Here is a 55362-nt window from a genome sequence, read left to right as displayed (position 1 = left end):
TTGCCGATGCGTTCCCCGCCCGGCAGCCGCTCCAGCATGGAGCCCGCGTGGATGAACACGCCGTGGCGGCGCGCGAGGGCCTGCAGGGTCGCGTAGGCTTCGCCGTCCGGCAGCGCATCGGCGGCGGCGAATTTGGCGTCGCGCGTGCCGCCGAGGAAGTCGAAGCATTCGGGCAGCAGCACCCAGTCGGGCCGGTCCTCGGCGACCGCCCGCGCGACGAGGTCCGACGCCTGCCGGAGGTTGGCGGCGCGGTCGTCGCCGGAGTTCATCTGGATCAGCGCGACCTTCACGAGGGCCCTCCCGGAATCGTTCACCTGTCCCATTCGAGCACGCCGCCGCGTCGGACGGCAAGCGCGACCCGCCCGGTCCGGCCCGAACCGGCACGGAAAGGCGCCGGATCGCCAGGCGCGCCGATTGCAACCGGGGAGCGACCCGCCGTCCAGGACCGATCGCCGTGCTGCGCGCCATCCTCCCCACCGCCATCTCCCCCGCCGCCCCGCAGCGGCGCGCGGCTCCGCGGCGACACGGCCGGGCCAGGCCCAACACCGCCTTGACGCGGGTGGGGTTCCTGCTGCTGGCGTCCGGGCTCGACGCGGCCGTGATCCTCGCGATCGCCGCCGCGAGCGGCGCCGCCCTGGGCCGAGGCAGCGAGCCGATCAACGCCCTGGTGCTCGGCGTTGCCGTGGCGATGGTGTTCATCGTGCCGGGCGTGGTGAGGCACGACTACGCCATCACCCACTACCTGTCGCACAAGGGGCACGCCAAGCGCGCCCTGGCGCTGTGGGGCGTGGCCGTCGCGGGGGCGCTGGGCTTCGCCTTCCTGACCAAGACGACGGAAAGCTTCTCGCGCGGCGGCACGCTGGGCCTGGTGGCGGGCGGCCCGATCGGCCTGCTCGTGCTGCGCACCGCGCTCGTCGGGGTCATGCAGGCCCGCGCGGCGGCGGGCCGGGTCGCGTCGCGCCACATCTTCCTCGTCGGGGACGAGGAGATGATCCGCGCCTTCGGCGAGCGTCACGCCCCCCACCAGCTCGGCCTGCGCATCGTCGGCGCCGCAGTGCTGCGCCCGGGCGACGACAGCCGCGCCGACGACCTCACCCTGGCGGTGGCGTCGGCGCGGGTGCTCCGCCCGGACGACATCTACATCCTCGTGCCCTGGGGCGACCGCGACAGGCTCGAAGCCGCGATCGACGCCTTCATGGGCGTGCCGGCCGCCGTGCACCTCGCGCCCGAGCGCTTCTTCGACAAGTTCGACGACCTCCACGTCATCCGCAACGGCTCGGTGGCGTCGCTGCACCTCGTGCGCCAGCCCCTGTCGTCGAGCGACGTGCTGGCGAAGCGCGTCGTGGACATCGTGCTGGCCGCGGCCGCGCTCGTGGCGCTGGCGCCGCTGTTCGCCGCCATGGCGGTCCTGATCCGCCGGGAAGGGCCCGGCCCCGTGTTCTTCATGCAGCGCCGCTACGGCTTCAACCAGGAGCCGTTCCGCATCTACAAGTTCCGCTCCATGAGCGCGACGGAGGACGGCAGGGCCGTGCGGCAGGCCACCGCCGGGGACAGCCGCATCACGCGGGTGGGCCGCTTCATGCGCCGCACCAACATCGACGAGCTGCCGCAGCTCCTGAACGTGCTGCGCGGCGAGATGAGCCTCGTCGGGCCCCGCCCCCACGCCATGGCGCACGACCAGGCGTTCGAACGCGACGTGGCCCTCTACGCCCGCCGCCACAACGTCCGGCCCGGCATCACCGGCTGGGCGCAGGTCAACGGCTGGCGGGGCGAGACCGATACCCCCGAGAAGGTGCTGGGCCGCGTCGAGCACGACCTGTTCTACATCGACAACTGGTCGCTGATGCTCGACCTGTCGATCATGGTCCGCACCGTGTTCTCGCGAAAGGCCTACGAGAACGCCGGCTGACGGGCGGCGGGACGCGAAGCGACCCCCTCGCCGGCGCTCACCATGCGAGGTCGGCCATGGCGACGGTCGGCCGGTGCGCCGCGGCGGCGAGGAAGGCCGCAAGCCTGCCGGGGTCGAGCGTGCCGTCGCCGGGGCCCGTGTCGTCGCGGTGGATGCCGTTGGTGACGAACAGGCAGTCGAGGCCCTGGCGCACCGCGCCCGCCACGTCGGTGCGCATGCCGTCGCCGACGGCGAGCACGCGGGACGCGTCGACTTCCCGCCCGCGCGCCTTCGCGGCCAGCGACAGGGCGAGGTCGTAGATCGGCGCGTGGGGCTTGCCGGCGTAGAGGACGGTGCCACCGAGCGCCTCGTAGCGCTCCGCCAGCGCCCCGGCGCAGAAGATCAGCTGGTCCCCCACATGGACCACCACGTCCGGGTTGGCGCAGATCATCTCGACGCCGCGCTCCCGCATGGCCGCGTAGGTGCTCTCGTAATGGTCGGGCGTTTCCGTCCTGTCGTCGAACAGGCCCGAGCAGATCACGTGGGCCGCCTCGTGCAGCGCCCCCAGCGCCGGGCGCCGGCCCGTCCTGGCGTGGACCTCGTCCATCAGCGCGCGGTCGCGCGCGGGGCCGATGTGGTGGAAGGGCCCCTCGCCCCGCGCGGCGATCAGCGCCACCGTGCTGTCGCCCGATGTGACGAGGTCGTCGTAGGCCGAGCGCGGCACGCCGAGCGCGTCGAGCTGGGCGCGGATCGGCGCGTTGGGCCGCGGCGCGTTGGTGATGAGCACGACCGTGCCGCCGCCCTCGCGGAAGCGCGTCAGCGCCGCGGCGGGGCCGGGAAAGGCCCGCTGGCCGTCGTGCAGCACGCCCCACACGTCCGACAGGACGACGTCGTAGCGGTCCGCGACGGCCGACAGGCCGGGCAGGATGGGGGTGGTGGCTTGGGTCATGCGCCGGGGCTTAAGCCCGGCGCCGCGGGTGTCAAGGCGGGTGGCCCGTCCGCGCCGGTCCGTTCAAAATCCCGCCGCCGCCCTGCAACCCCTGAGGGGCCGCCGTCGTACTGCCTTTGCACGCCGGCCCGGGCGTCTGGCCCGGCGCCGGCGCGCGGCCTATAAGCGCCGCCGACCGGCCGTCCGGCCGGTCCCGGCACCCCAGGAAGTCCATTCATGGCCATCGCCACCATCAAGCCGCTCTTCACGACCAAGTCCGTCGCCACCGGCGGCCGCAACGGCGTCAGCAAGGCCGATGACGGCAGCGTGTCGGTGACGCTGTCCGTGCCGAAGGAGATGGGCGGCCCCGGCAAGCCCGGCACCACGACGCCCGAGCACCTGTTCGCCACCGGCTACGCGGCCTGCTTCTGCGGCGCCCTCGACTTCGCCGCCAAGCAGGCGAAGAAGGACGCGACCGGCGCCGAGGTCACCTGCGCGGTGTCGATAGGCCCGCGCGAGGGCGGCGGCTTCGGCCTCGCCGTGCGGATGACCGTGGTGGACGGCAAGATCCCCACCGCCGAGCTGAAGGAGCTGGTCGAGCAGGCCCATACCGTGGTCTGCCCCTATTCCCACGCGACGCGCGACAACGTCGACGTCCAGTTCGACGTCCAGGGCGCCTGACGCGCCCCGTCGACCCTCCCCGCAGGGTCGATGCCCAGCCCCTCACCACCAGGAGACGCACCATGTCGGTCGATGCCAAGTACAAAGTGTCCGCCACCGCGCACGGCGGCGGCCGCGACGGCCGCACTGTCCTCGACGACAAGACGATGGACCTGCAGCTGACGCTGCCGAAGGAGCTCGGCGGCCCGGGCGGCGACGGCGCCAACCCTGAAAAGCTCTTCGCTCTCGGCTATTCGGCCTGCTATCTCGGCGCCATGCGGGTCGCCTCGCAGCAGACCAAGATCAAGGTGCCCGAGGGCACGACCGTGAAGGCCGAGATCGGCATCGGTCCGCGCTCGGAAGGCGGCTTCGGCATCACGGCCGCGCTCGACGCCTACCTGCCCGGCCTGTCCGAGGCCGACGCCAAGACCCTCACCGAGGCCACCCACGGCATCTGCCCCTATTCCAACGCCATCCGCGCCAGCGTGGACGTGGTCACCAACGTCCGCACCTGACCGGAAGGGCCGGCGGCCGGGTTTCCCGGCCGTCGGCGCCGGGAGCCGGGAGCCGGCTTCCCTCGCGGGCTCCCCGGCCGTAAGGTGGATGGCGCGTCCCGGTCCGCCGGGGCCACCTGTCCCGCCCGGGAGCCGTCCCATGCCGCCATCCGCCGCCGCCCCGAGCCCCGCGGGCTCCCTGGCCCCCCAGGCCGAGATCCCCAACGATCTCGAAGCTTTCTGGATGCCGTTCACGCCGAACCGCTCCTTCAAGAAGAACCCGCGCATGATCACGCGGGCGAAGGACATGTTCTACTTCACCCCCGAAGGCCGTGCCGTGATGGACGGCACCGCCGGGCTGTGGTGCACCAACGCCGGCCACAACCGCGAGCCCATCGTGGCCGCCATCCAGGCCCAGGCGGCGGAGCTCGACTACGCCCCCGCCTTCCAGTTCGGCCACCCCAAGGCCTTCTCGGTCGCGTCCCGCATCGCCGCGCTGGCGCCGGGCGACCTCGACCACGTGTTCTTCGCCAATTCCGGCTCCGAAGCCGTCGACACGGCGCTGAAGATCGCCATCGCGTACAACAACGTCCGCGGCCAGGGCACCCGCACACGGCTGATCGGCCGCGAGCGCGGCTACCACGGCGTCGGCTTCGGCGGCATCTCCGTCGGCGGCATCGTGTCCAACCGCAAGCAGTTCGGCACGCTGCTCGCCGGCGTCGACCACCTGCCCCACACCTACAACCGCCAGGAACAGGCCTTCACGAAGGGCGAGCCGGATTGGGGCGCCCACCTCGCCGACGAACTCGAGCGCATCGTCACCCTGCACGACGCGTCCACCGTCGCGGCCGTGATCGTCGAGCCCATGGCGGGGTCGACGGGGGTGCTGCCGCCGCCGAAGGGCTACCTGCAGCGGCTGCGCGCCATCTGCGACCGGCACGGCATCCTGCTCATCTTCGACGAGGTGATCTCGGGCTTCGGCCGCCTCGGCTTCGGCTTCGCGGCCGAGCGCTACGGCGTCGTCCCGGACATGATCTGCTTCGCCAAGGGCGTCACCTCCGGCACGGTGCCGATGGGCGGCGTCGTGGTGCGCAAGCCCATCTACGACGCCTTCATGCGCGGGCCGGAGCACGTCATCGAGCTGTTCCACGGCTACACCTATTCGGCGCATCCGCTGGCCTGCGCGGCCTCGCTGGCGGCGCTCGACGTGTACAGGGACGAGGACTTGTTCGGCCACGTCCTCCGCATGGAGCCCGTTTGGGCCGAAGCCATCCATGCCCTGCGCGACCTGCCCAACGTCCTCGACATCCGCACGGTCGGGCTCGTCGCCGCGATCGACCTCGCGTCGCGGCCGGATGCGGTCGGGGCCCGCGCCTACGAGGCGATGGACCGGTGCTTCCGCGAGCACGACCTGATGGTGCGGATCACCGGCGACACGATCGCGCTCACGCCGCCGCTGATCATCTCCGAAACCCAGATCGGCGACATCGCCGACAAGCTGAAGCGGCTGCTGACGACGCTGCATTGATCGAAGGTTTCGGAAGGGCTCGCCCTTTCACGGGGTTCGGGGCAGAGCCTCGAGGAAAGACCATCGGCTTCATCGGGGTTCGACCCCGAACCCCACCGAAGGCCGAGGGCCTTCGGAAACCCATCGTTCAGGATCCATGACCGACCTCACGAAACCCCGCCTGCCCCGCGGCCTCGCCGACCGCGGGCCCGCCGACCTCGCCGCGACGGCCCGCATCACCGCGGCGATTCGCGACACCTACGAGCTGTACGGCTTCGAGGCCGTGGAAACGCCCTTCCTCGAATACACGGACGCGCTCGGCAAGTTCCTGCCCGACCTCGACCGCCCCAACGCCGGCGTCTTCTCCTTCAAGGACGACGACGACCAGTGGCTGTCGCTGCGCTACGACCTCACGGCGCCGCTCGCCCGCTCGGTCGCGGAGCGCTACGACGCGCTGCCGAAGCCCTACCGCTCGTACCGGTCCGGCCCGGTGTTCCGCAACGAGAAGCCCGGCCCCGGCCGCTTCCGCCAGTTCCTGCAGTTCGACGCCGACACGGTGGGGTCGGCGTCGATCGCGGCCGACGCCGAGATGTGCGTGATGGCGGCCGACACGCTGGAGCGGCTCGGCATCGCCAGGCACGACTTCGCCGTGAAGGTCAACGACCGGAAGGTGCTCGACGGCGTCATGGAGCTGATCGGCCTCGGCGCGCCCGAGGACGCCGCCCGGCGGCTCGTGGTGCTGCGCGCCATCGACAAGCTCGACCGGCTCGGCCCGTCCGGCGTCGAAGCGCTGCTCGGCGCCGGCCGCCGCGACGAATCCGGGGACGTCACCAAGGGCGCCGGCCTGCCGCCCGAGTCCATCGCCCGCGTGCTCGGCTTCACGGCGGCGCGGGGGGCGACGGCGGCCGACACGCTGGCCAACCTTCGGGACGCCGTGGCGGGCTCGGCGCGGGGCGAGGAAGGCGTGGCGGAGCTCGCCGAGATCGCCGCGCTCGTCGAGGCCGCGGGGCGCTCCGATTGCGTGGTGATCGACCCTTCCGTGGTGCGGGGCCTCGAATATTACACCGGCCCGGTCTTCGAAGCCGAGCTGCTCTTCACCGTCACGGGCGAGGACGGCCAGCCGATCCGCTTCGGCTCGGTCGGCGGCGGCGGCCGCTACGACGGGCTGGTGGCCCGCTTCCGCGGCGAACCGGTGCCGGCCACGGGCTTCTCCGTCGGGGTGTCGCGGCTGGTCGCGGCGCTGAAGGCCGTGCGCAGCCCGCTCGTGGGCACGTCGGCGCCGCGCGGCCCCGTCGTGGTGGCGGTGCTGGATAAGGGGGAGATGGCCCGCTACCAGGGCCTGGTGACCGCGCTGCGGGCGGCCGGGATCCGGGCGGAGCTGTACCTCGGCGCTTCGGGCATGAACGCCCAGCTCAAATATGCCGACAAGCGCAACAGCGCCTGCGCGGTGCTGCAGGGATCGAACGAGCGCGACGCCGCGGGCGGCCCGGTGGTGATGATCCGCGACCTCGTGCTCGGCGCCGAGCTCGCCAAGGGCTCGAAGGACCGCTCCGACTACCTGGACCTCCGGCAACGCGCCCAGTTCCCGGTCGCCGAGGACGCGATGGTGGAAGCCGTGCGCGAGGTCCTCGGACGCCACGGGGGCTGAACCGCCGGCGGAGCGGGAGGCGGGGACGGGCGCGGGCGGTCAGGGCGCCCGGAACACCACCCGGCTCGCCCCCGCGTAGTTGATCAGCATCGCGGTGCCCGCCGCCGCCGCGAGGCAGACGAGCGGCGTGCCGAACGGCCGCGGCAGCAGGAGGTAGCAGGCCGTGTAGACCGCCATGTTGCAGGCGAGGCCGAGGCTCTGCACCCCGACATAGACGGCGAGCGCGGCCCCGTAGCTCTGGATCGCGGCGCCGCGGAAGGCCCAGCGCCGGTTCAGCTCGAAGGTCGTCAGGATGCCGCAGGCGGCCGACGGCAGCCGCGCCACGATGGGGTCGCTCCCCAGCAGGTGCACGAAGGCCAGGAGCATGGCGGCGTCGACGCAGAAGCCGATGCCGCCGACGCAGCAGAAGCGCAGGAAACGCTCGCCCTCCCCCCGCCCGAGGGCCGCCGCCGTCATGGGCGGCACCGTGTGGCGGGGCGGGCGCCCGCTCGATGGACGGAGGCCGAGGCTGGCGAGGAATCGACGACCCGCTTCATCGGACCACCCGTCCCGGTTGCCCGCGCGGGATGCCGCGGGCTCGACGGACCATAGGGACCCCGCCTTAACGGGCCCTCTTCGGAATGGATCGAAGTGTGGCCGCCGCCCGATCGCGGCGGCGGCCGGCGTGGATCAGGACAGGTTGAACACGACCTTGGTGCAGCCGTCCTTCTTGTCCTTGAAGGCCTTGTACAGGTCCGGCCCGTCTTCGAGCTTCGTCGAGCGATGGCTGATCAGCGAGGTCGTGTCGATCTTGCCGTCCTGGATCAGCTTGGTCAGGGGCTCCAGGTAGCGCTTCACATGCGTCTGGCCGGAGCGCATCGTCAGGCCCTTCTGCACGATGCTGCCCATGTTGACCGACACCGGACCGCCATAGACGCCGGGCACCGACACCACGCCGCAGCCCCGCACGGCGCGGATGGCCTGGTCCAGGGCCGTCGTGCGCTCGGCCGGGAGCAGCTTCTCCTTCACGGCGTCCACCATGCCGGCGATGCCGTGAGCCCCCGACGCCTCCATGCCGACGCAGTCGATGACGCTGTCGGCGCCCTTGCCCTTGGAGATCTCGAGGATGCGCTCGTAGACGTCCTCCTGGGCGAAGTCGATGATGTCCGTCGCGCCGGCCTTCCTGGCCAGGGCGATGCGCTCCGGCACGGTCTCGATGGCGATGATGCGCTCGGCGCCCATCACCTTGGCGGACTGGATGGCGAAATAGCCGACCGGGCCGACGCCCCAGATGGCGGTGATGTCGCCCGGCTTGATCTCGGCGTGCTCGGCGCCCTGGTAGCCCGTGGGGAAGATGTCGGTGAGGAACAGGACGTCGTCGTCCGTCATGCCCTCGGGCACCTTCATGGGCGCCACGTCCGCCATCGGCACGCGCACGTATTCGGCCTGGCCGCCGGCATAGCCGCCCGTGAGGTGCGAATAGCCGAACAGGCCCGCCGTGGTGAAGCCGAACTGCGCGGCCGCCATCTCGGCATTGCGGTTCGACCGCTCGCAGACCGACCAGTTGCCGCGCCGGCACTGGTCGCATTGGCCGCAATTGATGTTGAAGGGGACCACGATGCGGTCGCCCTTCTTGAACTTGGTGAAGCCCTGGCCCACCTCGACGACTTCGCCCATGAACTCGTGGCCGAGGACGTCGCCGCTCTTCATGGTGGGCATCAGCCCGTCCATCAGATGAAGGTCCGAGCCGCAGATGGCGCAGCTCGTCACCTTGATGATGACGTCGCGGGCGTCTTCGATCTTCGGATCCGGGACGGTGTCGCAACGGATGTCGTTCTTGCCGTGCCAGCAAAGAGCTTTCATGACTGCGCCTTTCGCGATGTCGTCGTCCGGATCAACGGGACCGCTCAAGCGATCGTTCCGGGCGACGGCCTCCGGGCGCCGACACGGGGATCGGGCCGCGGCACGGGTCGACCTCTGCGGCGCCGTCGCGTTCCCGGCCCGCCTGTGCCCGGCACGGCGTCATTCCGGCGGGGGCGGCAGGTCCAGCGCGAACAGGTCGTGGCCGATCGCCAGCGCCCGCGTGCCGCCGCCGGGCAGCGGCACGAAGCGGATGCGGTTGGTGGACAGCCCCATGTGGGCCGGGTGCCAGGTGTCGCCGCCGTCCGTCGTCTCGTAGCCGCCCGTGGCGCCCCCCACCCAGCCGCGCCGCTCGTCGAGGAAGGCGATGCCGTAGGGGATCCAGCCGTGGTCCGCCGTGACGACCAGTTTGCGCCAATGCTCGCCGCCGTCCTCCGTCTTGACGACGTAGCCGCGCGCCTCGTCGGCCGGCGCCCCGTAGCTCATGATGCTGGCATAGCCGACCCGGGCGCTCGGGAAGGCGAGCTTCCAGTCGTTGTCGCCGGCGCGGGGCGAGTCGAACACCGCCCGCCACGTGTCGCCGCCGTCCGTGGTCTTCAGGATGCGGGCATGCGCCCTGCCCTCGTCCGACGCCGAAGCCCCGGCGATGAAGCCCGTCCGGGCATCGACGAAGTGGATGTCCAGGATCATGCCCGTCAGCGCGCCCATGTCGCGCGCCGTGAAGGTGGCGCCGCCGTCGAGCGAGGTCATCAACCCGGCCGGGCCGCCGACGCGCCCCCCGGCGCGGACCGCCCGCACCGCCCCGTCCACCTTCAGCACGTCGATGGCGCAGATGCCGGTGACGGGCGGCCCCGACACCGGGACCACCGGCGCCCAGTGGGTCCCGCCGTCATGGGTGACGAAGAGCGGGCGCGCGTCGGTCACGCCGTCGAAGTAGCCCGGCCCGACGTTGCCCATGAAGCCGGTGTCGGCGTCGGCCATGTCGAGCGCCCGCACGTAGGTGCCGGGGTGGTGCCAGGCGAGGTGCCAATGGGCGCCGGCGTCGTCGGTGCGGTAGATGCGGCCCGTGCCGTTGCCGTAAAGGCCGGCGGTGGCGCTGCCGAAGGCCAGCGCGTCCTGCTTGTTGTTCAGCGTGTAGGGCTCGGTCGGCACCATCCGCCACTGGGGGTCGGCCGCGGCGGCCGGCCGGAGCAGCGACAGGAGCAGCGCGGTGCCGAGCACCGCTGGCCGGATCGACATGGCGGGAGCCCCTTTCGCGTGCGGGACGGGCGGAACGCCGGCCCGCTGGGGGAACGCCCGGCTGCCGAGGGCGGTTCGGCCGATCGCGTCAGGCCTGCATGCCGATTGCCTGGAGGTACAGCTCCAGGATCTCCTCCTCCTCGCGGCGCTTGTCCTGGTCCTGCTTGCGGATCGACACGATCTTGCGGATGATCTTGACGTCGTAGCCGGTGCCCTTGGCTTCCGCGTAGACGTCCTTGATCTCGTCGGACACGGTCTTCTTGTCCTCCTCCAAGCGCTCGATGCGCTCGATGAAGGCCATCAGGTGACCGGCCTCGATGGAGTTGGTGCTCATCTCGTCATCCGTGGGTCTTCGATCCTGCCGCAGCGCGCGACGAACGCCACGCCGGTGTCGGCGCGTTATGCCGCGTTCTGGTTGGGATAACCTTAATGGCGCACGGAAGCGACCGCGGGCCGCCCGGACCGGGGGAGCCCGCGCGGGCCCCGGCCCGGGGGCCGCGGCGTCAGCGGCTGATCCAGGTCGACCCGTCGACGGTGCGGAACGACACGCCGCCGTTCTGCAGCGCGCGCCGCACGGCTTCGGACTTGCTGGCCCGGGTGGACCCCTCGCTGCCGTCCTCCATACGCTTGATCGTCGACACCGACACGCCGGACGCGGCGGCGAGCTGGGCCAGCGACCAGTCGAGCAGCCCACGGGCGCCCCGGATCTGCTCGCCCGTCAGCGTCGGCACCTCGTCGCCCCCGACGTCGCCCACGACGGGGCGATGGTTGTCGTCGATGGGCAGCAGCACGCCCTGCCATTCCCGGATCGCGCCGGACGCGTCGCGCACGGGCGCGCTCCGGGCGTTGAACCACCGGTACACGCCCTCCTGGGTCAACACGCGATAGTCGACGTTGTAGGTCTCGTCCTTCGCCAAGGCGGCGCGGTAGGCGGCCCGCACGCGGTCGCGGTCGTTGGGGTGGACGGCGTCGAGCCAGCCCTGGCCGGAACAATGTTCCGGCAGCATGCCGGTCAAGCCGCACCACGCGGTGTGGTCGATGGATTGGCCGGACAGGTCGGCGATCCAGGTGAGCGCCGAGGTGGCCTCGAGCAGGGCCGCACGTCGACCGTGGTTGAACTCCACCGCGCGCTGCGCTTCGCGCCGCTCGGTGACGTCGACCACCACCCCGATGAAGCGGACGGGCTGGCCATCGTCGCCCAGCACGACATCGATGCGCGACGACACCCAGCGGATGGTGCCGTCCGGCCGCACGATGCGGAACTCGCGGCGAAGCGGCTGACCCTTGTCGATCAGTTCCATCATGTCCGATTGGAACGGACGGTCCTGCGGGTGAATGCAGTTCAACATGGAGAGGCGGGTGCGGGGCACCGACGCCGGCACGCCGCTGATCCGCGCCAGGCCCGGCGAAACGGTGATCCGGCCGGACGCGAGATCATGCCACCAGAACCCGATCTGCCCCTGGTCTTCCACGAGGCGAAGCACGTTCTGGAAGAAGGATGCCGATGCGCTCACGCCGCCGTCACGCTCACGATCCGACCCGGGATGTGCGGTAAGCCAAGGCCATCCCTGTCTCTCCGTCGTCGAGAATTCTGACCCGTCCATCATCGTCGTTCTTCGATTTCAACCTCGGCAGTTCGCGACGGCCCATCCCTGGTTTCAGCTGACCGGACGGCGGCGCCGCGAGACGCTAGACCGTTTAGCCCGGATTACACCTGAATTTTAGGTCATGGTGATCAGAAAAAGCCGGAGGCCGGTTTGAATTGTGCCCCGCCGTGCCGCGTCGCAGAGGAGCGACGACCTCCGACGACGAGGTGTGCTATTCGGCGACATAGACCGGAAGTTGTCGCCGGCAGAGCATCGTGACACTTCGTGGTGAATCTCCGGCGATCTCGGTCGACAGGCCTTCGCATGCTGGTCGAAGGACGACGGGTGTCCCGATGCACCCGTTCAGTACGATGCGGCCCAGCCGAGGGTTTCGCCCGTTTGAACGATGCGAAAGATAAAAAAGGATTTTAACCGGCCGCCGCGGCGCGCCGGCCCCCGTCAGCGCAGCGGCGGCATGGGAAACGCCAGCACCTCGCCCGTGTAGGTTTCGACCAGGGCGCTGAAGGGTCGGCCGTCGGGCAGCACCAGGATGGCACGGTGGCGCAGCACGTCGGCGGGAACGTCGAGGCCGCCGGGTCGTGCCGGCGGCAGGGCCGCGCCCCGGTCCCAGCCTTCCGGCAGCGGATGCCACAGGAGTTCGGCCGACAGGGTGCGGCGCACGAACCGGAGGGCCGCCACGGCGCGGCCGAAAGCCGTGTCGGTGCCGTCGAGGACGCGGTTCATCTCGGGCGTCAGCAGCGCCGGGAGGTAGAAGTTGTCGGCTTCGGACAGCACATGCCCGCCGCAGGACAGCCGCACATGGCGATGGCGCACGGTTTCGGCGGCGTCGGCGCCCAACTGGCGGCGCACGGCATCGTCGGCGGGCGTTTCGGCTTCCGGCACGCGCGCGGCCGTGACGGTCGGCGGGGACGCCAGCCCGTGGGCGCCGCACCAGCGTTCCAGCGTCAGGGTGGCGCTGTCGTGGCCGAGGAGGTCGGCGTTCAGCGTCTCGATCAGCGCGAGCGCTTCGAGCCGCGACGTGCCGTCGTCGGGCCAGACCGCCGCCGCCGCCGCGGTGCCCGCCGCGGCCAGGAGGACGAGCGCGGCACCGGCGAATCGGACCACCGCGGGGGCGCGTCGTGCGCCGGACGGCCGGCCTCGCGCGTCGTGCCGTCCCGGGCCTCGACGCCGGCCCCCGAACCGGACGAAGCCGGCCGCGCCGCCGGGGATGGAGCACGGGAATGTATCGCTCTTCGCCATGCCGCGCCCTTCGGGGATGTCCATCATGCGCGCTTCAACGGCGACACCGCGCCCTGCGTTGCGTGCCCGGCGACGGCGGCGCGGGCGCGCCCGGCCTTGACAGGGAGCCGCGGCGTGCTTTTATCCCACTCAGTTTAGAATTATTATAATGAAAGGACCGTGCGTGAGGACGTTCGACGACCTGACCGAGCGCGAGGTGCTGGCCCTCGCCATCTCCAACGAGGAGGAGGACGGCCGCATCTACGCCGACTTCGCCCACGGCCTGCGCGACGCCTATCCCGACACCGCGCGGGTGTTCGACGACATGGCGGCGGAGGAGAACCGGCACCGGCGCCGTCTCCTCGACCTGTTCGTCGCGCGCTTCGGCCCGCACGTCCCGCTCGTGCGGCGCGCCGACGTGAAGGGCAACATCGCCCGCAAGCCGCTGTGGCAGGTGCGCCCGCTCGGGGTCGCGGCCGTGCGCCGGCAGGCGGCGGCCATGGAGCGCGACGCCGAGCGGTTCTACCGGCAGGCCGCGGCGCGCTCGACCGACGCCGCCGTGCGCCGGCTGCTCGGCGACATCGCCGAGGACGAGGCCGCCCACGAGCGCCTCGCCGCCGAGACCGGGGACCGGCACCTGCCCGGCGACGCGCGGGAGCGCGAAGACGACGACGCGAAGCGGCGGTTCGTGCTGCAGGTCGTCCAGCCGGGGCTGGTGGGGTTGATGGACGGATCCGTGTCGACGCTGGCGCCGGTCTTCGCCGCCGCCTTCGCGACGCACAGCCCGTGGAACGCGTTCCTGGTCGGGCTCGCGGCCTCGCTCGGCGCCGGCATCTCGATGGGCTTCGCCGAAGCCCTGGCCGACGACGGCAAACTGTCGGGCCGCGGCACGCCGCTCCTGCGCGGGCTGGTCTGCGGGCTGATGACGGTCGCGGGCGGCATCGGCCACACGCTGCCCTACCTCATCCCCGACTTCTACACCGCCACGGCCGTGGCGGGCCTCGTGGTGGCGCTCGAACTGGCCGTCATCGCCTGGATCCAATGGCGCTTCATGGACACCGCCCCGGTGTCGGCGGTCGCCAAGGTGATGCTCGGCGGCGGGCTGGTGCTGGCGACGGGCATCCTCATCGGCAACAGCTGAGCGGGCTCCGCCCCGGAGCGTTGACGCCCGGGGGCCGCGCCGCCATCTTCGGGTCCACACGGCCGGCGGCGCCGACGCGCCCCGGCCGATCCGAGGAGGAAGCCCCATGTCGCTCGCGTCGATCGGTCGGGACGACGAACCCACCCCGCAGGACAACAGCCCGAAGCCCCGCCAGGGCCGGGGCCGCGTGTACGATTCCATCACGGACACGATCGGCTCGACGCCGCTGGTGCGCTTGAAGCGCCTCGCCGCCGAGAAGGGCTGCAAGGCCGACATCATGGCCAAGCTCGAGTTCTTCAACCCGATGTCGAGCGTCAAGGACCGCATCGGCGTCAACATGATCGACAGCCTGGAGAAGGCCGGCCGCATCGCGCCGGGCCGCAACACGCTGGTCGAGCCGACCTCGGGCAACACCGGCATCGGCCTCGCCTTCGTGGCGGCCGCGCGCGGCTACAAGCTGATGCTGTGCATGCCGGAATCCATGTCGGTCGAGCGGCGGAAGATGCTGATGCTGCTCGGCGCCGAACTGGTGCTCACCCCGGCCGCCCAGGGCATGAAGGGCGCCATCGCCCGGGCCGTGGAGATCGTCGAGACCACGCCCGGCGCCGTCATGCCGCAGCAGTTCGACAACCCCGCGAACCCCGAAATCCACCGCAACACGACCGCCGAGGAGATCTGGACCGACACGGCGGGCGGGATCGACGTCTTCGTCGCCGGCGTCGGCACGGGCGGCACCATCACGGGCGTGAGCCAGGTGCTGAAGCCCCGCCGGCCGTCGCTGCACGTCGTGGCGGTCGAGCCGGAAGACTCGGCGGTGCTGTCGGGCGGCCAGCCCGGCCCGCACAAGCTGCAGGGCATCGGCGCCGGCTTCGTGCCCGGCATCCTGGAGCGCGACCTCATCGACGAGGTGGTGACGGTGGGCAACCAGGAATCGTTCGAGATGGCGCGCCTCGTGGCGCGGCTCGAGGGCATCCCCATCGGCATCTCGTCGGGCAGCGCGGTCGCGGCGGCCCTCGAAGTCGGTTGCCGGCCCGGCATGGAAGGCAAGACGATCGTGGTGATCATCCCGTCCTTCGCCGAGCGCTACCTGTCGACGGCGCTGTTCGACGGGCTGTGAAGCCTTCTCTCCCCCCGCGCCGAGGCGCGGGGGGAGAGCGGGATCACGCGTCCAGCATGGCGCCGGTCGCGGCGCCGTCGCGGGGCGCCGCCATGCCCCAGCGCGCCAGCAGCCCCTTGGCGGTCGCGAGCGCCTGCCCCACCACCTGGTCCATGTTGTAGTAGCGGTAGGTGGCCAGCCGCCCGACGAAGCTCACGTCGTGGCGGGCCCGCGCCAGCGCCTCGTAGCGCTTGAACAGCGCCTGGTTCTCGGGCCGCGGGATCGGGTAATAAGGGTCGCCGTCGGCGCGCGGATGCTCGTAGGTCAACGACGTCTTCGGGTGGCGCTGCCCCGTGAGGTGCTTGTATTCGGTGATGCGCGTGTAGGGCACGGCCTCGTCGGGATAGTTCACCGTGCCGACGGCCTGGAACCGGTCCTGGTCCAGGGTGACGTGTTCGAACTCCAGGCTGCGGTAGGGCAGCCGCCCGAAACGGTGGTCGAAGAACTCGTCGATGGCGCCCGTGAAGACGACGTGGTCGAACACGCCTTCGCGCATGACGTCGCGGTATTCCACGCCGGTCTCGACCGCGATGCGCCCGTGGTCGAGGATCCGCTCGAACATGCGGGTGTAGCCGTCGCGCGGCATGGCCTGGAACGTGTCGGTGAAGTAGCGGTCGTCGGTGTCGGTGCGGGCTGGCACGCGGGCCGCCACCGACTTGTCGAGCTCGGACGGGTCCATGCCCCACTGCTTGCGGGTGTAGCCGCGGAAGAACGTCTCGTACAGGTCGCGGCCGACGCCGGCCACCACCACGTCCTCGGACGTCCGCACCGGCGACACCGGCTCGGCCACCGAGGCGAGGTAGGCCGCCGCTTCCGCGTCCGTGGCGAGGCCGAGGCCGTAGAGCGCGTTCAGCGTCGTGCGGTTGATCGGCATCGGCACTTCCTGGCCGCGCACGCGGGCCAGCACGCGGTGCTCGTAGGGGCGCCAGGCTGTGAAACGCGACAGGTACTCGAACACCGATGCCGCGTTGGTGTGGAAGATGTGCGGACCGTAGCGGTGGATGAGCACGCCCGCCGCGTCGTGGTGGTCGAAGGCGTTGCCGGCGATGTGGGGCCGGCGGTCGATCACCAGCACGCGCTTGCCGCCCTCGGCGGCGAGCCGCTCGGCCATCACGGAGCCGGCGAAGCCGGCGCCCACGACCAGAACGTCGGCGGCCCTGGCGCCGCGGTCGATCGCCGGCATGGCGATGCCGGCCGGCGGCGCGACCGGGCGGCGGCGGGCCGCGGCGGCGTCCACGATCCGCGCCATGGCGGCGAAGGTCGCGTCCCACGACATGCTCGCCAGAAGGGCCTCGACCTCGGCGCCATAGCGGGACGGCTCGGCGGCGAGCGCCAGCGCGGCGCCGCATTCGGCGACGAAGCCCTCCGCGGTGTCGGCGATGCGGACGGCTTCGAGCCCCGAATAATGCCGCACCACGTCGGCCACCGCGGTGGACACCACGACGCGGCCCCCCGCCAGGTATTCGGGCGTCTTGGTGGGCGAGATGAAGCGGGTCGCCGCGTTGATGGCGAAGGGCATCAGCGCCACGTCCCAGCCGCCGAGGTAGCGCGGCAGCTCGTCGTAGGATTTGGCTCCCAGCCAATGGATGTTGGCCCGGCGCGGCAGGTCGTCGTCGTCGAGCTTCGCCAGGGGCCCGACCATGACCACGTGCCAGTCCGGCCGCGCGGCCGCCAGGGCGTCGATCAGGGCGAGGTCCATGCGCTCGTCGATCACGCCGTAGAAGCCCAGGCGCGGGCGCGGGATGTCGCGCTGGTCGTCGGGCTCGCCGGCGCCGGCCGCCGCGAAATGCGCCGCATCGACGCTCGACGGGAAGGGGTGGATGTTGCCGTGGAGGTGGCGCTTGGCCTCGTAGAGCGCGTGGCCGCCGGTGAACACGGCGTCGGCGCGGGCGATGAGGTCCGCTTCCAGCCGCGGCAGCTCGGGCGCGGCGAACTTGAACCCGGACAGCTCGTCCATGCAGTCGTAGACCACCGTGGCGCCGGCCACGTGCGACGCGAAGCTCCACATCATCGGCGTGTAGAACCACAGCACCGGATGGCGCGCGCCGCGTCCGGCGAGCAGCTGGTCGAGCATCGCGCGCAGCGCCGCGTCCTTGTCGGCGGCCGGCAGGTGCCAGGACATGTGCGGCGTCGCCACCACGACGCCGCTCTCGTCCGCCCGGGTGACGAGGCGCGGGGCGCCCTCGTCCGTCCACACCGGCTCCTCGAACACCACCACGGGCCCCCGGCGCGCGAAGCGCGTCATCAGGTGCTGCGGGCGCTGGAACACGAAGTCCCACCGCAGGTGGCTGAAGCAGACGAGGAGATCCTTCTGGGGAGCCGAGACCGGGAGCGTGGCGTGAGGCGTCGTGCGGAGATCGGAGAAGGAATCCAACGGGTCTGCCTTGATGCGGGGTGGAAGGGCGTCATCTCGTCTGCCGCTTGATCCGGCGTAAAACAAGCAGGAAGGGTGCCGTGTTCCGCAGCTTCCCGTGCGGCACGGCATCGCGCAAGCGGCGGCGCCAGCGTCCTCACCCTGCCGCGCGGGCGGGCACCCGCGAAGTCCCCCCGATGCCGCGCGATCCGATGTCGCGCTCTGCCGGTCCCGCTTCGCTCGCGTCGTCCGACCCTGCATCCGCGCCAGCATCGCCGATGCCGGTGCAATTTCATGTTCCGTTTAACCGCGCGAATACGCTTCGATGCCACGTTGACGACAGAACAGGTCGCTCGACACCATGCTTCAACTATCTTTCATTCCATTCAAGTCGATATTCGACTTGCTTCCGGACGCACCGACGCTGCGACGCGACATCCGAGGCGCGGCAGCCGTGGAGTTCGGGCTGATCGGCGGCCTGTTCGTGCTGCTGATCTGCTTCTGGATCGAGATCGGCCTGAGCCTGTTCATGCAGACGGCGCTCGACCGCGCGGTCCGCAAGGAGTCCCGCCTCATCCGGACGGGCGCCATCACGGCCTCGGGCGCCTCGACCTTCGCGGCGAACCTGTGCGCCGACCTGCAGGTGCTGATGACCTGCTCCAACATCCAGGTCAACGTGGCCTCGGCGTCGAGCTTCGCGGCCCTGTCCTCGGCGGTGCCGACGAACGGCGCGAGCCGGATGACCACCACGGGCTTCGCGCCGGGCGGCTCGGGCCGGGACGTGATCGTTCAGGTGGGCTACACCCGCGCGCTGTTCCTCCCCATCGTGAAGGCCTTCATCGGGCAGAACGGCACGCTGCTGGTTTATTCGTCGCTCGCCTTCCAGAACGAGCCTTATTGAGATGGCGCGCCCATCGAGGTTCCGGGCGGACGCGCGGGCCAGCATCACGGTGGAGTTCGCGCTGGTGGCGCCCGTGATGGTGACGATGCTGTTCGGCAGCATCTCGGCGGCCCGGCTGGTGCGGGCGAGCATCAAGACGTGGAACGTCGCCCAGAGCCTCGGCGACCTCGTGGCACAGCAGACGACGCTGACGGCGTCCGCGATGACGGACTTCTGCGCGGGCGGCCGGCTGACGCTGGCGCCCTTCACCGGCGCGCTCACCGCCACGGTGGCGAGCGTCACCTTCGGGGCGTCCGGCACGCGCGCGGTCGACTGGCAGGACACGACCTGCGGGGGCGCGGCGCTGTCGAACGCGCTGGCGCTCGGCACGCCCTACACGCCCAACCCCGGCGACAGCGTGGTCGTGGTGCAGGCCACCTACGTCTACACGTTCCCGCCGTCCTACGTCCTGCCGTCCTCCTTCACCCTCACGCGCACGACCTATTCGCGCCCGCGCGCCGGCACCACGGTGGGCCACGCATGAGCCCGACCGAAGGCGCCGGACGGAAAGACCTCGCCATGACCGAGCTTTGCAGGATGACGCGCGGGCTGGCCCGCTTCGGGCGGGACGCGCGCGGCGGCGTGGCGGTCTGGTTCGGGATCTCCGCCGTGGCGCTGCTCTTCTTCGCGGGATCGGGGCTCGACCTCGCCCGCAGCATCAACCAGCAGGCGGAGATCCAGGGCGCCGCCGACGCCGCCGCGCTGGCGGGGGCCGGCGCCTACACGGGCGCCGCGACCCTCGCGGCCGCGACCGCGGCGGCCACCAACTACATGACGCGGTTCAAGGCGACGAGCGGCCTCGCCGCCCTCACCTTCACGGTGACGCCCGGCACCGCCCTGAGCGGCGGCTCGGTCACGATGTACTCCATGACGGTGAAAGCTTCGGCGCCGATCGCCAACACGCTGATGGCCATGGCCCGGACGTCGAACACGGTCGCGGTGTCGGCGACGGCGCAGAATCCCGTCTACAACATCACCATCAGCCTTTCCAAGTTCAGCTCCAGCGCCATCGATTCGAACGCGATCAACTATTACACGGTGCCGGCCGACGGCTCCGCTCCGACCACGACGACGCCGTTGTTCAGCAACGACAGATCGTCGAACCTCGCGTCCAACCCTGCCCCGATACAGCTGACCGCCAGTCAGAGGCTGGGCTTCATGCTGACCAACACGACGGACGGCAATGCTGTCACCACCACCACGACCTGCACATTCCTTCAGGTCATCCTTCAAGGATGCAGAAGCGGCACCACGAGCAACAGCTACGGCAGCAACAGCTATGGCGGAGGGGAGAACAGCACACACCTCTTCTATTCGCACATGATGCCGCCGAGCAAGGTCGCCTACCCGTGGGTGGCGCAGAACTGCAGCCTCCAGGTGCTGACGAGCGCTTCCGCCACTCCGGCGGCGGGCTCGTGCTTCAACGCCCTGCCCGCCTACGCGACGGTCAACTGCGTCCAGGCGTCCGGGATGACGCTCTACTATTATTGGAACGACATGGGCGGCGGCAACGGATCGAACACCACCAACGGCTCGTCCGACGACAAGGACTACAACGACGCCGTCTACAGCGTGACCTGCTCGCAGGTCGGCACCACGGCCCCCAAGGGCCTGGTGCTGACGAACTGACGCGCGGCCCTACAGGTCGAGCAGGATCGGCTCGACGCCCAGGTCGGCCAGCACGGCGCGGAACTCCGCCCCTGTCAGCGACACCGTGGCGGTGTTGCGCAGCGGGTGGGCGGTGATCCGCTCCGCGTCCCACAAGGCCCGCTCGACGGCGAAGCGCACGGCGCCCGCCCCGTCCTTGACGAGGCTGAGGAAGCCCACCGCGCCCGGGGGCGTGCCGAGGTGCTCCATCAGCCGCTCGGGGCTGGCGAAGGACAGGCGCTTCGCGCCGAGCAGGGGGGCCAGCGCCTTCATGTCGGCGCGGGTGTCGGCCCTGAGCGTCACGAGGTAGAGGAGCTTGCCGTCCTTCAGGAACAGGTTCTTGGTGTGCTCGCCGGGCAGCCCGGCCCAATGCGGCAGCGCGTCCTCCACCGTGTGGACCGGCGGATGCTCGACGCGCCCGGGGACGATGCCGAGCCGCCCAAACAGCGCCGCGATCGCCGGATCGTCCGTCGGTGTTTCCGCCATGTCCGTCCCGCTCCAGCCCGCGCTCCCGGCGCGGATTAACCGGGCCGCGGGGCGCCGTCCAGGCCGCCGGCTCCCCGATCGCAAAGCGGCGCTGAACGGATCGGGCCCTGCGGCATTGACGACCGCCGGAGCGCGACGGGCCGGCACGCCCTGTCCCGCGGCGGCCTCGGCCGCTACGGCAGGGATCGGGATCTGAAGTCGGCCGGAGCGGCGCTGTGTTGGACGAAGCGAGATCGGCCGTCTTCCTGTCGGGCGGGGGCGCCACCGGGGCCCTCATGCGGGGGCGGGACTGGGGCGCGACGCCCTGGGGGCCGGCCGGCGGCTGGCCGCAATCCTTGAAGACGATCGTCGGCGTCATGCTGGCCGCCAAGCAGCCGATGTTCCTGTGCTGGGGTCCCGCGCGGCTCATGCTGTTCAACGACGCCTACGTGCCGGTGCTCGGCGCCAAGGACGTCGCGGACGCGCTGGGGCGCCCCTTCCTCGACATCTGGCCGGACCTGCGCCCGGTCCTGCAGCCGCTGGTCGACCAGGTGTATGCCGGCGAGCCCGTCCACATGGACGACATCGAGCTCACCCTCGACCGCGGCCACGGCCCGGAAGAAACGCATTTCGCCTTCTCCTACACGCCGATCAGGGTCGAGGACGGCTCCGTCAACGGCCTGTTCTGCCCCTGCACGGAAACCACCGGGCAGGTGGCGGCCGACCGGCGCCAGCGCTTCCGCTTCGCCCTCGAGGACCGGCTGCGGGACGTGTCCGATCCCGCCGTCATCGTGCGCGAAAGCGTGTCGGCGCTGGGGCACCACCTCGGCGCCCACCGCGTCGGCTACGGGCAGGTCCTGGCCGACGACGAGACCATCGCGCTCGAAACCAGCTACGCCGACGGGCTGCCGCCGGTGACGGGCCATTATCGCCTCGACGATTTCGGACCCTCCATCGTGGCGCCGCAGCGGCGCGGCGAAACCGTGGTGCGCACCGACGTCCTCGCCGACACCTCCTACGACCCGGCGACCTGGCGCGCCGTGGAAGCGCGCGCGCTGATCTCGGTGCCGCTGATCCGCGAGGGCCGCATGGCGGCGGGCCTCTTCGTCAACGGGCGCGAGCCCCGACGCTGGACCGCCGACGAGGTGGCCCTCGTCGAGGAGGTGGCGGCGCGGGTGTGGCAGGCGGTGGACCGCGCCCAGTCGCAGGCGGCGCTGCGCGACAGCGAGGCCCACCTGGCCGGCATCTTCCGCCAGACCGGGGCGGGCTTCGCCGAAACGGACGTCGACGGCCACTTCGTGTCGGTCAACGACCATTTCTGCGACCTGGTGGGGCGCGACCGCGCGGCGCTGCTGTCGCTCGGCATGGCCGACGTCACCCATCCCGACGACCGGGTCGCGCTGCCGGTGGAGCGCATGGCCGAGACCGGCGAGGCCGTGGCGTTCGAGAAGCGCTACGTGAAGCCGGACGGGACGGAAGTCTGGGTGGCCGACACGGTCAGCCTCATCGCCTCGGGCGCGTCGGCGCCGACGCTGCTGGCGGTGGCGATCGACATCACCGAGCGCAAGCGCGCCGAGCGCGACCTCGCGGCGGCGCGCGACGCCGCCGAGGAGGCCAACCTCGCGAAGTCGACCTTCATCGCCAACATGAGCCACGAGCTGCGCACGCCGCTGTCCGCCATCATCGGCTATTCGGAGATGCTGCAGGAGGAGTTCGCCGACGCGGGCGGCGATGAAGCCCTGGCGGAGGACATCCGCAAGATCGAGAACAACGCCCGCCACCTCCTCGGCCTGATCAACGACGTGCTCGACCTGAGCAAGATCGAGAGCGGCCGCATGGAGCTCTACGCCGAAACCTTCGACGTGGCCGAGATGGCGCACGACCTGTCCTCCACCGTGCAGGCGCTGGTCGACCGCAAGAACAACCGGCTCGACGTCCATCTCGAGCCCGGCCTCGGCCTCATGCATTCGGACGTGACCAAGATCCGCCAGGTGCTGCTCAACCTCCTGTCCAACGCCGCCAAGTTCACCGAGAACGGCAGCGTGACGCTGTCGGCGTCGCGCATCACCGGCGGGCACGGCGACGGGGACTGGCTGGTGTTCCGCGTGGCCGACACCGGCATCGGCATGACCGAGGAGCAGCTCGGCCGCCTGTTCCAGCGCTTCACCCAGGCCGACGCCTCGACCACGCGCAAGTTCGGCGGCACGGGGCTCGGCCTGTCGATCTCCAAGGCCTTCGGCACGATGCTGGGCGGGGACCTGTCGGTCGACAGCGCGCCCGGCGAAGGATCGACCTTCACGGTGTTCCTGCCCGCGGCCCTGCCCGAAGGGACGGCCGCGTCGGAGGGCTCGAGCGCCCCCGTCCCCGGGCCGCACCCGGCCGCGGACGTGCACCGCGACGTCGTGCTGGTGATCGACGACGATCCCGCGCAGCGCGAGCTGATGACCCGCTTCCTCGGCCGCGAGGGCTTCGGGGCGCTCACGGCGTCGGACGGCTATGCGGGGCTGCAGCTCGCCCGCGCGCTGCGCCCGCGCGCCATCCTGCTCGACGTCACCATGCCGGGCCTCGACGGATGGTCGGTGCTGTCCGCCCTCAAGGCCGACCCCGTGCTGGCCGAGATCCCGGTCGTGATGGTGACCTTCGTCGAGGAGCGCGGCCTCGCGACCTCGCTCGGCGCCGCCGACTACGTGATGAAACCGGTGAAGTGGGAGCGGTTCCGCCAGGTGATGGACCGGTTCCGCGACTTCGAGGGCGATGTTTTGGTGGTCGACGACGACGCCGACTCGCGCCACCACGTCCGCACCGTGCTGGAGCGCGACGACTGGACCGTGATGGAGGCCGAGAACGGGCGCGCCGCCCTGGAATGCGTAGCCGCCGCCCTGCCCCGCGTCGTGCTGCTCGACCTCGAGATGCCGGTGCTCGACGGCTTCGGGTTCCTGGAAGCCTTCCGGGCCGTGCCGGGCTGCGCCGACATCCCCGTGGTGGTGCTGACCGCGCGCGACCTCACCCGGGACGACCGCCGGCGCCTCCAGGGCGCCAGCCAGATCCTCAACAAGGGCGAAACGAGCCTGCGGGCGCTCGCCTCGAAGCTCCGCGCCATCGCCGAAGTCGCGCCCGCCTGAGCGGGACGGCGCGGGCCCGCGGGATCGGCACCCCCAAGCCGTCACGCCCCCGAGCCGTCACGCCCCCGAGCCGATCTCCCCGTACCAGCCGCGCAGGTGGTGCAGGCGCAGGCCGGCGTTCCCGCCCTGCACCTCGCGGAGGCCGGCCCGGCACGCGCCCGGCGTCAGGCCGTAGGTGGCCTTGAACTGCCGGGAACAATGGCCGGGCGAGCTGAACCCGTGCGCAAAGGCGAGCCGCTCGATCGAGCGCAGCTCGCCGGGGCGCATCAGGGCGGACCGGAAGCGGGCGACCCTGCGCCGGGTGATCTCGCGCTCGACGCCGCCCACCGCTTCGAAGGCGCGGTAGAGCGCGCTGCGCGACAGGCCCACGCCGGCCGCGACCGCGGCGACGTCGAGCCCCGGCCGCGCGATATGGGCGTCGATGAAGAGCACGGCCCGGAGCCGATCCGATGCGCTCGCCACGGCGTCGTCCCGGCGCTCGCCGCCCGGCGAGACGCCGGCCAGGAGGTCGGCCATCATCCCGGCCGCCCCCGACAAGGCTTCGGCATCCAGGTCCCCCACGCGCCGGGCCAGCGACAGCACGGCGTCGCCCAAGCCCTGGAAGGTCGCCAAGCCCTGGAAGGCCGCACGCGGGATGCGACGCCCGTGCAGCCCGCGCGCGTCCGGCAATGCTGCCTCGACGAACGGCCGCGCCAGCACGACCGTCACGTAGTCGGCCGCGACCACGACAGTGCGCTGCGGCTGCGCGGCGTCCATCAGCACGGCGTCGCCGGGCGCGAGCCATTGTTCCTCGCCCAGTGGGCCCGTCATCAGCAGCCCCGAGCGCAGCACCTGCAGGTAGAAGTGCTCGAAGCCGTCGCGGCGGATGTGGGCCGGCTCGCGGCGGTGCTCGGCGCCGACGATCTGCCGATCGAACAGCATCACGCCGGGCGCGTTGTGGGCCGCCACCGTCGCCTCGAAGATCTCGCCGCGCCGCGCCGTCGCGGCGCCCGACGCCCCGACGAGGTCGTGGTAGCGGCCGAAGCCGTCGGACGGGTCGTTGCGGAAGACCAGGGGGCCAGGGGCCGGGGCGGGGCGCGCGCCGGATTCGTCGCTCACCGGGGCGCGCCGGCGGTGGTGCCCGACCCACGCCGCACCGCGTGAGTTGCATGGAGGCGGCCCCGGAACGAAGCATCCGTCATCGACAGAGCCTCACAGGCCGGGGTGGGCGGCGGTGGATGCCCCAGAGTTCCCGACATATTCGCCCGAAGCCCGGCAGCCGTTCCTGCGGCAGTTTCCAAAGCCCGCCGGCTCATCGTCATGCTTCCACTCCCTTTCGACGTCAGGCACGGGTCCGCGCTCCTTTCCTGAACTTGGCATCACTGCCGCGACATCCGACGCCGCGAACGACTGCTGGTCGTACAAAGTGACGCTCAGGGACGCTGATGCAAGGGATGGAAACGCTCGGTCATGAATTCGGGACGCTGGCGCAAGTCGCCGCCGTGCGGCATGCGGTCCGTTCCGGATGAGACCGGCTCCGGTGCCGGGTGAGCGACGCTCAGTCGCCTCGCCCGCGACGCGAAAGGGATCTCATGTCCGATCGCGTCATCGCCTGCCGGGCCCGCCAGTCCCCCGACGCGGTCGCGGTCGCCATGCCCCATCGGGCGAACTGTTCTTCGCGGTGCTCGACGTCGCGGTGGGCCGCACCCGCGGCACGACGTGGCTCGTCGCTCCGCCGGCCCGGGTCGCGGCGTTCGTCGATGCCCTGCCGCACGGCGCCGAGCCCCTCCCGGACCTGCTGGAGATGCTCGGCGTCAACCCCGCGTCCCCGGGGCCGCGTCGCGCCGTGCTCTGCGGCAACCAGGGGCCCAACACCTCAGTGGCGACACCTATTCCTTCGTGGCGGACGGGACGGACGGGTTCCTGTTCACGACGGGCGGCAGCGGCACGGCCATCACGGATGCGATCAAGCTGACGGGCGCCGGCACGACAGGGGCGGTGAAGTCCGGGGACATCGCCCACGGCGCCCTGGCCTGACGCTTCCCGGCGCCGCGCGGCCGCGCGGCGCCGGCATATCCGCGACGGCACGACATGCGCTAGGCTGGCCGCCATCGACGGACCGGCCCCGCGCCGGCACACCCGGAGCCGATCCATGGCCGACCTCATCGCAGAACCGCTGCTCGAACGGTTCTTCCGCTACCTGTCGGTGACCAGCCAGAGCGACGCCGCCGTCGCCACCCTGCCGAGCACGCCCGGCCAGCTGCGCCTGGCCGAGATGCTCAAGGGCGAGCTCGACGGGGCGGGCGCCGCCGACGTCCACCTCGACGCCAACGGCATCCTCACGGCGCGCCTGCCCGGCACGGTGCCGGGCGCGCCGACGATCGGCTTCGTGGCGCATCTCGACACGGTCGACGTCGGCCTGTCGCCGGACATCCGCCCGCAGCGGCTGCGCTTCGAGGGCGAGGACTTGGCGCTCAACGCCGAACACGGCATCTGGCTGCGCGCCGCCGAGCACCCCGAAATCATGCCCTACCGCGGCGAGGAGATCGTCTTCGGCGACGGGACGGGCGTGCTCGGCGCCGACAACAAGGCCGCGGTGGCGATCCTGATGACGCTGGTCGACACGTTCGGGCGCACGGGGATGCCGCGCGGCGATGTCCTGCTGGCCTTCGTGCCCGACGAGGAGATCGGGCTGCGGGGCGCCAAGGCCCTCGACCTCGCCCGCTTTCCCGCCGCCTTCGCCTACACGATCGACGGCGGCGAGCGCGGCGAGGTCGCCTACGAGACGTTCAACGCCGCTTCCGCCCGGATCGAGATCACCGGGGTCACGGCCCACCCGGTGTCGGCCAAGGGCGTCCTGGTCAACCCCATCCTGCTCGCCACCGAGCTGATCGGCCTGTTCGATCCGCAGCAGACGCCCGAGCACACGGCCGGGCGCGACGGCTACTGGTGGTTCAACCGGATCGGCGGCGACCAGGCGCGGGCGACGCTGGACATGGCGATCCGGGACTTCGACGGGACGCGCTTCGCCGAACGCAAGCGCGCGGTCGCGGCGGCGGTGGAAACACTGCGGGCGCGGCACCCCCGCGCGGCCGTCTCGCTCGCCATCGAGGACACCTACGCCAACATCGACGGCGCGCTCGGGGACGACCGCAGGTCGGTCGAGCTGATCTTCCGCGCCCTCGCGGAGCGGGGCATCGCCCCGAAGGTGGTCGCCATGCGGGGCGGGACGGACGGTTCGGCGCTGTCGGCGCGCGGCCTTCCCACGCCGAACTACTTCACCGGCGGCCTCAACTTCCATTCCCGCTTCGAATGCCTGCCCGTCGGCGCCTTCGTGGACGCCTTCCGGGTGACGGAAGCGCTGTGCCGGCTGGCGGCCGAGTGATCCGGGACCCGGCCGGGCCGCGACCCGCTCGGGATGAGGATCCCTCCGGGCCGCCGTCGGCGTGATCCGCGACCCGGCTGGGGCGGAAGGGGAGCCGCTCAATCCGGCTTGGTGGCGACCCCGAACATGCGCGGCGGCATCATCATCACCCGCACCTCGCGCACCGCGAAACCGTCGAGCACGGCGTCGCGCAGCCCCTGCGGGCTCAGGCGCCAATAGTCCGGCGCGTCGTGCACCCGGTAGGTGAGGGTGGCGTCCGCGATGGCGTTGCCCTTCTGGCCCGTGATGGCGATGCCGGCCTGGCCGGCGCTCTTCGAGAAGCCGGGCGACACCACGATCAACGTGCCGCCCGGCTTGAGCACGCGCCCGATCTCGTCGAGCGTGCGCCAGAACCGCTTGTCGTGGGCGAGGCCGTTGATCCACAGCACGGTGCCGAAGCTGGCGTCGGGGAACAGCGCGCCGAGGTCGTTCGGGTCGGCCACATGGGCCGCGACCCCGTCCTGCGGCCGCCCCGCCCGCCCGCTCACGAAGGTTCGCTCGGCCCCGGCGAAGTCCGGGTGGTTCAGCACGGCGTGCTGGGGGCCTTCCCGGCCGATCTCGAGATAGGGGCCGACGGCCGCGTAGGTTTGCGCGAAGACGGCGCATTCGCGCGCGATGCGGTCGCGCGGGCCGGCCGGCAGCACGTCTCGCCCGGGCAGCTCGACGCCCTCGGCGAGGGGGCTCTGGGAGATGTCGCAGCCCGCGGACTGCAGCCCTTCCAGCACGTCGCCGAGGTTGGGCAGCAGGCTCGCCACCGAGCGCGTGTTCTGGCCGCTCTGGAAGATCTTCTCGTCGATCAGGGCGCGATGCTCGGCCACGTCCGCGTGGCTGAAGCTCAGGAAGTCGAACAGCCGGTTCAGGTGCGCCAGCCGCTCGTCGCGCGTGCCGGTGTACAGGTCCTCGTACCAGATCTCCAGGCGCGGCACGTCGAGGGAGGCCAGCGTGTCGTTGATGAACTTGGTGGCGTCCTCGCTGTGGCGGTAGTGGCCCACCACGCGGTCGACCGGCAGGGGCGCGAGCTTGCGATCGCCCTCGGCCACCTGGGTGAACACCTTGCGGGCGTAGTCCTTGAACCAGGTGCCCTGCGATTCGGCGATGAACTTGGACACGAGGCGCGACGGCTCGTCCCGCCGCCGCAGCACCACGTGGCGGTAGGGCGTGCCCGCCGCGGCCTGCATCAGGTGCATGTTGAAGGACATGCTGAGCAGCTCGTAGCAGTGCTTGACGAGGAAGCGCTGCGCGAACAGCCCGTCGAGCGACGCCCGCAGCACGTCGGCGTTGTGGGTGGTGTTCCAGGCTTCCGTGATGGGCCAGAACTGGCGCGGCTGCTTCTTGGCCCAGTTGAAGGGCTCGTGCTCGGCGCTGCGGTGCTCCGACATCGCCATCAGGAGCTCGGTCAGCGACGTGCCGCCCGTACGCTGCATGGTCCAGATCAGGAAGGGGGACGACATGGCGCGGCAGCCTTTCTCGGGAGCGCGGAAAACGCCTGCATCCTCAGCAGGACCGCGGGGGCCCGCCCGCGCCGTCCTGCCTTTCTTCCCTCGAAGGAGAAGCGGGCATTCGTGGGTCGACCCACCCGTTCTGCTTAGGCGAGCCCCCGCCCCCGCGCAACGCGGGCGCCCGGACCACCGCCTTCACGCGGGGCGCCGTGCTTCCGCTTCACCCGCCGACGCGAAGCACACCTCGACCAGCGTGCCCTCGCGCGGGCGGCTGCGGATCGTCATGCTGGCGCCGTTGGCGCCCACCAGCGCGCGGGTCAACGGCAGGCCGAGCCCGTTGCCGTGGGCGCGGGGCCGCGCCGGGAGGCCGCCGAAGGGCTCCAGCGCCGCCGCGATCTCCTCCTCGCTCATGCCGACGCCCGTGTCGCGCACCCGCAGCAGCACCGCCCCGGCTTCGCCCAGCGCCGTCGACACGATCACCTGGCCGCCGGGCTCGTTGAACTTCACGGCGTTGGACAGGATGTTCCTGACGATCTGCCGCGTCGAGCGCTCGTCGGCCAGCACCGCCGGGATGCGCCCGGCGAGCGAGGTCCGCATGATGACCCGCACGCGATGCGCCTCGGGCTGCATCTGCGCGACCGCCTCGGCGACGACGCGGTTCACGTCCACGGCCGCGACGTCGAGGTCGAGCTGGCCCGCCTCGATGCGGGACAGGTCGAGCAGGTCGTCGACCAGCGCCACGACCTGGGCGCCGGACGCGTGGATGTCCTTCAGGTAGTCCTTGTAGCGCGGGTTGCCGAGCGGCCCGAAGCGCTCGTCCATCATCACCTCGGCGAAGCCCAGGATGGCGCCGAGCGGCGTGCGGATCTCGTGGCTGACCTTGGCGAGGAGGTCGGGCAGGCGGCCGGCGGCGCGCGCGTGGTCGCGCTCCGTCCGGGCGCGGTCGGTTTCGGCGCGGAGCAGCGCCGACACGTCGCGCAGCGTCGCGTAGAAGCCGGAAGCGCCGAGGCGACCCAGGGTCAGCACCATCGGCGTCGCCCCGTTCTCACCCGTGCGCGCCAGGACGTCGCGCCGGAGCGGGGGCTGGCCGAGCCCGTCGCGCTGCTTCCGGACGTCCCCGAGCAGGGCCAGCGCGACGGGGCGGCTTTCGGGTTCGAGCAGGTCGGTGAAGCCGCGCGCGGGCGCCCCCTCGGCCTCGGCGCGGCCGAACCAGCCCTCGCCCCGGCGGTTCAACCGGCGCACCCGTCCCGCCGCGTCGAGCAGCGCCACGGCGTCGTCGACCCGGTCGAGCAGTTCGGTCGAGCGGTCCTCGCCCGCTTCGGCGGGCGCGGGGCGCGGGTCGGCGGCCTCGGGCGCGACGCCATCCTGGTCCGGTTCCGACAGGAGCCAGAGCGTGGCGGACGCCCCCGCCCAGGGCACCTCCACGCGGCGGGCCGCGCTGGTCAGGACGGTTCCCCGCGCGTCGCGGAGCTCGATCCGGTCGGCTTCGGCGGACGACACCACAAGCGCATCGCCGGCCCCGATCAGGTCCCGGGGGTCGTGGAAGCCGAGGCGGGCTGCCGCGGCGGGGTTGGCGAAGACCGGCCTGCCCGACACGGTCGCCAGGACGGCGATGGGCAGCCAATCGAGCAGCGGGGACGCGGGCTCCTCCGAGGGCGCCGTGCCCGCCGCGGCGGGCTGGGACGCGTCCGGCGCGTCCGGCGCGGGAGCGTCCGCCACCGGCTCTTCGGCGGATGGCGGCAGGTCCGCCGGCTCCGGGGCGGGCGCGGACGCGCCGATGCGGGCGCGGAGCGCTTCGCCCAGCGCCAGGAAGGCGAGCTGGTCGTCGAGCGGCTCGTCCTGCGGGCCCGCCGGCCGGTCGCCCGGAGCGGGCGGGAGCGCGGCGGGGGAGCCGCCGTCCGCCGTCCCGGCGGGAGCCGCGGGCGCCGGTTCGAAGGCCGCCGACGGCACCGGGGCGGCCCCGAACCGGCCCGAAGCCGAACCCTGGAAGGCCCGGAGCTGGACCACGTTGGCGGCCGGCCGCGCTTCGGCCGGCGGCTCGTCGTCCACGGCGGGCACGATCGCGGGGGCTTCGGGCGCAGCCGCAGGCGGCACCGGGGCGTCGACCGACGCCGGGGGAGCGAAGGCGTCGACCGACGCTGGAGGCGCGAAGGCGTCGACCGACGTCGGGGGAGCGAAGGCGTCGACCGACGCCGGGGGGGCGGGCGCGTCGACCTCGGGTCCGTCCCCGTCCTGCGCGCCGTCCGCCTCGCCGGCCCCCTCCTCCGCCGGGGCCGGCACGGGGCGCGCCGAAAGGGCGAGGCGGGCGAGGTCGACGATGCCGAAGCCGCGGAAGCCCGCGAAGGACCGCTCGGGCCCGAGCACCGGCGACGCGCTGAGCGCCACCGGAACGGTCGCGGCCCTGTCGGCGACCGGCAGCTCGAAGGCGATCCCCGCCCAGGTGGCCCGCGTCGCCAATGCGGCGCTCAGCCGGCGGCCCCCTTCGGGATCGAAGGCCGCGACCGCGTCGGGCAGCGGGACGCCGTCGAAGCGCAGGGGCGAGCCGAGGCGCGCGAAGGCCGCCGCGTCGATGGACACCACCGCGCCTTCGGCGTCGGTGCGCCACAGCAGCCGCAACGTGACGGCGCCGTCCACCGCCCGGCTGAGCCTGTCGCGCAGCACGGCGAGCTGGCCGCGGCGCGCCAGGACCACGCCGGTGTCGGCTGGCTCGTCCTCGGCCTCCCCGGCGTCGGGGGCGGCGATGTCGGCGTGGTCCGGACGTCCGTCCCGCGGTTCGGCGGCCGGCTGGACAGCCCAGGCGGTGCGGCGCCACGCGTCGGGATCGGCCGGCGTCCCGGCCTCGGCGTCCGGCACCGCGAGGGCGATCAGCGTTTCGCCGTCGGGGTCCGTCCAGGCGCGGATCAGCGCCGTGCGGGCCGGCGGGGCGGAGCCCCGCGCGACGCCGCCCCGCACGAGGCGCGCCGCCCGGCCCGGCACCAGCCCGCGGGTGAGGCCGTCGAGCCAGCCGCCGCGCCCGTCGGACCCGAACAGGACCTCGGCACAGGCTTCCGCGTCCGCGGCGCCCCATCCATCCGCCGCCGCCGCGTTGGCCCACAGCACCACCCGCGCGTCGGGCCGCAGGATGGCGAAGGGGGCCCCCCGCGCCTTGAGCCCCGCGAAGGCCGGGTCGGCGAAGGCCGTATCGAGGCTCGAACCCTCGCCGTCTCGGTCCCGGGAATGCTGCATCACCACCGTCCACGCGTCACTCGGCCGCCTCGGTGGGCTGGCGACGAATTCAACAGCCGCGCCTGCCACCTTCGCGAGGGGTTTGTCGTTTTAACATGAATTTAACCAAGGCCACGACCGTCCGAAGGCGCGACGCGCGCCGAAATTCGCACCGTGGCCGATGGAAAAACGACCATGTTGCGCTGCACAACAATGTTGCATCGCAACACGCCTTGACGTACGAGATCCCCGCGGTCGGCGCCTGGATCCCAAGCCTGTTCCGCGACGGCGCCCCGCCGCGCGGGTTCCGCCCCCACATCCGTCTGGAGACACACGATGCCCACGCCGTCCTACGAGATCCCGTCCGACATGCGCGACATGGCCGAGAAGAGCGTCGACCAGGCCAGCCGCGCCTTCGACGGCTTCATGACCGCCGCCCAGAAGGCCGCCGGCCAGGCCGACACGACCGCCGCCACCGTGCAGTCCAACGCCAAGAGCATGGGCACCAAGGCCATGGGCTTCGCCGAAACCAACGTGCGCAGCGCGTTCGACCTCGCCCGCAAGCTCGTCCGCGCCAAGGACCTGCAAGAGGTGCTCGCCCTCCAGTCGGACTACGCCAAGTCCCAGATGACGACCATCCAGGAGCAGGCGAAGGAGCTCGGCTCCATCATGCAGACCACCGCCCAGGGCATGGCCCAGACGGCCGGCCAGTCGATGAAGAGCGCCGCCGACGAGGTCATGAACAAGACCCAGGGCTGATCCGCCGCCGCGCCCGGGGGCGGACACCGTCTCCGATCCTTCGGGCGCGCCAGCGCTCGGCCGCCGGGCCAGCCCGTCCCGATCGAAGAGCGAGGCGGCCCGCATGTCCAAGAAGAAGACATTGCTGAAAAAGCTGAGAAAGCTCGGGAAGGCGCGGAGCGCGGATCCCGGCTCTTCGTCCGAAGGGAGATCTACCATGCCATCCGACACGGCGCAGGCCGAGGAGCACCGGGACCCGCGGGACGGCACGGCCGTCATCCCCCCGGTCACCGCCGCGATGCTGGACCACGCCGCCCATGAGGCCGCCGCGCTGGCCGACGGGGTCGCGCATCACACGATCGCGCTCGACCACGCAACGCCGGCCCCGGCGCCCGAAGTCGTCCCGTCCTCCCCCGAGGTCGCGGCGGATGTCGCGACCCGGGCGGTCGGGGCCGGGAGCGATGTCGCCGCGGACGCGGCGCGCGAGGCTGCCGAAGTCGCCGTCACCGTGGCGGGCGACCTGTCCGATGCGGCTGTCCGGTTCGCCCGGGACGCGGCGGCCCCCGTCCAGCGGGCGGCCGAGGCCGCGCCGGACGCGGCGCCCGTCCCGACCGACGCCCTGAGCCGCTACAACGCCAAGGTGTTCGAGATGGTGCGGGCCAACGCGGCCTCGACGACGGCGCATCTCGCCGCGCTGGTCCAGGCCAGGTCGGTCCCGGACGCCCTGTCGCTCAACGCCGAGCACATGCGCCGACAGGTCGAGGTCCTGGCGAGCCAGGGCCAGGAACTCGCCGCATTGGCCGGGCGCATCGCGCTCGACGCCCTTCGGCCCTTCAAGGGCCCGACCGAAGGCTGACGCCGGGCCCGGGCGGACAGCCATCGGCGCAGGCCACGACGTCGCGCGCTTCGCGACGTCGGGAGGCTTGATTTCCGCGCCGTTTGCTTCTATCCGTCTGCCCGTCGCGTGACATGTGCCGCCATAGCTCAGCTGGTTAGAGCGCTAGATTGTGGATCTAGAGGTCCCCCGTTCGAACCGGGGTGGTGGTACCATTCTTCTCATGCACTTAGCACCGAAATCGGCCTGGGTAGGCCTTCGCGTGTAAGCGCCATGTAAGCAGATGATCCAAATCCGTCGGCCCATGCTGCGTCATTTGGCGCAAGGCATCGCGGAGTCGGCTTCGCGGCTGCAGGCCTGATCATCGGCGGTGCTGCCCTTTGGTTCTCAGCATCACGGCGCTCATCTCGCGCCGATGATGCTCAGTCCACCGACTGAGTCGGCCCTCTCCCCGCGTCTGGCTTCGCTCGTCCGCGTTGACCGCAACCTGTCGGTCTGCCTCACCGTTGGCGACCACAAGGGGAGCGATTCATGGCCACCAGCGCTTTGGAAGTCGGACGGCGCGCGGACGCGCTGGTGCAGATCATGCGATCGGAAGAGCCGCTCGGTGAGGCCCGTCGAATCATGGACGGAGTCGCAGCGGAGGACTGGCCGGATGTGGCTCAGGCTTTCTCTGCGCGAGCTTGGGAGGACGACGGCGAGCCCGCGCCTGACCGCGGCGTCCGCATTCAGGACTGGCTGTTAGGTGCCAGGGATAGGCTCTGACGGACGCCTATAGCGCGAGACCCCACCATGACGATTGAGGCGTCCGACGTCGTCAAGCTGCTTCGCGACCTCGGCCGCTCAGACCCGACGTGCCACGCCATGGCGATCTGGGCCGACCACGCCAGCACGCCCGTCCTCGAAGTGTGCCACGAGGCCCTGACCCGCCTCGCCGCCGAGAAGGCCCGGCTGGCGAAGGTCGTAGAGGAGATGCTGGCGGCTGTGCCGGCCGGCACCAGCATCAGACGCGCTGACAACCAGGCGTCTTACGGAGCCGACGATCCGGCACCCTGATCGGCGTCATGTCGTCCTTCGCTCGCCGATCGCGCAGGGCCCGGCTGAGTCTCTCCGCGAGCATGGCCGGCGTGTGAACGGGCTTCGCGGCTGGGTCGAAGCGCCACGGCCAGCCCTCGGCACGCGACACCTCCGACGCCCTCACGCCACTGCCCTTTCCGCTTCATCCCATCCCTGGGGGACCTGCCCGTGGATGGCCAGCACTCGGGGGAGCCCGCGCGGGATGCCCTCGTCGTCAAGCTCCCGCTGAAGCACCACGATGCCAGCACGCCAGCGCGCTAGCCGCTTTGCCGCGGCAAGGGCCTCATCGGCGTAGCCGTAGCTTTCGCTCGCCTGCCCGATCAGGCGAGACCCCTTAGCTTTGTAGGCCTGGACGAAGTAGCAGGCGCTCATCAGGCGGCCACCTTGAACTCGTCCCACTGATCCGGAACGGTGCCGTGGGTGGCGAGGACGATGGGGTCGGCGGCGAAATCGGCCTGTTCGTCGTAGTCCTGCGACATCACCACGACCCCGAGGAAGCGCTTCGCCATGCGCTCGCCGGTCCGCAGCGCCTCGGCGTCCGTCCGGCACGCCTGCGCCTGCTGCGCTTCGACCTTATTTCGTGCCCCGAGCTTGTAGGGCAGCACGAGAAATTGCGTCTTCATAGTCACGTCCCAGGCTGGAATGACTGGAACAAATAATGAACACATTAAGGTTTATGTGTGTCCGTTCACAGGGAAAAACGCATGGGTCTCGACCACGACCACGCTCAGACATCGGGCCTGTCAGTGGCTGAAGTGCCTCACCACGCCGTCAAAGCCTATGTAGCGTCGGTGCTCACCTGATCTGGCGTGCCCCGCATGGCAGACCTGTTGCCCGGTGCGGCGGACGCGATGGCATCCATTGGCATCCAGCGCGCCGGGATGAGCCTCGGCGATCAAGGTCGTCGCGGCTAACGTCAAGCTGACAAGGGCCAGCATGGTCGGGAGTGCAATGGCGCCAAGACGCATGGGACCCTCCATAAAGGTACATCTTGGGTAGCATTGAGGTGTCTTGCTGTCATGCGACAACAGCGCGATCATGGCCCATGTTCGATGCCCTGCTCTGCGCTTTCCACCTCCACTGCGCACACCCGAAACCAGTTGCCCCTTCGCCAGAGGCCGCCACGAGTTGCCCCCAGAATTTTCAGGCCGGCGAGCCACCGCGCGTCCTCAACCCGAAGGTCGCGGCCAGCACCTACCCGCTGTGCCTCAGCGGCTTCGCCACGCTGTTCTCGGGCGTGACGCGCACGCCGGTCTACTCGGCTGAGCACCTCACAGCGGCGAGGATCGCCGCGGCACGCAGCATGGCGCGCGTGGACACGTTTCACCCCGAGCCGCGGCTTCCGGTCGACGTCCGCAGCGAACTCAGAGATTTTCGACGCTCGGGCTACGACCGCGGCCACATGGCTCCGAACGGAGACATGGGCGACGGGGCGAGCCAGCGGGACAGCTTCTCCCTCGCGAACATGATTCCGCAGGACCACAACGACAACGCCGGGCTCTGGTCGGCGATCGAGGAAGCCACCCGCAACACGGCCGTGACGGACGGCGAGGTCTACGTCGTGACGGGGCCGCTCTATCAAGGCGCGGACATCACCGTGCTGCAGGGGCGCGTCTACGTGCCGACCGGGATCTGGAAAGCCGTTTACGATCCGGTGCCAGCCATCGCCGGCGCCTACCTCGTCGACAACAAGCCGGGGTGGGATTACCGCAGAATTTCAATCGTCGACCTGACTAAACTGACCGGTGTAGACCCGTTCCCTCACCTACCGGCAGCGGTGAAGGCTGCGGCGCCGGACCTGCCACCGCCGACCCACGGCCGGTACTGAGGAGCAACCCCATGGCTGCTGAGCCCTTCAAGCCGTTCACAGATGACGCAGCGGCACTGACGATCGGCGGCATGACGGTCGAGAACGGGACTGACCGCATCAGCCTGTCGGGATCGCTGGATCTCGCACGCGACCGCCAGGGGCTCGATCACGCGAAGGCGCTCCGGTCGACGCTGGACGGCGTCATCGCGGTGCTTGAAGCCGAGAGGAGGTTGCCGGCCCGGGCCACGGTGGCAAAGCCGGCGGTCGCCACACGGAAGCCGAACCCTTTCGCCTGAAGATCAAAGATCCGACACCACGCCATCGTCCAGGCTGTCACTCCCACTGCGCAACGCCGCCGTGACGGGAGCACGTTCCCTGTCGATGTTCCGAGAAGCTGTGCGAGCCGTCCCGGCAGATTGCTGTCTCCCCGGCTTGGTGACCGGTAACACATTTCGGGTCCGGGACGACGTGCCCGGAGCTGTTCACATACGTCCCGTGGGCGTCGTGACAGGCCGGCGCTGCCCGGCATGTGCCAGTTAACGCGAATGCGACTCCTAGGGCGAAAACCGTACTCCTCATCCCAGGGTTCCTGTTCTGCGCATCATCGCTGGCGGGAGATCGAACCACACTCGGTTGATCTGGTCATCTGCTCCCGATGAACATGGATGGGCATGGCGACCCAGGATGCGATCTACTCTAGAGAGAGTTCCTGACTCAATCGGACCATCTCAGCCACCATCTCGTTCGGCCCCAGCTGTCCCAGCTTCAATCGCGTGCCCTCGTTCCAAGTCAGATGACAGACGGCCAGCTTGGACATCTCCAAAATCTCAACCCTTGATAGATTATCCGGGTCCTTTATTCCCTTGACGGCGATGTGAAGCAATCGCCGCAGCGAGGTAAGCTCGGTCTGGCTTGGCCGGTCCGGCTGCCCGCCCCCGCTTTTCCAATCCATGGTGCCCATCGCCCGAACTCCTGGGAGAGTCAATTTTCAGAGTGTCCACCCAGCCCGCGTGGGATGCAACATCGTGCTGGTGCTGCTACGCAGCAGCCCACCACGATGGGCCGACGTCTTTGCAACCCACAGCCTCGTAAAATACCTCGACCTGCTTGTGGATCGAGAGATCACGGGAGGTCATCATCAAGCGTTGCGCTATCTACACGCGAAAGTCGGCAGCGGAAACGGTCGAGCGAGCCCTGAGCACGCTCGATGCCCAGCGGCATTTATGTGAGAGCTACGTCGCCAGCCAAGCCGGGGAGGGGTGGGTTGCGATCGACGAGCGTTATGACGATGGCGGCTTCTCCGGCGGGTCGCTCGACCGTCCGGCGGTGAAGCGCTTGCGCGACGACATCGCTGCCGGCAAGGTGGACGTCGTCGTCGTCTACAAGATCGACAGACTGTCACGTTCGCTCATCGACTTCTCGCGCCTCATGGGCGATTTCGAAGCCAAGGGCGTCAGCTTCGTGTCTGTGACGCAGGCCTTCAACACGTCGCACAGCATGGGACGCCTCACTCTCAACGTGCTGCTGTCCTTTGCGCAGTTCGAGCGGGAGCTGGCGAGCGAGCGGCTGCGAGACAAAGCAGCCGCCTCCAGGGCACAGGGGCTCTGGCAAAACGGTCAGCGCCCCTTCGGGTATCGGTTGGAAAAGGGCAGACTGATTGTCGATCCGATCGAGGCGGAGACTGTTCGGTTCGTATATCGTCGCTACATCCAGACCCGATCATCGCGTCTGCTCGCCGAGGAATTGCACCACAAGGGAATCAAGAATAAGGTCGGGACTAATTTCACAGGAACGAGCATCGCGAAGATACTTCGGAATCGGCTCTATCGTGGCGACCTCGTCCATAATGGACAACCTATGCCGGGAGTGCATGAAGCAATCATTACAGAAAGCTTATGGCTCAACGCTCGCAAAACCGTTGAGAGCATTCAGCAAGAAAAAAGGACGGGACTACGTTCACCCCTACCTCACCCATTTAAAGGACTGATCTTCGGCGCGTCCGGGCAGCTATACAGTCAGAACGCACACCATAATAGGTATGGACAACTCTTCAGATACTACTTACCATCAGGCCGAAAGCGCTCTGGTCCCGAGAGAGACTGGACGCAGCGTTTCAGAGCCGACACATTCGACGATGTAGTCCTCAACGCAATCGCTGCGTTTGTGCCCTTACAGGACCGCGACAAGGACAAGACCGCGAAGATAAAGGCTGTCCGCTCGCTGATATCGCGGATCGATATTGGTGACAACACAATCACCATCGGACTGCATAGTGGCGCCATCGTAGTGGCCGACCTTGTCGGACGGATCAGGAAAACGAAGCCGCGATATGCAGTCGCGCCTCGGGAACAGGTTTCGAGCTGATCCGCCACTCCCTCTGTGAACACGCCCCACAAAGGAAAACGCCGCGGTCCAGCCGCGGCGTTGAGATATTGAAATTTTGAAGCTGTAATCGGACCCGATTTCAGTACGCGCCGCGCGCGCCCTTGGCGGTGCTGCGCGCGGCGCGCGGGGCGGCGAGGGCGGCGGCGGCCACAACGGTTTCGGCGGGGGCCTTCGGGGCCGACACCTTGGCCGGGGCGGGCGCCTTCGGGGCGGCGGCCTTCTTCGGAGCCGCGGCTTTCCGGGCCGCGGGAGCCTTCGCGGGAGCCTTGGCGGCAACGGCCGCCGTCGCCGGCGCGGCCACGACTGCCTCCGGAGCGCGGGCTTCGAGCGCCTCGGCGGCGAACCAATGGTCCTGGTGGCGGCCGTGCGGACGGCCCTCGCCGTCCCAGATGAAATAGGCGCGCAGCGCGATATCGGCGTGGTTCGAAACGGTGGCGGTCATGGATCGGACACCGGGATGGGCCCGTCGCGCGGGCCGTGATGGGGGATCCCGGGGGCCTGCCGCCCCTGCGGGTGGCGCGGCCGGTTTCCGGGATGGGTTCGCGGACATCGGGCGCCACCGCTTCGACGATGGTTTTCGAGGGTTCGCTCCGGCCCGCCGCCCCTCATCAGTGCCGCCCGGATCTGGCGCGAGGCTGACGCTCCTCGGGACGCGAGCGGGAACTACCCCGCCCTCACCGCTCCGGCCACGCCCACCCGAGCGCCGCCTCGCCCTCGACCACCGTCTCGCCGAGCCGCTTCTCCAGCGTGAAGCGCCGCGCGCCCGGCAGAGCGTCCAGCGCCTCGACCAGCGCCGCCGCGTGGCTCACCACCACGACCTGCGCGCGCTCCGCCGCCGCCCCGATCAGCCGGGCGAGGGGCGCGATCAGGTCCGGGTGCAGGCTCGCCTCGGGCTCGTTCAGCACCGTCAGGGGCGCGGGGCGGGGCGACAGCAGCGCCGCCACCAGCAGCAGGTAGCGCAGCGTCCCCTCGGACAGCTCCGCCACTCCGAGCGGGCGCAGGAGGCCCGGCTGGCGCATCCCGACGTCGAACAGGCCGTCGCGGTCCGTGACCGAGACCGCGGCACCCGGGAAGGCGTCCTCCACCGCAGCGTCGAGGGCGAAAGCGTCGCCGATCTCCCGCACGGTCTGGAGCGCCGCCGCGAGGTCGGCGCCGTCGCTGGCCAGGGCCGGCGTGTAGGTGCCGACTTGCGGGCGCCGCGCCGGCGCGTCCCGGTCGGTCCGCAGGTGGTCGTAGAAGCGCCAGGCGCGCATCCGCTCGCGCAAGTCGAGCAACTCCGGCGCGCCGCGCGGGTCGGCGCAGTGCGTCATCAGGCTGTCGGCCGGGCCGAGAGGCGAGGGCACCGCCCGCCATGCGCCGCCCTCGGACAGCAACCGCGCGCCCGGCCCCTCGCGCCGCGCGAAGGCGGTCGAGCGCTTGAGGCGCGGCCCGGTCCAGGCCGCCTCGGCCTTGATGACGGGATCGCGGAAGAACAGCGAAGCGCTCACGATCGGCAGGCCGAGGTCGACCGCATAGCCGAAGTCATCGCCGCCGAAGCCGAGCTTGAGGCTGACAGGGCCCCCGCCATGCTGGCCCTGCACCGGAACGTCGCCGCGTTTCATGGCGCGGCTGAGCACCTTCGGCCCGGCCCATTGCGCCGAGCCCATGCCGCCCTCGGCCGCCAGCGACGCCACGACGCGCCCCTGCGCGGCGTCGGCGAGGAGGCGCAGCGCCCGGTACAGGCTCGACTTGCCGGAGCCGTTGGCGCCCGTGACGACGTTGAGGGCCCCGAGTCCCAGCCGCACATCGCGGAGCGATCGGTAGCCCGTGACCGCCAGGGCCGAGATCATCCCGCGCTCCACGCCATCGTTGCACGGCGCGCAGCATAGCGCGCCAACGCCGATGTGGAAGCCTGGGCCGCGGAGCTGCGGCCGTTCCCGGTTGCGATGCCCGACTGGGCAGAGGCTTTTTTCGTTCCTTCGGAACCCCTTGCGAATCACCGCCGTTCCAGGTTTGATTGCGTTACGAAATCAGACGGGACCGGCGATGAACGAGGTATCGAAGCGGGGCGGGCGCCGGCCCGGTGCTGGGCGCCCGGGTGGTCCGTCCGAGGTCGTGCGGCTGCCGCTGCCCATCGTCGCCATAGCCAAGCGGATGAAGGACGGCAGCCTCCGCGCCGGCGACATCAACGCCTTCCTGGACGTGTCGGCGCAGAGCGGGGCCGCCGTGCCCCTGATGTCGACCTCGGCCGCGTGCGGCTTCCCGAGCCCGGCCGACGACGACATGGACCGGCCGCTCGACTTTAACGAGCTGCTGGTGAAGAACCCCGCCGCCACCTTCGCGGTGCGGATCTCCGGCGAGAGCATGCGCGACCGCGGCCTCTATCCGGGCGACATCGCCGTGGTGGACCGGGCCCGCTCGGCCGTCAGCGGCTCCATCGTGCTCGGCCTCGTCGGCGGCGAGTTCACCATCAAGACCTACCGGATGAAGTCGGGCGGGATCGTGCTGGAAGCCGCCAACCCGGACTTCCCCGACATCGTCATCACCGAGGCCTCGGCTTTCGAGGTGTGGGGCGTCGTCACCGGCATCATCCGGACGTTCTGACCCGCGCTCCTGCGCGACCGACCACAGCCCACCATCCGAACCCCAGCGAAGGAGGCTCGCCATGCGAGTCGGCGACCCCGTGCGCCTACGGCCCGACAGCCCGCTCCGCGAGCGGCTCGCGCCCTTCGCCGACGATGTCGGGTGCGTGGTCGACACCTACCAGGACGACGACGACGACGGGCTGCGCATCGCCGTGGCCTACCCCGACCAGCTCTACGGCTGGCTGGCGCCGCTGTCGGCCGAGGAGTTCGTCGTCGACCACAGCCGCCCCGACGAGCCGTTCTGACGCCTTGTCGGCGCCGCGGCACCTCGTCGACTGGCCGTGGGTGGTAGTCGAGGTCGAATGCTCGCTCTGTCCCCGCCGGGGCCGCTACCGCCTGGCGCGGCTGGCGGAGCGCTATGGCTCCGCAGTGCCGCTTGGCCGGCTGCTGGAGACCATGGCGGCCGACTGCACGCTGATGAAGCCCGACCAGAAGCCGCGCCAGTACGAGGCGCGGTGCGGGATCCGCTACGTCGTCCCGCCGGCCGGGCCGCTGCCGGCCGACGCGCCGGCTCGCGCCGGAGCACCGCGCCTCGACCCGCCGAAGCCGGCCAACCGGAAGAGGCTGGGCTACGACGGGCCGGCGCCGACGATCGCGCAGCTCCGTCAGCAGGGCATCTCGGCCCTGTTCGTGACCTGCCACGGCCTGCGGCAGGGGGTCACCTGCCACCACACCACACGCCTGTCGCTCGACCCCTTGGAGGCGCCGGACGACATGAGCTTCCTGGAGCTATGCCGCTCGCTGCGGCTCGTCTGCAGCCTGTGCGGCGGGCGGAAGATGCACATCGTACCGCTGTGGCCCGACGTCCGGCAGGCGCGTGCGGCGAGCTTCGGCATCGACAGCAAGCCGAGGATGCCGGGCACGGTGGTGCCGTACCGGATGCCGGGAACGTAGGTTCAAGGCGCGGGCGGAGCCGGACGCGCGTTCGTGACGTCGATCACGCGATAGGGCGCGCCGGCCGGCGCGGCACAGGCGGAGAGGGTGAGAAGGAGGAGGCAGAGGGCCAGGGCGCGCATCGCGAGATCGTGCCACAGGGGCTGAAACGGCGAAAGCCCGGCACCTCTTCAGAGCGCCGGGCCTCTCGATGTCCGCGAGGGATGTGGGTCGAGCCCAGTGATCGTGTCTCGCGGCGCACAGTGTTTTTCGGTCGACGGGTCGATATTCGCGTGTGGCTACCTGCGCCGTCCGGCCGGACCGGCCTCCAAATTGCCCCTCACGCCACCGGCGGCGTTGGCCCTGTGCCCGGCCAGTACGCCCTCACGCCAGATGCCAGGCCATGGCCGCGAAGTTGGAAAACGGTCCCTAACCTAAGCCACTGCCGTTTTCAGGACTGCCCGCAACTCGGCGGCCCTGGCCTCGCACTCGCTGGCCAATTCCGTGAGTGTCTCGACCACACGCCTGTCCGTCGAGTGACGGGCGAGGCGCCGGCACCGCATGGCTTTGTCAAGCAGGGCCTCGGCGGAAATGGCGATGGGGAGCATCTGGGGCGACATATCCACACCCTCGGACATGCTGCTCAACGGCCGGTAAACGATCGCGCACGTCAGAAGTTAGCCTATCGCGGAGATCGGCAAGCGGAGCGGTGTCGTAGTGGTGAAGCAGAGATCGGATTGGACCGCGGCCGACGTCGCCGCGCACGCGATGGAGGCCACGAGCCTGTCCCAACTCACGCTGCCGGAGGTGAAGCGCCTCGCCGCCCGTATCCTGGCTGATGGGCAGCGCGCGACGGGAGTCGTCAGCGCGGGTGCGAAGCCCTCGCCGTCGTGGGACATCCTGAGGGGCATGCGCGACGACGTGAACGAATCGTAGCGCAGCGCGTCACAGCCGGCCCTCCACGAGCCGATTCACCTCCTGCATCGGCGCACATACTGGCGAAGGCGCCGACGTCGCTGAAATTGGCATCCCGCAACCGGGTAGGCGCCGCCGACCCGTCCGAACACCAGGTGACCCTATGCTGCGCGTCCTTCGCCTCGCCTCGCTCCTGCTGCCCGTGTTCGCAGTCGTGTCGCCCGCTGACGCAACTCCGGCTTCCGACCCCGCCAGCGCGGCCGCGCCCACGGGCACGCTACGTGTCGGGATCGTGCGAGCACCACAGGCCGGCGTCTTCTTCGTTGCAGTCGGCGCCGAGGGCAAGCCGCGGGGCGTCACGGTCGATCTTGGCGCCGCCTTCGCGGCCGAACTCGGTGTCCCGGTCGCCACCACCATGTACCCCAACAGCGGTGAATGCACCGATGCGGTGGCGACCGGCACTGTCGACGTGGCCTTTATGCCGGTCGACCCGTCGCGCAGTGCGCGCGTGGCTTTCGGGCCGGGCTACTACACGATCGAGAGCACCTACTTGGTGTCGGCGGCATCGCGGATCGCGACGCTTAACGAGGTCGATCGGCCAGGCGTCCGCGTTGTCGGGATCGCGAACACGACAACCATCCGGGCGTCGGCGCGGAGCCTGCACGCGACGCAGCCGGTGCCGATTCGTAGCGTCGACGAGGCTGTGGAGATGCTGCGCGACGGGCGCGCCGACGCGCTTGCGCTGAGCCGCGATAGCCTGGACCAGCTCGTTCCGACGGTGCCGGGCAGCCACATCGTGGCGGGTGGTTTCCAGCGCACATCGATCTCGATCGCCGTCCCGCCGGGGCGCCCGGCAGCGCTCGCAGCCGCGACGGCCTTCCTCGACCGCGCCAAGCGGGACGGCACTGTACGCCGAGCCTTCGACGCGCTCGGCTTGTCGCACGAAGCCGTGGATCCCTGAGCGATGGGCCGCGGCTCGGAGCGCCGCACGTTTCTGCCTCAGCGCGTCGACCGAGCACGTCGATGCGCCCGATCGGCTGAACGTCGGCCCCTGCGGCTCAGGTCAGGGCGACAGCTATCGTCACAGCGCGCGATCTTATTCGGCTGAACGGGGACACTTCCCGCGCGTTGGCGGCGTGGAGGATCCCGCTATGCCCAAGTTTCAGGTCACGATCGCAGACGAGGCAGGCCATAAGCTTTACGACGAGACCATAGAGGCTCCCGGCCCGATGGAGGCCTGCGCCAAAGCAGTCGCCGATGCGAAGACGGCCGACGTGGCCGAGAGCGAAGAGCAGATGGACAGTGGGATCATGCCGCCTTTCACGATGGACTCGTGAGGCAGTGGCCGTCTGAGCGGGCTAGGACATATCGGCGTGGTGAGCTTGCATGCACCTTGTCGATTGTGTTGACTATGCCTGTGATTGTCGGCCGTCACGAGCTGAGTCATTGGAGGTGTCGCACATGGTTGAGAGAAGGCCGCGGGTCCTACCTCGCATAGCGCGTGCTGCCGCCATCCTCGGCACTCTGTCCCTGCTGGCTCCGCTCACCTCTGTCGCCCACGCCGCCGAGCCACAGCCTGTGGCTGCGGACGGCGACTATGTGGCCCGAGAATTCCGCTTCGACGACGGGACCAGCCTGCCGGAGCTTCGCCTGCACTATGAGACTCTGGGCACACCGAAACGGGACGTCTCTGGCGCCGTCACCAACGCGGTCCTGTTGCTTCACGGCACGACGGGTACGGGTCGGCAATTTCTGGCGCCGGCCGACACGAAGGAGCTGTTCGCGCCGGGCAAGCCGCTCGACACGACGCGATTCTATGTTGTTATGCCGGACGGCATCGGCGCAGGCGGTTCGTCGAAGCCCAGCGACGGGCTGAAGGCGCGCTTCCCGCACTACGGCTATGGCGACCAAGTCGAGGCACAGCGCGTGTTGATCGAGGATGGGCTTGGCATCCACCACCTCGATCTCATCCTTGGAACGTCCATGGGCGGGATGCAGGCTTGGCTGTGGGCAGAGCGCCATCCCGACATGATGGATGGCACCGTGGCGATCGCGGCCACACCGGCGCCGGTCGTAGGCCGCAACATGATGTGGCGCGACATGGTAATTGACGCCATCACGGCGGATCCCGATTTCAAAGGAGGCGACTACACGATCGAACCACATGAGTGGCGGTCCATGCTGCCGCTCTTTACCATCATGACCAACGATGCCCGCCACCTGCAGGCCCAAGCGCCCACGCGGGAAACTGCGCTTTCACTGGACGGCAAGCTGGTCGCCGCCGGCGACAAAATCGACGCTGACGACTACCTCTACTCATTCCAGTCCTCGCGCGACTTCGACCCCTCAGGCTCACTCGACCGCATCGCAAAGCCCCTGCTCGCCATCAACTTCGGCGACGATCTGCTTAACCCAGCCGAGCTTGGCCTGACCGAAGCCGCCATGGAGCATGTGAAGTCAGGGACGGCTACGCTGATCCCGGCGGGACCGGACACGTTTGGCCATCAGACACTGGGACACCCAGAGGTATGGGGAGCAGCGCTGGCGAGCTTCATGGGCAAGTTGCCAACTCGCTAATTGGAGCGTGTCGCTTACCCGATATCGCTCGTACTGGTCCTGGCCCTGCCGAGCCTTTCCTTTGCCCAGGCGTCCAGCGTGGCGGGCTCATACATTGGAAAGCGGCCGAACAGGTTGAACGCCGGACCGCCGCCGACCGTGGCGTATTTCGCCAGCGTCGCCACGGCCACCGTGACCCCGTGCTTCTGTTCGAGGTAGCTGGACGCCTCGCCGCGACGCAGGCGAGGCTTGTCGAGGAGCTTGAGCGACATGGTCAGCCCTCCATCGTCTGCGGCGCCCGCTGCCGCTCCATGCGCTCGCGCACCGAGCGGACGACCTCGCTGGTTTGGCTCGATCCATTGTGGACAGCCTGCTGCCTCAACCACCCTTTGATGTCAGGCGGAAACCGGACCATCAGGCGGGGCAGTCCGTCACTCGGCTTAACGCTCGACATCGCCACCTCTGTGTGTCACAGCGACAATATATGTCGCGGCGACATGATCGCGTCAAGCTGATGTTGTCGCCGCGACATAATTTACCTCCTGTCGCCGCGACAGCATGGTGGCCGGATGGATGACAGAAAGCCCAGCGATCTCGTCGACCGCATCGTCGTTCGAACACCGGATGGCATGCGAGATCGCCTCAACGAGGTCGCGCGCGCGAATGGGCGAAGCGCCAACGCCGAAGCCGTCAAAGCACTCGAAGCTTGGCTAATCCAGGACACTCAGGTGGAAAGGGTCTTAGTACGCCTGCCAGAGCGAGTTCGCGAGCGGGTGGATGCCGCCGCCCGGCTCAATGGCCGTAGCGCGCTCGACGAGATCGTCGCCCGCGTGGCGGACAGCTTCTCACTCATCGCGCCACATAATGGCGAGAGCGCCCAGCTCGATCTGCGCGCCGAGATCCGCGATGCCATGCACGAGGCCATCGAAGGCCTGATTGGCGATCCCAAAAAGCTGAAGCTCTTGGGCTACATGCCCCCCAAGCGCGACAGCGACGAACCCGTCAGCGATTAGACAACCGCTCTCTCGCAGCACCTTCGCGCATCGCTTCGGCGATCTTCTCGCCTGTGCGGTCCACCACGGCCTTCAGCGGATCGTCCCGGAGATGGGCATAGCGCTGCGTCGTGCTGGCCTGCGCATGGCCGAGCACCTTGCCGACGATGTAGAGCGAACCTCCGTCCTCGACCGCGAAAGAAGCGTAGGAGTGCCGGAGATCGTGCATCCGCAGCGCCGTGAAGTCCGGCGCCTCGTCGGCAGGCTTGACCGCCTCGACGGCACGCGCTCGGGCCAGTGTCGTGGCCCGTGTCCGAACAGCATTCCACGTCTTCTGCAGGCCCACGATGGGCCCTTCCGTCTTCGCCGAGGGCAGCACGAAGGCCGAGGTACGGGGCAGGCTCGCCAACAACTCGACGGCCGCTGCGGCGAGCGGGACGACCTTGGCGCCCGTCTTCGAGTCCGGAAGCCGGAGGCATGATCGCCCGAGATCGACCCACGCCCATCGAAGGCCCGTGATCTCGCTTTTCCGGCAGGCCGTCAGCGTCAGAAGCCGGATCGCTGCGGCCATCGTGGGGCTGATCGCCTGTTCGGCCTCCAGCGTCGCAAGGGCGTCCGCCAGCGCCACCACCTCGGACACGCTCAAGAACCGCTCGCGCGCCTTCGGCTTCAGCTTCTCCACGCCGATCGCGGGGTTGGTCGTGATGAGCTTTCGCCGGACAGCGAAGGACAGCATGATCGATAGGACCGCCGTGGCATGGCCAGCCACGGCCTTGCCGCCCTTCACGATCGCCCTGCCCTGCTTTCCGGTCTTGATGTCGGCTGCCGTCTTCCCGGCCGCGATGTCGGCCTGCATTCGCGACACGTCGGCCGCCGTCAACGCTTTCGTCGGCCGGTCGCCGAGCAGCGGCACCACATGCCTCCGCAGGCTCGACGTCTCGAAAGCCCAGGTCGACGCCTTTTTGTTTGGCTTCTCCGCTGGGCCCTCCGCCAGGTAGATCTCGACGAGATCCGCCACCGTCGCCGCCGTTCGGCGCTCGATCTTGGCAGCGCGGGGGTCGATGCCGTCGGTCAGGCCGCGCAACGCTTCGATGGCTCTGGTCCGCGCCGTCTCGCAGGTCCAGGGCGACCCGTGTTTGCCGATCGTGATGCGCCGGGTCTCCCCGCCCGCGTCACGGTAGCTCAGGACGTAGGACTTCACCCCGGCCGGCGTCACGCGCAGCCCGAAGCCCTTGACCTCGCTGTCCCAGGTGAAGGCCTGTGCTGGTCCCGCCACCGCCATATCAACGACGCGCTTCGTGAGCTTGGGCATGGCGGCTCCGGTGTAAGCGCCATGTAAGCGGGAGGCGGAAATCTCCCGAGTTTTCCCGACATGGCGCGAAATAGCCGTAGCCGCCGAAATCGAAGTTATTCAAGCCACTTAGCTAACACAGGCGATCACGGGAAAACGTGGGAAAACACAAAACTCTCAGATTGTGGATCTAGAGGTCCCCCGTTCGAACCGGGGTGGTGGTACCATTTCCTCCTGACGCTGAGCGGTCGATCCAGGATCGAGCCGATGCGGCCTGGGAACGACAATTCGGATCTCGCCGATCGACGTTGCGGCGATGGGGCCGATGCTTCCCCCGCATGCGGGTCCGTTTCACCCGGTTCGACACGACCTGCCTGCACAGGGCGCCCTCGACTTCGGCGCGCCCGCGCCTCGCCTCCGACACATGGCCGTTCCAGCGTGGACCGCTCCGCCCCGCAGGCATTCTGCCGGGTGACGGCAGACTCCGGAACCGTGCACGGCACATGTCTTGCCAGAATCGGTCGAGCAGGCTGGAGGCCGAGATGGCGACCACGATCACAGTACTCTACGAGAACGTCGACGACGCGACGTTCGACCTCGACTATTACCTGACCAAGCACCTGCCGCTCGTCGACGAGAAGTTCAAGCCTTTCGGCATCAAGGGCTGGCGCGTCCTGAAGGCCGTGGGGACGCCGTTCGGCGGCAAACCCGCTTACAGCGTCATCTGCACCCTGGATTTCGACACGGCCGACCAGTTCCGTTCGGCTGTCGCGGCCGAGGGCGGCCCGGTGTTCGGCGACGTGCCGAACTTCAGCAACAAGGACCCCGTGGTGGTCATCGGCGACCTCGTCGGGTCTTCTTCATCGAACTGACGGCTCCGCTGTCGCGCGGTTCGACAGCACGACATGGCCGGGGCCGCTCACCATCGAGGCGGCCTCGCCGGCTTTTCCGCTCCGGGCGCCGTAATCCCGGGAATGCTCCACACCGCAGCTTTCCGTCATCTCGACGTCGCGGCAAGCGTCCTGCACCCCACCGACAGCGCGCCGAAGCGGCGCGCCAGATCCGGCCGAACCGCGAGGTCGACGAAGCGATCGCACCTTCGTCCGGCCCGGCCGGAGCCCGACGCGCCGGGGTGCGGGCGAACTGCGGATCGAGCCGTGCCCGGTCCACGATGTCGTCGCATGCGCGGACCCCTGCCGCCCGGGCCGCCCTCGATCGCGGCCATCGACCGCGGCCATCGACCGATGGGTCCGGGTCGGACCGCCGCCGCGCGAGGCGGGGCGGCCGAAGCGGCCGGCAAACGTCGGCGATCGTCGGCGGAGGCGGGACAAACACCGAACTTCGGATCGCGGGTTTCGAGGTCCCGGTTCGAACCGGGGTGGCGGTGCCATCGACCCTCGGGCCCCGCCGACCCATCCCTCCCCCTCGTGGTCCGAACCGCACGTCCGCCGTCCCGCGGATGTGGGATGCGTGCGCCGCTCCGATCCGCTAGAGCGTGTCACGCAGGGCCGGGCTTCGCGCCCGATCGAACACCATGAAGGACGATCTCGCGCGATGAGCCGTTCCCAGCCCCGATCGGGGGGCGCCCCCGGAGCGCCCGGGGACATGACGGCCCTGGTGCGCGCCTTTCCGTGGGACGGCACCCCCCTCGGCGACCGGCGGGACTGGCCCGCGCACCGGACGGGCGTCGTCGACGCCCTGCTCCTGTCGCCGGCCCCCATGGCGAGCTTCTGGGGCGGCGACGGCATCGCGATCTTCAACGACGCCTTCGCGGCGCTGCTGCCCTGCCCGCCGGCGGACCGCCTCGGGCGCCCGGCGGGCGAAAGCTGGCCGGAGGTCGCCGACCTCGTGGGCGCGGTGCAGGCCGGGCGGGCCGCCGCCGCCCGGTCCGCCGGGTTCAGCGCGGCCGCCGTCAGCGACGCTTCCGGCGCCGCGGCGGGCGTCGTCGTGACGCTCGCGTCCGAGGACGTCGGCGCCCGCCCCGAATCGGGATTCGACACGGCGCTCCGCGGCGCGAGCTGGTCGGCGGCCCCCGATGGGACCTTCGACGGCCCGAGCCCCCGCTGGTTCGGCCTGACCGGCCTTCCCGAGGCGGAAGGCGGCGGCGACGGCTGGCACCGGGTCGTCCATCCCGAGGACTTGGAGCGCACGGTCGAAACCTGGGCGGGCGCGATCGCGTCCGGCCACCCCTACGACGTCGAGCACCGCATCCGCACGGGCGACGGCTCCTATCGCTGGATGCGGTCCCGCGCGGAGCGCATGCGCGACGGCTCGGGCGCCCCGTCCCGGTGGCACGGCCGCACCGAGCCGCTCGATTGGCGGCGGGCGGTGGAAAACCGCCAGGCCCTGCTGCTCGGGCTCGCCGACACGTTCCGCTCGGCGTCCGACCGCCGCGACGTCATCGCCCACGCGGTGGCGGCGCTGGGGCGCGACATCGGCGCCGCGCGTGTCATCTACGCCGAGATCGACCTCGCCCACCACGACGCCACGGTGGAAGCCGAATGGTCGCGCGTCGACGGGCTCGCCGCGACGCCCCCCGGCCGCGGCGTGGCGCTCGACCGGCTGGCGCTGGGGCGCCGGGCCGACCTGGAAGGCGGCATGACCGTGGTGGCGTCGGACGGCGCGGGCAGTGCCGGCCTGGCGGTGCCCCTGGTGCGCGACGGCCGCCTGCGGGCCCTCTTCCACGTCGCCGCGGCTCCCCCCCGTCGGTGGCTGCCCGAGGAGGTGGCGCTCGTCGAAGACGTGGCGACGCGCTCCTGGGACGCGCTGGAGCGGATCGCCGCGGCCGCCATCCTGCGCCGCAACCAGGCGCGGCAAAGCTTCCTGCTCGTGCTCGGCGACCGCCTGCGCGAAGCGGTCGACGCCGCCGAGATCACCGAAACCACCGCCGAAGCCCTGGGGCGGCAGCTCCACGCCGCCCGCGCGGGCTACGGCGAGGTGTCGGGGGACGACGCGCTGGCCTTCGACACCGGCTGGGCCCAGCCCGGGACGGCGCCGCTCGTCGGCACCCTGCCCTTCGCCGCGCTGGGCGCATCCAGCGTCGAGGACCTTCGGCGCGGCCTGACGGCCGTCTTCGAAACCGACGTCGAAGCGCTGACGCGCGGTCTCGCCACCGTGGTGGCGGTGCCGCTGATCCGCGACGGGCGGCTGCGCGGCGTGCTGACGGCCGGCCGGGCCGAGGCGCATCCGTGGAGCGCGGAAGAGATCGCGCTGGTGGGCGAGGTGGCGTCGCGCATGTGGGAAGCCCTGGAGCGCGCCCGCGCCGAGGCCGCCCTGCTCGACCTCAACGCTACGCTGGAAACCCGCGTCGTGCAGCGCACCGCCGAGCTGGCATCGAGCGAAGCGCGCTTTCGCATCCTGTTCGAGAATGCCCCGGCGTCCATCCTGCTGATCCGGGTCGGCCGCGACGGGCGGGCGGTGTTCGAGGCCGCCAACGCCGCGGCGGAAGCCTTCCTGGGCCGCGACGGCGGCGAGATCGTCGGCCGCGACGTGGCCGCCGTGACGGGGCCGGACGACCCGCTGAACGAGCGCGCCCTCGCCTGCGCGGCGTCGGGCGAGCCCGTGCAATACGAGGTGACGATCGAAGTCGGGGGCGAAACCCGCACGGCGGAAAGCGTGCTGGCGCCGCTCGCCATCGACGGCGGCGAAGGCCAGATGCTGATCGGCATCTCGCGCGACATCACGGCCCAGCGCAGCGTCGAGGAGCAGCTCCGCCAGGCGCAGAAGATGGAAGCCATCGGCCAGCTCACCGGCGGCATCGCGCACGACTTCAACAACCTGCTGACCGGCATCATCGGCTCCCTTGCGCTGATGCAGAAGCGCCTCGCCCAGGGCCGCACCGACACGCTGGAACGCTACGCCGGGCTGGCGCTGGCGTCCGCCAACCGCGCCGCCGCCCTCACGCACCGCCTGCTCGCCTTTTCGCGCCGCCAGCCGCTCGAAGCCAAGGCGGTGGACGCCAACGCGCTGGTGCGCGCCATGGAAGAGCTGCTGCGCCGGACGCTGGGCGAGAGCGTGGTGCTGCAGAGCGTCGAAACGCCCGACCTGTGGCCGACGCTGTGCGACCCGCACCAGCTCGAGAACGCCCTGCTCAACCTCGCCATCAACGCGCGCGACGCCATGCCGGACGGCGGGCGGCTGACCATCGAGACCGCCAACGCGACGCTCGACGACGCCTATGTGGCGCGCGAGCCGGGCGTGGCGCCCGGCCCCTACGTGGTGGTGTCGGTGAGCGACACGGGGACCGGCATGCCGCCCGAGGTCGTGGCGCGCGCCTTCGACCCGTTCTTCACCACCAAGCCGATCGGCCAGGGGACCGGGCTGGGGCTGTCGATGATCTACGGCTTCGTCAAGCAGTCGGACGGCCACATCAAGATCTACTCGGAGCCGGGCCAGGGCACGAGCATCAAGCTGTTCCTGCCGCGCTTCCGGGGCGTCGACGAGCCGGCCGCCACCGATCCGGTCGAAGGCGTCCCGCGGGCGGAGGCCGGCGAAACGGTGCTGCTCGTCGAGGACGACGCGACGGTGCGGGACCTCGTGCTCGACGTGCTGGGCGACCTCGGCTACGCCGCCCTGCAGGCGCCCGACGGGCCGTCGGGCCTCGAGGTGGTGCGCTCCGGGGCGCGGATCGACCTGCTCGTCACCGACGTCGGGCTGCCGGGCATGAACGGCCGCCAGTTCGCCGCGGAAGCGCGGGCCACACGGCCCGACCTAAAGGTGCTGTTCATCACCGGCTATGCCGAGAACGCCGCCTTCGGCAGCGGCCACCTCGACCCCGACATGCAGATGATGACCAAGCCCTTCGCGGTCGACGCGCTGGCGAAGCGCATCCGGGCCATGATCGGTCGCACCGAGGGTTGACGGCGCGGGCCGCGCCGCCGCTCCCGCCCCCCGTCCCGCGCGGGGACGCCCCGCCCGGCGGCATGGCGAAGCCATCTTTAAGGCTTTGCGGACAAATCTCCGTGCGTACCGGTCCTTCGGCGGGGTCCGCCATGCTCAGCACGGGTGACGACGGCATGATGGCGCGCGAATTCGGGAACGTCCGCTTCCTCATCGAGCAGCAGCTCCGGCTCATCGACGAACTCGACCGGCGCGGCCTCGACGGGCGCGCCGCCCACGACCTCCTGCGCCGCCTCATGCGGCAGGACGAGGACCTTCGGCGGCGCATGCCCCGGCAGGGCGCGGTCGGGGCGGCCTGACGGGGCCGGTGTGAAAGGCGCCGGGCCTCCCCATATCAGGCCGCGTCGCTGTCCGCCGGAAACCCTTCCATGACCAAGCCGCTCGTCGTCTCCATCCCGCACCAGCTCGGTGCCGCGGAAGCCCAGCGCCGGCTCCGGACGGGGATCGAGCAGCTGAAGGAGCAATACGCGGGCAAGTTCGCCGTGCTGGACAACCATTGGACGGGCCAGCACCTCGACTTCCGCATCAGCGCCATCGGCCAAACCGTGTCGGGCAAGATCGACGTCGCGGAAGACCACGTCATGCTGGCCGTGGAGCTGCCCTGGATGCTGGCCATGCTGGCGCAGAAGGCGCAGGGGCTGATCCAGTCCAAGGGCCAGCTGCTGCTCGAAAAGAAGTAGCGCCGCCACCGCGGCCCGTCGATCGCGACGGTCCGCCCGTCACCGGGATCCCTGGCATCGCCTTTGCGGCCACCGCCGCGAAGACACTTCGCCGGGGATCGAGCGCCATGGATTGGCACGCCGAATGGACCAAGACGCAACAGGAGCTGTCCGCCGCGTCCCGCAATGAACATTGGTGGAAAAGCCTGCCCGAGGAGCGCCGCTCCATCCTGGGTCGGACGGAATACCGCAAGCAGTGCAGGCTGGCGCGCCAGCGCTTGAAGCAGGCGGACGAGCGGTGCCGCACGCTCATCCGCGCCAAGCGCGAAACGGGCGCCACGGCCCACTGACACCGACGGCGGCCTGAACGGCCCCTCCTCTCCTCATGGGCGGGGGGCGCCCCTGCCCCCTCAGCCTGTCGGAGGGCGGCGGGGCCTCGTGGAACTCCTCCGCACGAGGGAGGGCGCGAGGCCGCCTTCGCTCACCTCGTTTCCGGAACGAGGCGGCTCAACTCTTCGCGCAGCTCGTCGAGCTTCAGGCTGCCCTTCTGCAGCACGCGGTCGACGCTGCGCTCGAGGTCGGCGCGTTCGGCGCGCGTCACCTCCTTGGCCGTCAGCACCACGACGTGGACGGCGTCGGCGTCCCGCCGCGCCCGGAGCGCGCGCAGGAAGGCGAAGCCGTCCATCACCGGCATCATCAGGTCGAGGATGATGAGGTCCGGCATGGCGCGGTCGACCTTGTCGAGCGCGTCCTGGCCGTTGACGGCGATGTCGGTCGACCAGCCGTCGCGGGACAGCATGGCGCCGACCCAACCGCGCGCGTCGGGCTCGTCGTCGACCACCAGCACGCGCCGGCCGGTGCTGCCGTCCTCGAAGCGCTCCATCACGCGCTTCAGCTGCGCCCAGTCGATCGGCTTCGTCAGGTACTCGTTCGCCCCCATGGCGAAGCCGACGCTGCGCTCGTGCAGCACCGAGATCATGATCACCGGCGTTTCGTGCAGCGTCGGGTCGGAGCGCAGGGCCTGGAGCATGCCCCAGCCGTCGATGCCCGGCATCTCGACGTCGAGCAGCACCACCTTGGGACGGTACTGCCGCGCCAGCGCCAAGCCTTCCCGGCCGTCGCGCGCGGTCTTCACCGCGAAGCCTTCCCGCTCCAGGAAGCGGGTGAGGAGGTCGCGCGCCGCCGAATCGTCGTCGACCACCAGCACGAGGTCGCCGCGCGCCGCCGCGGCGGCCGGAGCGTCGTCGCCGTCGTCGGCGATCCCGTCGCCGAGCCGCGCCGGCAGGCTGATCGTGAAGGTCGAGCCCCGGCCGTGGACGCTGTCCACCGTCACGTCGCCGCCGAGCTTGCGGCAGAAGGCGCGGGTGATCGACAGGCCGAGGCCGGAGCCGCCGAACTGCCGCGTCGTGGATTCGTCCGCCTGCACGAACCGCCCGAACAGCTTCGACAGCTGCTCGGGCGTCATCCCGATGCCGGTGTCCTCGATCGAGAAGGACAGCCAGTCCTCGTCGCCGTCGCGGACGCGCGCGGCGCGCAGCGTGACGGTGCCGTTCTCGGTGAACTTCGCGGCGTTGCCGATGAGGTTGAGGAGGCACTGGCGCACCTTCACCTCGTCGGTGTGCATGGAGCCGAGCTCGGGGGGCAGCGCCAGCACGAGGCGGTTGTTCTTCTTGGCGACGAGCGGCGTCGCCGCCGCCACGACCTCGTCGATCATCGCCGCCACCGCGAAGGGCACGGCCTCGACGGTCATGCGGCCGGCCTCGATCTTCGACAGGTCGAGCACGTCGTTGATGAGCCCGAGCAGGTGGCG

56 protein-coding genes and 1 tRNA gene (1 of these 57 only partly in view) are annotated in these 55362 nt (G+C 70.6%); 34 read left to right on the top strand and 23 right to left on the bottom strand.

What is annotated here, in order from left to right:
* Window positions 1-290: the 5' end (the start) of a carbon-nitrogen hydrolase family protein gene (locus tag D3273_RS20010; RefSeq protein WP_129228660.1), read on the bottom strand. It extends 538 nt beyond the left edge of the window; only the first 290 of its 828 coding nucleotides appear in the window; the start codon lies at window positions 288-290; the stop codon falls past the left edge of the window.
* 164 nt (window positions 291-454) lie between these two features.
* Here D3273_RS20010 and D3273_RS20005 point away from each other — a divergent pair, with 164 nt between their 5' ends.
* Complete coding sequence (locus tag D3273_RS20005) at window positions 455-1909, top strand: exopolysaccharide biosynthesis polyprenyl glycosylphosphotransferase (protein WP_165359585.1); 1455 nt, start codon at window positions 455-457, stop codon at window positions 1907-1909.
* 37 nt (window positions 1910-1946) lie between these two features.
* Here the strand turns inward: D3273_RS20005 and D3273_RS20000 are convergent, their stop codons facing one another.
* A complete protein-coding gene (locus D3273_RS20000) occupies window positions 1947-2837 on the bottom strand; it encodes a TIGR01459 family HAD-type hydrolase (RefSeq protein ID WP_129228658.1) in 891 nt (296 codons plus the stop codon).
* A gap of 216 nt (window positions 2838-3053) precedes the next feature.
* Between D3273_RS20000 and D3273_RS19995 the strand changes: the two genes are divergently transcribed.
* The 4 genes from D3273_RS19995 (at window position 3054) to hisS (ending at window position 7125) form a co-directional block, all read left to right on the top strand.
* Entirely contained in the window at window positions 3054-3497 is a 444-nt protein-coding gene (locus D3273_RS19995) for an Ohr family peroxiredoxin (protein ID WP_129228657.1), read from the top strand.
* A gap of 62 nt (window positions 3498-3559) precedes the next feature.
* On the top strand, window positions 3560-3991 hold the full coding sequence (locus D3273_RS19990; protein WP_129228656.1) for an organic hydroperoxide resistance protein: 432 nt from the start codon (window positions 3560-3562) through the stop codon (window positions 3989-3991).
* Between the two features lie 139 nt (window positions 3992-4130).
* The gene (aptA, locus tag D3273_RS19985; RefSeq protein ID WP_129228655.1) at window positions 4131-5498 is read left to right on the top strand and encodes an omega-aminotransferase AptA; all 1368 of its coding nucleotides are present in this window, start codon (window positions 4131-4133) and stop codon (window positions 5496-5498) included.
* Window positions 5499-5634: 136 nt separating this feature from the next.
* Window positions 5635-7125: a histidine--tRNA ligase gene (hisS, locus tag D3273_RS19980; RefSeq protein WP_129228654.1), complete on the top strand. Its 1491-nt coding sequence runs from the start codon at window positions 5635-5637 to the stop codon at window positions 7123-7125.
* 39 nt (window positions 7126-7164) lie between these two features.
* Here the strand turns inward: hisS and D3273_RS19975 are convergent, their stop codons facing one another.
* The 6 genes from D3273_RS19975 to D3273_RS19950 form a co-directional block, all read right to left on the bottom strand.
* On the bottom strand, window positions 7165-7581 hold the full coding sequence (locus D3273_RS19975; RefSeq protein WP_129228653.1) for a GtrA family protein: 417 nt from the start codon (window positions 7579-7581) through the stop codon (window positions 7165-7167).
* A 213-nt stretch (window positions 7582-7794) separates the two neighbouring features.
* Window positions 7795-8967, bottom strand: a complete 1173-nt coding sequence (locus D3273_RS19970) for a zinc-dependent alcohol dehydrogenase (protein ID WP_129228652.1) — start codon at window positions 8965-8967, stop codon at window positions 7795-7797.
* A gap of 159 nt (window positions 8968-9126) precedes the next feature.
* Window positions 9127-10203 carry a WD40/YVTN/BNR-like repeat-containing protein gene (locus tag D3273_RS19965; protein ID WP_129228651.1) on the bottom strand — a complete coding sequence of 359 codons (1077 nt, stop codon included), beginning with the start codon at window positions 10201-10203 and terminating at the stop codon, window positions 9127-9129.
* An 88-nt stretch (window positions 10204-10291) separates the two neighbouring features.
* Entirely contained in the window at window positions 10292-10537 is a 246-nt protein-coding gene (locus D3273_RS19960; RefSeq protein ID WP_129228650.1) for a DUF2312 domain-containing protein, read from the bottom strand.
* 169 nt (window positions 10538-10706) lie between these two features.
* Window positions 10707-11717 (bottom strand): PAS domain-containing protein, encoded by a 1011-nt coding sequence (locus D3273_RS19955; protein ID WP_165359584.1) that lies wholly within the window; start codon window positions 11715-11717, stop codon window positions 10707-10709.
* A 531-nt stretch (window positions 11718-12248) separates the two neighbouring features.
* Complete coding sequence (locus D3273_RS19950) at window positions 12249-12914, bottom strand: hypothetical protein (RefSeq protein WP_129228648.1); 666 nt, start codon at window positions 12912-12914, stop codon at window positions 12249-12251.
* Window positions 12915-13212: 298 nt separating this feature from the next.
* Between D3273_RS19950 and mbfA the strand changes: the two genes are divergently transcribed.
* Both mbfA and cysK read left to right on the top strand, forming a co-directional pair.
* Window positions 13213-14169, top strand: coding sequence for an iron exporter MbfA (gene mbfA, locus D3273_RS19945; RefSeq protein ID WP_129228647.1), 957 nt, complete (start codon window positions 13213-13215; stop codon window positions 14167-14169).
* Between the two features lie 106 nt (window positions 14170-14275).
* The gene (gene cysK / locus D3273_RS19940; RefSeq protein WP_129228646.1) at window positions 14276-15286 is read left to right on the top strand and encodes a cysteine synthase A; all 1011 of its coding nucleotides are present in this window, start codon (window positions 14276-14278) and stop codon (window positions 15284-15286) included.
* Window positions 15287-15329: 43 nt separating this feature from the next.
* On the opposite strand, the gene glf is transcribed toward cysK, so the two are convergent.
* Window positions 15330-17570 (bottom strand): UDP-galactopyranose mutase, encoded by a 2241-nt coding sequence (gene glf / locus D3273_RS19935; RefSeq protein ID WP_129228664.1) that lies wholly within the window; start codon window positions 17568-17570, stop codon window positions 15330-15332.
* A gap of 511 nt (window positions 17571-18081) precedes the next feature.
* Between glf and D3273_RS19930 the strand changes: the two genes are divergently transcribed.
* From D3273_RS19930 to D3273_RS19920, 3 genes are read left to right on the top strand one after another with little or no spacing between them, the layout of a single operon-like run.
* Window positions 18082-18579, top strand: a complete 498-nt coding sequence (locus D3273_RS19930; RefSeq protein ID WP_165359583.1) for a TadE/TadG family type IV pilus assembly protein — start codon at window positions 18082-18084, stop codon at window positions 18577-18579.
* 1 nt (window position 18580) lies between these two features.
* A complete protein-coding gene (locus D3273_RS19925) occupies window positions 18581-19102 on the top strand; it encodes a TadE/TadG family type IV pilus assembly protein (RefSeq protein ID WP_129228644.1) in 522 nt (173 codons plus the stop codon).
* Window positions 19099-20247: a TadE/TadG family type IV pilus assembly protein gene (locus tag D3273_RS19920; RefSeq protein WP_129228643.1), complete on the top strand. Its 1149-nt coding sequence runs from the start codon at window positions 19099-19101 to the stop codon at window positions 20245-20247. The genes D3273_RS19925 and D3273_RS19920 overlap by 4 nt, the downstream gene beginning before the upstream one ends.
* A 9-nt stretch (window positions 20248-20256) precedes the next feature.
* Here D3273_RS19920 and D3273_RS19915 read toward each other — a convergent pair whose 3' ends face one another.
* Complete coding sequence (locus tag D3273_RS19915) at window positions 20257-20751, bottom strand: prolyl-tRNA synthetase associated domain-containing protein (RefSeq protein ID WP_129228642.1); 495 nt, start codon at window positions 20749-20751, stop codon at window positions 20257-20259.
* Between the two features lie 218 nt (window positions 20752-20969).
* Between D3273_RS19915 and D3273_RS19910 the strand changes: the two genes are divergently transcribed.
* On the top strand, window positions 20970-23852 hold the full coding sequence (locus D3273_RS19910) for a response regulator (protein ID WP_129228641.1): 2883 nt from the start codon (window positions 20970-20972) through the stop codon (window positions 23850-23852).
* Between the two features lie 57 nt (window positions 23853-23909).
* Here the strand turns inward: D3273_RS19910 and D3273_RS19905 are convergent, their stop codons facing one another.
* Window positions 23910-24950, bottom strand: coding sequence for a helix-turn-helix domain-containing protein (locus D3273_RS19905; RefSeq protein WP_129228640.1), 1041 nt, complete (start codon window positions 24948-24950; stop codon window positions 23910-23912).
* Window positions 24951-25730: 780 nt separating this feature from the next.
* Here D3273_RS19905 and D3273_RS28375 point away from each other — a divergent pair.
* Window positions 25731-25868: a hypothetical protein gene (locus D3273_RS28375; RefSeq protein ID WP_165359582.1), complete on the top strand. Its 138-nt coding sequence runs from the start codon at window positions 25731-25733 to the stop codon at window positions 25866-25868.
* A gap of 115 nt (window positions 25869-25983) precedes the next feature.
* On the top strand, window positions 25984-27216 hold the full coding sequence (pepT, locus tag D3273_RS19900; protein ID WP_129228639.1) for a peptidase T: 1233 nt from the start codon (window positions 25984-25986) through the stop codon (window positions 27214-27216).
* Between the two features lie 98 nt (window positions 27217-27314).
* Here pepT and D3273_RS19895 read toward each other — a convergent pair whose 3' ends face one another.
* A complete protein-coding gene (locus D3273_RS19895; RefSeq protein WP_129228638.1) occupies window positions 27315-28706 on the bottom strand; it encodes a class I SAM-dependent methyltransferase in 1392 nt (463 codons plus the stop codon).
* Between the two features lie 183 nt (window positions 28707-28889).
* Window positions 28890-31919, bottom strand: coding sequence for an ATP-binding protein (locus tag D3273_RS29330; protein WP_245501296.1), 3030 nt, complete (start codon window positions 31917-31919; stop codon window positions 28890-28892).
* A 315-nt stretch (window positions 31920-32234) separates the two neighbouring features.
* Between D3273_RS29330 and D3273_RS19885 the strand changes: the two genes are divergently transcribed.
* The 5 genes from D3273_RS19885 (at window position 32235) to D3273_RS19865 (ending at window position 34527) form a co-directional block, all read left to right on the top strand.
* Entirely contained in the window at window positions 32235-32657 is a 423-nt protein-coding gene (locus D3273_RS19885) for a phasin (protein WP_129228637.1), read from the top strand.
* 196 nt (window positions 32658-32853) lie between these two features.
* Window positions 32854-33492: a phasin family protein gene (locus D3273_RS19880; RefSeq protein ID WP_129228636.1), complete on the top strand. Its 639-nt coding sequence runs from the start codon at window positions 32854-32856 to the stop codon at window positions 33490-33492.
* 117 nt (window positions 33493-33609) lie between these two features.
* Window positions 33610-33686: transfer RNA gene (locus D3273_RS19875), tRNA-His, on the top strand.
* Window positions 33687-34002: 316 nt separating this feature from the next.
* Window positions 34003-34236 (top strand): hypothetical protein, encoded by a 234-nt coding sequence (locus tag D3273_RS19870; protein ID WP_129228635.1) that lies wholly within the window; start codon window positions 34003-34005, stop codon window positions 34234-34236.
* A 27-nt stretch (window positions 34237-34263) separates the two neighbouring features.
* Entirely contained in the window at window positions 34264-34527 is a 264-nt protein-coding gene (locus tag D3273_RS19865; RefSeq protein ID WP_129228634.1) for a hypothetical protein, read from the top strand.
* 141 nt (window positions 34528-34668) lie between these two features.
* Here D3273_RS19865 and D3273_RS19860 read toward each other — a convergent pair whose 3' ends face one another.
* The 3 genes from D3273_RS19860 to D3273_RS19850 form a co-directional block, all read right to left on the bottom strand.
* The gene (locus D3273_RS19860; protein WP_129228633.1) at window positions 34669-34920 is read right to left on the bottom strand and encodes a hypothetical protein; all 252 of its coding nucleotides are present in this window, start codon (window positions 34918-34920) and stop codon (window positions 34669-34671) included.
* Window positions 34920-35171, bottom strand: coding sequence for a hypothetical protein (locus tag D3273_RS19855; protein ID WP_129228632.1), 252 nt, complete (start codon window positions 35169-35171; stop codon window positions 34920-34922). The genes D3273_RS19860 and D3273_RS19855 overlap by 1 nt, the downstream gene beginning before the upstream one ends.
* Before the next feature lie 120 nt (window positions 35172-35291).
* On the bottom strand, window positions 35292-35588 hold the full coding sequence (locus tag D3273_RS19850) for a YHYH domain-containing protein (RefSeq protein ID WP_207210846.1): 297 nt from the start codon (window positions 35586-35588) through the stop codon (window positions 35292-35294).
* A 5-nt stretch (window positions 35589-35593) separates the two neighbouring features.
* On the opposite strand from D3273_RS19850, the gene D3273_RS19845 reads away from it, so the two are divergent.
* On the top strand, window positions 35594-36376 hold the full coding sequence (locus D3273_RS19845) for a DNA/RNA non-specific endonuclease (protein WP_129228631.1): 783 nt from the start codon (window positions 35594-35596) through the stop codon (window positions 36374-36376).
* Between the two features lie 11 nt (window positions 36377-36387).
* Window positions 36388-36654 (top strand): hypothetical protein, encoded by a 267-nt coding sequence (locus tag D3273_RS19840; protein ID WP_129228630.1) that lies wholly within the window; start codon window positions 36388-36390, stop codon window positions 36652-36654.
* A 37-nt stretch (window positions 36655-36691) separates the two neighbouring features.
* Here the strand turns inward: D3273_RS19840 and D3273_RS19835 are convergent, their stop codons facing one another.
* Window positions 36692-36937 carry a DUF3761 domain-containing protein gene (locus D3273_RS19835; RefSeq protein WP_129228629.1) on the bottom strand — a complete coding sequence of 82 codons (246 nt, stop codon included), beginning with the start codon at window positions 36935-36937 and terminating at the stop codon, window positions 36692-36694.
* 112 nt (window positions 36938-37049) lie between these two features.
* Window positions 37050-37319, bottom strand: coding sequence for a hypothetical protein (locus D3273_RS19830; protein ID WP_129228628.1), 270 nt, complete (start codon window positions 37317-37319; stop codon window positions 37050-37052).
* Between the two features lie 146 nt (window positions 37320-37465).
* Here D3273_RS19830 and D3273_RS19825 point away from each other — a divergent pair, with 146 nt between their 5' ends.
* A complete protein-coding gene (locus tag D3273_RS19825) occupies window positions 37466-38722 on the top strand; it encodes a recombinase family protein (RefSeq protein ID WP_129228627.1) in 1257 nt (418 codons plus the stop codon).
* Between the two features lie 100 nt (window positions 38723-38822).
* Here the strand turns inward: D3273_RS19825 and D3273_RS19820 are convergent, their stop codons facing one another.
* Both D3273_RS19820 and D3273_RS19815 read right to left on the bottom strand, forming a co-directional pair.
* Window positions 38823-39185: a DUF2934 domain-containing protein gene (locus D3273_RS19820; RefSeq protein WP_207210845.1), complete on the bottom strand. Its 363-nt coding sequence runs from the start codon at window positions 39183-39185 to the stop codon at window positions 38823-38825.
* A gap of 232 nt (window positions 39186-39417) precedes the next feature.
* Window positions 39418-40572, bottom strand: a complete 1155-nt coding sequence (locus tag D3273_RS19815) for an AAA family ATPase (RefSeq protein ID WP_129228625.1) — start codon at window positions 40570-40572, stop codon at window positions 39418-39420.
* A gap of 196 nt (window positions 40573-40768) precedes the next feature.
* Here D3273_RS19815 and D3273_RS19810 point away from each other — a divergent pair, with 196 nt between their 5' ends.
* The 7 genes from D3273_RS19810 to D3273_RS19780 all read left to right on the top strand — a co-directional run bounded on the left by D3273_RS19810 (window position 40769) and on the right by D3273_RS19780 (window position 45732).
* Window positions 40769-41326 carry a LexA family protein gene (locus tag D3273_RS19810; RefSeq protein WP_245501295.1) on the top strand — a complete coding sequence of 186 codons (558 nt, stop codon included), beginning with the start codon at window positions 40769-40771 and terminating at the stop codon, window positions 41324-41326.
* A 61-nt stretch (window positions 41327-41387) separates the two neighbouring features.
* Entirely contained in the window at window positions 41388-41612 is a 225-nt protein-coding gene (locus tag D3273_RS19805; protein WP_129228624.1) for a hypothetical protein, read from the top strand.
* A 4-nt stretch (window positions 41613-41616) separates the two neighbouring features.
* Window positions 41617-42261: a hypothetical protein gene (locus D3273_RS19800; RefSeq protein ID WP_129228623.1), complete on the top strand. Its 645-nt coding sequence runs from the start codon at window positions 41617-41619 to the stop codon at window positions 42259-42261.
* Window positions 42262-42960: 699 nt separating this feature from the next.
* The gene (locus tag D3273_RS19795) at window positions 42961-43176 is read left to right on the top strand and encodes a hypothetical protein (RefSeq protein ID WP_129228622.1); all 216 of its coding nucleotides are present in this window, start codon (window positions 42961-42963) and stop codon (window positions 43174-43176) included.
* Window positions 43177-43318: 142 nt separating this feature from the next.
* Window positions 43319-44116, top strand: coding sequence for a transporter substrate-binding domain-containing protein (locus D3273_RS19790; protein ID WP_129228621.1), 798 nt, complete (start codon window positions 43319-43321; stop codon window positions 44114-44116).
* Window positions 44117-44306: 190 nt separating this feature from the next.
* Window positions 44307-44492, top strand: a complete 186-nt coding sequence (locus tag D3273_RS19785) for a hypothetical protein (RefSeq protein ID WP_129228620.1) — start codon at window positions 44307-44309, stop codon at window positions 44490-44492.
* A gap of 124 nt (window positions 44493-44616) precedes the next feature.
* Window positions 44617-45732 (top strand): alpha/beta fold hydrolase, encoded by a 1116-nt coding sequence (locus D3273_RS19780; RefSeq protein ID WP_129228619.1) that lies wholly within the window; start codon window positions 44617-44619, stop codon window positions 45730-45732.
* 14 nt (window positions 45733-45746) lie between these two features.
* Here the strand turns inward: D3273_RS19780 and D3273_RS19775 are convergent, their stop codons facing one another.
* Window positions 45747-45983: a hypothetical protein gene (locus D3273_RS19775; protein ID WP_129228618.1), complete on the bottom strand. Its 237-nt coding sequence runs from the start codon at window positions 45981-45983 to the stop codon at window positions 45747-45749.
* Window positions 45984-46280: 297 nt separating this feature from the next.
* On the opposite strand from D3273_RS19775, the gene D3273_RS19765 reads away from it, so the two are divergent.
* A complete protein-coding gene (locus D3273_RS19765) occupies window positions 46281-46724 on the top strand; it encodes an Arc family DNA-binding protein (RefSeq protein ID WP_129228616.1) in 444 nt (147 codons plus the stop codon).
* Here D3273_RS19765 and D3273_RS19760 read toward each other — a convergent pair.
* Window positions 46714-48015, bottom strand: coding sequence for a site-specific integrase (locus D3273_RS19760; RefSeq protein ID WP_129228615.1), 1302 nt, complete (start codon window positions 48013-48015; stop codon window positions 46714-46716). The genes D3273_RS19765 and D3273_RS19760 overlap by 11 nt on opposite strands.
* A 521-nt stretch (window positions 48016-48536) precedes the next feature.
* Here D3273_RS19760 and D3273_RS28370 point away from each other — a divergent pair.
* The 5 genes from D3273_RS28370 (at window position 48537) to D3273_RS19735 (ending at window position 53902) form a co-directional block, all read left to right on the top strand.
* On the top strand, window positions 48537-48866 hold the full coding sequence (locus tag D3273_RS28370) for an EthD family reductase (RefSeq protein WP_165359581.1): 330 nt from the start codon (window positions 48537-48539) through the stop codon (window positions 48864-48866).
* A 733-nt stretch (window positions 48867-49599) separates the two neighbouring features.
* The gene (locus tag D3273_RS19750; RefSeq protein WP_165359580.1) at window positions 49600-52854 is read left to right on the top strand and encodes an ATP-binding protein; all 3255 of its coding nucleotides are present in this window, start codon (window positions 49600-49602) and stop codon (window positions 52852-52854) included.
* Window positions 52855-52985: 131 nt separating this feature from the next.
* The gene (locus D3273_RS19745; RefSeq protein ID WP_129228612.1) at window positions 52986-53192 is read left to right on the top strand and encodes a hypothetical protein; all 207 of its coding nucleotides are present in this window, start codon (window positions 52986-52988) and stop codon (window positions 53190-53192) included.
* A gap of 69 nt (window positions 53193-53261) precedes the next feature.
* Window positions 53262-53573 (top strand): polyhydroxyalkanoic acid system family protein, encoded by a 312-nt coding sequence (locus D3273_RS19740; protein WP_129228611.1) that lies wholly within the window; start codon window positions 53262-53264, stop codon window positions 53571-53573.
* A 107-nt stretch (window positions 53574-53680) separates the two neighbouring features.
* Complete coding sequence (locus D3273_RS19735) at window positions 53681-53902, top strand: hypothetical protein (protein WP_129228610.1); 222 nt, start codon at window positions 53681-53683, stop codon at window positions 53900-53902.
* Between the two features lie 131 nt (window positions 53903-54033).
* Here the strand turns inward: D3273_RS19735 and D3273_RS19730 are convergent.
* A partial coding sequence (locus D3273_RS19730; protein WP_165359579.1) for an ATP-binding response regulator occupies window positions 54034-55362 on the bottom strand: 1329 nt, incomplete at its 5' end.

Source organism: Lichenibacterium minor (genome assembly GCF_004137685.1).
GTDB classification, from domain to species: domain Bacteria; phylum Pseudomonadota; class Alphaproteobacteria; order Rhizobiales; family Beijerinckiaceae; genus Lichenihabitans; species Lichenihabitans minor.
Note: the sequence above shows the minus strand (reverse complement) of the source record. Positions and strands in the feature narration are given on the sequence as shown.

What these genes read in the sequence shown, in the direction of transcription:
- D3273_RS20000 (WP_129228658.1), bottom strand. Translation starts at nt 2,837, where the DNA reads ATGACCCAAGCCACCACCCCCATCCTGCCCGGCCTGTCGGCCGTCGCG.
- D3273_RS19995 (WP_129228657.1), top strand. Translation starts at nt 3,054, where the DNA reads ATGGCCATCGCCACCATCAAGCCGCTCTTCACGACCAAGTCCGTCGCC.
- D3273_RS19990 (WP_129228656.1), top strand. Translation starts at nt 3,560, where the DNA reads ATGTCGGTCGATGCCAAGTACAAAGTGTCCGCCACCGCGCACGGCGGC.
- aptA (WP_129228655.1), top strand. Translation starts at nt 4,131, where the DNA reads ATGCCGCCATCCGCCGCCGCCCCGAGCCCCGCGGGCTCCCTGGCCCCC.
- hisS (WP_129228654.1), top strand. Translation starts at nt 5,635, where the DNA reads ATGACCGACCTCACGAAACCCCGCCTGCCCCGCGGCCTCGCCGACCGC.
- D3273_RS19975 (WP_129228653.1), bottom strand. Translation starts at nt 7,581, where the DNA reads ATGACGGCGGCGGCCCTCGGGCGGGGGGAGGGCGAGCGTTTCCTGCGC.
- D3273_RS19970 (WP_129228652.1), bottom strand. Translation starts at nt 8,967, where the DNA reads ATGAAAGCTCTTTGCTGGCACGGCAAGAACGACATCCGTTGCGACACC.
- D3273_RS19965 (WP_129228651.1), bottom strand. Translation starts at nt 10,203, where the DNA reads ATGTCGATCCGGCCAGCGGTGCTCGGCACCGCGCTGCTCCTGTCGCTG.
- D3273_RS19960 (WP_129228650.1), bottom strand. Translation starts at nt 10,537, where the DNA reads ATGAGCACCAACTCCATCGAGGCCGGTCACCTGATGGCCTTCATCGAG.
- cysK (WP_129228646.1), top strand. Translation starts at nt 14,276, where the DNA reads ATGTCGCTCGCGTCGATCGGTCGGGACGACGAACCCACCCCGCAGGAC.
- glf (WP_129228664.1), bottom strand. Translation starts at nt 17,570, where the DNA reads ATGACGCGCTTCGCGCGCCGGGGGCCCGTGGTGGTGTTCGAGGAGCCG.
- D3273_RS19925 (WP_129228644.1), top strand. Translation starts at nt 18,581, where the DNA reads ATGGCGCGCCCATCGAGGTTCCGGGCGGACGCGCGGGCCAGCATCACG.
- D3273_RS19920 (WP_129228643.1), top strand. Translation starts at nt 19,099, where the DNA reads ATGAGCCCGACCGAAGGCGCCGGACGGAAAGACCTCGCCATGACCGAG.
- D3273_RS19915 (WP_129228642.1), bottom strand. Translation starts at nt 20,751, where the DNA reads ATGGCGGAAACACCGACGGACGATCCGGCGATCGCGGCGCTGTTTGGG.
- pepT (WP_129228639.1), top strand. Translation starts at nt 25,984, where the DNA reads ATGGCCGACCTCATCGCAGAACCGCTGCTCGAACGGTTCTTCCGCTAC.
- D3273_RS19895 (WP_129228638.1), bottom strand. Translation starts at nt 28,706, where the DNA reads ATGTCGTCCCCCTTCCTGATCTGGACCATGCAGCGTACGGGCGGCACG.
- D3273_RS29330 (WP_245501296.1), bottom strand. Translation starts at nt 31,919, where the DNA reads ATGCAGCATTCCCGGGACCGAGACGGCGAGGGTTCGAGCCTCGATACG.
- D3273_RS19885 (WP_129228637.1), top strand. Translation starts at nt 32,235, where the DNA reads ATGCCCACGCCGTCCTACGAGATCCCGTCCGACATGCGCGACATGGCC.
- D3273_RS19880 (WP_129228636.1), top strand. Translation starts at nt 32,854, where the DNA reads ATGCCATCCGACACGGCGCAGGCCGAGGAGCACCGGGACCCGCGGGAC.
- D3273_RS19870 (WP_129228635.1), top strand. Translation starts at nt 34,003, where the DNA reads ATGGCCACCAGCGCTTTGGAAGTCGGACGGCGCGCGGACGCGCTGGTG.
- D3273_RS19865 (WP_129228634.1), top strand. Translation starts at nt 34,264, where the DNA reads ATGACGATTGAGGCGTCCGACGTCGTCAAGCTGCTTCGCGACCTCGGC.
- D3273_RS19860 (WP_129228633.1), bottom strand. Translation starts at nt 34,920, where the DNA reads ATGAGCGCCTGCTACTTCGTCCAGGCCTACAAAGCTAAGGGGTCTCGC.
- D3273_RS19855 (WP_129228632.1), bottom strand. Translation starts at nt 35,171, where the DNA reads ATGAAGACGCAATTTCTCGTGCTGCCCTACAAGCTCGGGGCACGAAAT.
- D3273_RS19850 (WP_207210846.1), bottom strand. Translation starts at nt 35,588, where the DNA reads ATGATCGCGCTGTTGTCGCATGACAGCAAGACACCTCAATGCTACCCA.
- D3273_RS19845 (WP_129228631.1), top strand. Translation starts at nt 35,594, where the DNA reads ATGTTCGATGCCCTGCTCTGCGCTTTCCACCTCCACTGCGCACACCCG.
- D3273_RS19840 (WP_129228630.1), top strand. Translation starts at nt 36,388, where the DNA reads ATGGCTGCTGAGCCCTTCAAGCCGTTCACAGATGACGCAGCGGCACTG.
- D3273_RS19835 (WP_129228629.1), bottom strand. Translation starts at nt 36,937, where the DNA reads ATGAGGAGTACGGTTTTCGCCCTAGGAGTCGCATTCGCGTTAACTGGC.
- D3273_RS19830 (WP_129228628.1), bottom strand. Translation starts at nt 37,319, where the DNA reads ATGGGCACCATGGATTGGAAAAGCGGGGGCGGGCAGCCGGACCGGCCA.
- D3273_RS19820 (WP_207210845.1), bottom strand. Translation starts at nt 39,185, where the DNA reads ATGACCGCCACCGTTTCGAACCACGCCGATATCGCGCTGCGCGCCTAT.
- D3273_RS19815 (WP_129228625.1), bottom strand. Translation starts at nt 40,572, where the DNA reads ATGATCTCGGCCCTGGCGGTCACGGGCTACCGATCGCTCCGCGATGTG.
- D3273_RS19810 (WP_245501295.1), top strand. Translation starts at nt 40,769, where the DNA reads ATGAACGAGGTATCGAAGCGGGGCGGGCGCCGGCCCGGTGCTGGGCGC.
- D3273_RS19805 (WP_129228624.1), top strand. Translation starts at nt 41,388, where the DNA reads ATGCGAGTCGGCGACCCCGTGCGCCTACGGCCCGACAGCCCGCTCCGC.
- D3273_RS19790 (WP_129228621.1), top strand. Translation starts at nt 43,319, where the DNA reads ATGCTGCGCGTCCTTCGCCTCGCCTCGCTCCTGCTGCCCGTGTTCGCA.
- D3273_RS19785 (WP_129228620.1), top strand. Translation starts at nt 44,307, where the DNA reads ATGCCCAAGTTTCAGGTCACGATCGCAGACGAGGCAGGCCATAAGCTT.
- D3273_RS19780 (WP_129228619.1), top strand. Translation starts at nt 44,617, where the DNA reads ATGGTTGAGAGAAGGCCGCGGGTCCTACCTCGCATAGCGCGTGCTGCC.
- D3273_RS19775 (WP_129228618.1), bottom strand. Translation starts at nt 45,983, where the DNA reads ATGTCGCTCAAGCTCCTCGACAAGCCTCGCCTGCGTCGCGGCGAGGCG.
- D3273_RS19765 (WP_129228616.1), top strand. Translation starts at nt 46,281, where the DNA reads ATGGATGACAGAAAGCCCAGCGATCTCGTCGACCGCATCGTCGTTCGA.
- D3273_RS19760 (WP_129228615.1), bottom strand. Translation starts at nt 48,015, where the DNA reads ATGCCCAAGCTCACGAAGCGCGTCGTTGATATGGCGGTGGCGGGACCA.
- D3273_RS28370 (WP_165359581.1), top strand. Translation starts at nt 48,537, where the DNA reads ATGGCGACCACGATCACAGTACTCTACGAGAACGTCGACGACGCGACG.
- D3273_RS19750 (WP_165359580.1), top strand. Translation starts at nt 49,600, where the DNA reads ATGACGGCCCTGGTGCGCGCCTTTCCGTGGGACGGCACCCCCCTCGGC.
- D3273_RS19745 (WP_129228612.1), top strand. Translation starts at nt 52,986, where the DNA reads ATGCTCAGCACGGGTGACGACGGCATGATGGCGCGCGAATTCGGGAAC.
- D3273_RS19740 (WP_129228611.1), top strand. Translation starts at nt 53,262, where the DNA reads ATGACCAAGCCGCTCGTCGTCTCCATCCCGCACCAGCTCGGTGCCGCG.
- D3273_RS19735 (WP_129228610.1), top strand. Translation starts at nt 53,681, where the DNA reads ATGGATTGGCACGCCGAATGGACCAAGACGCAACAGGAGCTGTCCGCC.